The 52510-nt window shown below is 57.0% G+C and carries 66 protein-coding genes, 3 tRNA genes, 1 other RNA gene and 1 riboswitch (1 of these 71 cut by a window edge); of the genes, 30 read left to right on the top strand and 40 right to left on the bottom strand.

Annotated elements, in window-relative coordinates:
* Window positions 1-287, top strand: an RNA gene (gene rnpB / locus ACR0I8_RS16110) — RNase P RNA component class A (it extends 113 nt beyond the left edge of the window).
* Window positions 288-296: 9 nt separating this feature from the next.
* Here the strand turns inward: rnpB and ACR0I8_RS16105 are convergent.
* From ACR0I8_RS16105 to ACR0I8_RS16095, 3 genes are all read right to left on the bottom strand, one after another.
* The gene (locus ACR0I8_RS16105; protein ID WP_170691753.1) at window positions 297-629 is read right to left on the bottom strand and encodes a GYD domain-containing protein; all 333 of its coding nucleotides are present in this window, start codon (window positions 627-629) and stop codon (window positions 297-299) included.
* 76 nt (window positions 630-705) lie between these two features.
* Window positions 706-1527 (bottom strand): DUF2182 domain-containing protein, encoded by an 822-nt coding sequence (locus ACR0I8_RS16100; protein WP_170691755.1) that lies wholly within the window; start codon window positions 1525-1527, stop codon window positions 706-708.
* A gap of 12 nt (window positions 1528-1539) precedes the next feature.
* Window positions 1540-2175 carry a DUF1326 domain-containing protein gene (locus tag ACR0I8_RS16095; RefSeq protein ID WP_170678302.1) on the bottom strand — a complete coding sequence of 212 codons (636 nt, stop codon included), beginning with the start codon at window positions 2173-2175 and terminating at the stop codon, window positions 1540-1542.
* A gap of 279 nt (window positions 2176-2454) precedes the next feature.
* Between ACR0I8_RS16095 and rpmG the strand changes: the two genes are divergently transcribed.
* Together rpmG and ACR0I8_RS16085 are read left to right on the top strand one after the other, a co-directional pair.
* The gene (gene rpmG / locus ACR0I8_RS16090) at window positions 2455-2622 is read left to right on the top strand and encodes a 50S ribosomal protein L33 (protein ID WP_037309480.1); all 168 of its coding nucleotides are present in this window, start codon (window positions 2455-2457) and stop codon (window positions 2620-2622) included.
* A 208-nt stretch (window positions 2623-2830) separates the two neighbouring features.
* Window positions 2831-3337, top strand: a complete 507-nt coding sequence (locus tag ACR0I8_RS16085) for a hypothetical protein (protein ID WP_170374852.1) — start codon at window positions 2831-2833, stop codon at window positions 3335-3337.
* A gap of 91 nt (window positions 3338-3428) precedes the next feature.
* On the opposite strand, the gene ACR0I8_RS16080 is transcribed toward ACR0I8_RS16085, so the two are convergent.
* The 6 genes from ACR0I8_RS16080 to ACR0I8_RS16055 form a co-directional block, all read right to left on the bottom strand.
* The gene (locus ACR0I8_RS16080; RefSeq protein WP_170554049.1) at window positions 3429-3815 is read right to left on the bottom strand and encodes a nucleoside triphosphate pyrophosphohydrolase family protein; all 387 of its coding nucleotides are present in this window, start codon (window positions 3813-3815) and stop codon (window positions 3429-3431) included.
* Window positions 3815-4786, bottom strand: a complete 972-nt coding sequence (gene nrdF / locus ACR0I8_RS16075; RefSeq protein ID WP_170374857.1) for a class 1b ribonucleoside-diphosphate reductase subunit beta — start codon at window positions 4784-4786, stop codon at window positions 3815-3817. Before nrdF ends, ACR0I8_RS16080 begins: the two co-directional genes overlap by 1 nt.
* A gap of 11 nt (window positions 4787-4797) precedes the next feature.
* A complete protein-coding gene (nrdE, locus tag ACR0I8_RS16070; protein WP_170691757.1) occupies window positions 4798-6921 on the bottom strand; it encodes a class 1b ribonucleoside-diphosphate reductase subunit alpha in 2124 nt (707 codons plus the stop codon).
* Window positions 6903-7328 (bottom strand): class Ib ribonucleoside-diphosphate reductase assembly flavoprotein NrdI, encoded by a 426-nt coding sequence (gene nrdI, locus ACR0I8_RS16065; protein WP_170691759.1) that lies wholly within the window; start codon window positions 7326-7328, stop codon window positions 6903-6905. Before nrdI ends, nrdE begins: the two co-directional genes overlap by 19 nt.
* Window positions 7329-7331: 3 nt before the next feature.
* Window positions 7332-7553 carry a glutaredoxin-like protein NrdH gene (gene nrdH, locus ACR0I8_RS16060; RefSeq protein WP_170374861.1) on the bottom strand — a complete coding sequence of 74 codons (222 nt, stop codon included), beginning with the start codon at window positions 7551-7553 and terminating at the stop codon, window positions 7332-7334.
* A gap of 85 nt (window positions 7554-7638) precedes the next feature.
* Window positions 7639-7830: riboswitch (cobalamin riboswitch) on the bottom strand.
* Between the two features lie 88 nt (window positions 7831-7918).
* Window positions 7919-9787: a DEAD/DEAH box helicase gene (locus ACR0I8_RS16055; RefSeq protein WP_170691761.1), complete on the bottom strand. Its 1869-nt coding sequence runs from the start codon at window positions 9785-9787 to the stop codon at window positions 7919-7921.
* Between the two features lie 237 nt (window positions 9788-10024).
* Between ACR0I8_RS16055 and ACR0I8_RS16050 the strand changes: the two genes are divergently transcribed.
* Entirely contained in the window at window positions 10025-10477 is a 453-nt protein-coding gene (locus ACR0I8_RS16050) for a hypothetical protein (RefSeq protein WP_170691764.1), read from the top strand.
* 1331 nt (window positions 10478-11808) lie between these two features.
* On the opposite strand, the gene ACR0I8_RS16045 is transcribed toward ACR0I8_RS16050, so the two are convergent.
* Both ACR0I8_RS16045 and ACR0I8_RS16040 read right to left on the bottom strand, forming a co-directional pair.
* Window positions 11809-11946 carry an entericidin A/B family lipoprotein gene (locus ACR0I8_RS16045; protein WP_170374868.1) on the bottom strand — a complete coding sequence of 46 codons (138 nt, stop codon included), beginning with the start codon at window positions 11944-11946 and terminating at the stop codon, window positions 11809-11811.
* 120 nt (window positions 11947-12066) lie between these two features.
* Window positions 12067-12411: a metalloregulator ArsR/SmtB family transcription factor gene (locus ACR0I8_RS16040; RefSeq protein ID WP_170691766.1), complete on the bottom strand. Its 345-nt coding sequence runs from the start codon at window positions 12409-12411 to the stop codon at window positions 12067-12069.
* Window positions 12412-12735: 324 nt separating this feature from the next.
* On the opposite strand from ACR0I8_RS16040, the gene ACR0I8_RS16035 reads away from it, so the two are divergent.
* From ACR0I8_RS16035 to ACR0I8_RS16010, 6 genes are all read left to right on the top strand, one after another.
* Window positions 12736-13368 (top strand): ATP-dependent Clp protease proteolytic subunit, encoded by a 633-nt coding sequence (locus ACR0I8_RS16035; protein WP_170691768.1) that lies wholly within the window; start codon window positions 12736-12738, stop codon window positions 13366-13368.
* A 133-nt stretch (window positions 13369-13501) separates the two neighbouring features.
* The gene (clpX, locus tag ACR0I8_RS16030; protein WP_170374874.1) at window positions 13502-14770 is read left to right on the top strand and encodes an ATP-dependent Clp protease ATP-binding subunit ClpX; all 1269 of its coding nucleotides are present in this window, start codon (window positions 13502-13504) and stop codon (window positions 14768-14770) included.
* 163 nt (window positions 14771-14933) lie between these two features.
* A complete protein-coding gene (locus tag ACR0I8_RS16025; RefSeq protein WP_170374876.1) occupies window positions 14934-15299 on the top strand; it encodes a RidA family protein in 366 nt (121 codons plus the stop codon).
* 79 nt (window positions 15300-15378) lie between these two features.
* Window positions 15379-15762: an NADH:ubiquinone oxidoreductase subunit NDUFA12 gene (locus ACR0I8_RS16020; RefSeq protein WP_170480282.1), complete on the top strand. Its 384-nt coding sequence runs from the start codon at window positions 15379-15381 to the stop codon at window positions 15760-15762.
* A gap of 13 nt (window positions 15763-15775) precedes the next feature.
* Window positions 15776-16228: an outer membrane lipid asymmetry maintenance protein MlaD gene (mlaD, locus tag ACR0I8_RS16015; protein ID WP_170468107.1), complete on the top strand. Its 453-nt coding sequence runs from the start codon at window positions 15776-15778 to the stop codon at window positions 16226-16228.
* Window positions 16225-16593 carry a DUF2155 domain-containing protein gene (locus ACR0I8_RS16010; protein ID WP_170480279.1) on the top strand — a complete coding sequence of 123 codons (369 nt, stop codon included), beginning with the start codon at window positions 16225-16227 and terminating at the stop codon, window positions 16591-16593. Before mlaD ends, ACR0I8_RS16010 begins: the two co-directional genes overlap by 4 nt.
* Here the strand turns inward: ACR0I8_RS16010 and aat are convergent.
* The 4 genes from aat to ACR0I8_RS15990 all read right to left on the bottom strand — a co-directional run bounded on the left by aat (window position 16548) and on the right by ACR0I8_RS15990 (window position 19779).
* Window positions 16548-17180 carry a leucyl/phenylalanyl-tRNA--protein transferase gene (gene aat, locus ACR0I8_RS16005; RefSeq protein ID WP_480703384.1) on the bottom strand — a complete coding sequence of 211 codons (633 nt, stop codon included), beginning with the start codon at window positions 17178-17180 and terminating at the stop codon, window positions 16548-16550. The two genes, ACR0I8_RS16010 and aat, sit on opposite strands and share 46 nt — an antisense overlap.
* Before the next feature lie 48 nt (window positions 17181-17228).
* Complete coding sequence (gene accC / locus ACR0I8_RS16000) at window positions 17229-18578, bottom strand: acetyl-CoA carboxylase biotin carboxylase subunit (RefSeq protein WP_170691772.1); 1350 nt, start codon at window positions 18576-18578, stop codon at window positions 17229-17231.
* A gap of 9 nt (window positions 18579-18587) precedes the next feature.
* Window positions 18588-19091: an acetyl-CoA carboxylase biotin carboxyl carrier protein gene (gene accB / locus ACR0I8_RS15995; RefSeq protein ID WP_170468101.1), complete on the bottom strand. Its 504-nt coding sequence runs from the start codon at window positions 19089-19091 to the stop codon at window positions 18588-18590.
* A 151-nt stretch (window positions 19092-19242) separates the two neighbouring features.
* Window positions 19243-19779, bottom strand: a complete 537-nt coding sequence (locus tag ACR0I8_RS15990; RefSeq protein ID WP_170460784.1) for a LuxR C-terminal-related transcriptional regulator — start codon at window positions 19777-19779, stop codon at window positions 19243-19245.
* A 189-nt stretch (window positions 19780-19968) separates the two neighbouring features.
* On the opposite strand from ACR0I8_RS15990, the gene ACR0I8_RS15985 reads away from it, so the two are divergent.
* The 5 genes from ACR0I8_RS15985 to ACR0I8_RS15965 all read left to right on the top strand — a co-directional run bounded on the left by ACR0I8_RS15985 (window position 19969) and on the right by ACR0I8_RS15965 (window position 25873).
* A complete protein-coding gene (locus ACR0I8_RS15985) occupies window positions 19969-21261 on the top strand; it encodes a helix-turn-helix transcriptional regulator (protein ID WP_170374891.1) in 1293 nt (430 codons plus the stop codon).
* A 77-nt stretch (window positions 21262-21338) separates the two neighbouring features.
* Complete coding sequence (locus ACR0I8_RS15980) at window positions 21339-21719, top strand: response regulator (RefSeq protein ID WP_170374893.1); 381 nt, start codon at window positions 21339-21341, stop codon at window positions 21717-21719.
* Entirely contained in the window at window positions 21716-22024 is a 309-nt protein-coding gene (locus ACR0I8_RS15975; protein ID WP_170691774.1) for a hypothetical protein, read from the top strand. The genes ACR0I8_RS15980 and ACR0I8_RS15975 overlap by 4 nt, the downstream gene beginning before the upstream one ends.
* Window positions 22024-24702 carry an ATP-binding protein gene (locus tag ACR0I8_RS15970; protein ID WP_170691776.1) on the top strand — a complete coding sequence of 893 codons (2679 nt, stop codon included), beginning with the start codon at window positions 22024-22026 and terminating at the stop codon, window positions 24700-24702. Before ACR0I8_RS15975 ends, ACR0I8_RS15970 begins: the two co-directional genes overlap by 1 nt.
* A 76-nt stretch (window positions 24703-24778) precedes the next feature.
* Entirely contained in the window at window positions 24779-25873 is a 1095-nt protein-coding gene (locus ACR0I8_RS15965) for a FliM/FliN family flagellar motor C-terminal domain-containing protein (RefSeq protein ID WP_170691779.1), read from the top strand.
* A 1-nt stretch (window position 25874) separates the two neighbouring features.
* Here ACR0I8_RS15965 and ACR0I8_RS15960 read toward each other — a convergent pair whose 3' ends face one another.
* Genes ACR0I8_RS15960 through ACR0I8_RS15945 form a run of 4 tightly spaced genes read right to left on the bottom strand, consistent with a single transcriptional unit; the run spans window position 25875 to window position 28060 of the window.
* A complete protein-coding gene (locus tag ACR0I8_RS15960; RefSeq protein ID WP_170691780.1) occupies window positions 25875-26306 on the bottom strand; it encodes a TIGR01244 family sulfur transferase in 432 nt (143 codons plus the stop codon).
* A gap of 9 nt (window positions 26307-26315) precedes the next feature.
* Window positions 26316-26747, bottom strand: a complete 432-nt coding sequence (locus ACR0I8_RS15955; RefSeq protein WP_170554091.1) for a DUF6691 family protein — start codon at window positions 26745-26747, stop codon at window positions 26316-26318.
* Window positions 26747-27166 (bottom strand): YeeE/YedE thiosulfate transporter family protein, encoded by a 420-nt coding sequence (locus ACR0I8_RS15950; RefSeq protein ID WP_170691783.1) that lies wholly within the window; start codon window positions 27164-27166, stop codon window positions 26747-26749. Before ACR0I8_RS15950 ends, ACR0I8_RS15955 begins: the two co-directional genes overlap by 1 nt.
* A gap of 30 nt (window positions 27167-27196) precedes the next feature.
* Window positions 27197-28060, bottom strand: a complete 864-nt coding sequence (locus ACR0I8_RS15945) for an MBL fold metallo-hydrolase (RefSeq protein ID WP_170691785.1) — start codon at window positions 28058-28060, stop codon at window positions 27197-27199.
* 235 nt (window positions 28061-28295) lie between these two features.
* On the opposite strand from ACR0I8_RS15945, the gene ACR0I8_RS15940 reads away from it, so the two are divergent.
* Window positions 28296-28511, top strand: coding sequence for a hypothetical protein (locus ACR0I8_RS15940; protein ID WP_170468079.1), 216 nt, complete (start codon window positions 28296-28298; stop codon window positions 28509-28511).
* Window positions 28512-28520: 9 nt separating this feature from the next.
* On the opposite strand, the gene ACR0I8_RS15935 is transcribed toward ACR0I8_RS15940, so the two are convergent.
* Window positions 28521-28739 carry a hypothetical protein gene (locus ACR0I8_RS15935; protein WP_170468076.1) on the bottom strand — a complete coding sequence of 73 codons (219 nt, stop codon included), beginning with the start codon at window positions 28737-28739 and terminating at the stop codon, window positions 28521-28523.
* A gap of 164 nt (window positions 28740-28903) precedes the next feature.
* On the opposite strand from ACR0I8_RS15935, the gene ACR0I8_RS15930 reads away from it, so the two are divergent.
* Window positions 28904-29170, top strand: coding sequence for a DUF2312 domain-containing protein (locus ACR0I8_RS15930; RefSeq protein WP_170374913.1), 267 nt, complete (start codon window positions 28904-28906; stop codon window positions 29168-29170).
* A 16-nt stretch (window positions 29171-29186) separates the two neighbouring features.
* On the opposite strand, the gene ACR0I8_RS15925 is transcribed toward ACR0I8_RS15930, so the two are convergent.
* Window positions 29187-30062 carry a hypothetical protein gene (locus ACR0I8_RS15925; protein WP_170691787.1) on the bottom strand — a complete coding sequence of 292 codons (876 nt, stop codon included), beginning with the start codon at window positions 30060-30062 and terminating at the stop codon, window positions 29187-29189.
* 144 nt (window positions 30063-30206) lie between these two features.
* Here ACR0I8_RS15925 and ACR0I8_RS15920 point away from each other — a divergent pair, with 144 nt between their 5' ends.
* From ACR0I8_RS15920 to ACR0I8_RS15910, 3 genes are all read left to right on the top strand, one after another.
* Window positions 30207-30428 (top strand): hypothetical protein, encoded by a 222-nt coding sequence (locus tag ACR0I8_RS15920; RefSeq protein ID WP_170374917.1) that lies wholly within the window; start codon window positions 30207-30209, stop codon window positions 30426-30428.
* A gap of 120 nt (window positions 30429-30548) precedes the next feature.
* Window positions 30549-30623 (top strand) — tRNA-Gly (locus tag ACR0I8_RS15915).
* A gap of 37 nt (window positions 30624-30660) precedes the next feature.
* Window positions 30661-30735 (top strand) — tRNA-Gly (locus tag ACR0I8_RS15910).
* Window positions 30736-30860: 125 nt separating this feature from the next.
* Here ACR0I8_RS15910 and ACR0I8_RS15905 read toward each other — a convergent pair.
* The gene (locus tag ACR0I8_RS15905; protein ID WP_050602861.1) at window positions 30861-31100 is read right to left on the bottom strand and encodes an Lrp/AsnC family transcriptional regulator; all 240 of its coding nucleotides are present in this window, start codon (window positions 31098-31100) and stop codon (window positions 30861-30863) included.
* Between the two features lie 154 nt (window positions 31101-31254).
* Between ACR0I8_RS15905 and hisB the strand changes: the two genes are divergently transcribed.
* Window positions 31255-31842 carry an imidazoleglycerol-phosphate dehydratase HisB gene (gene hisB / locus ACR0I8_RS15900; RefSeq protein ID WP_170460832.1) on the top strand — a complete coding sequence of 196 codons (588 nt, stop codon included), beginning with the start codon at window positions 31255-31257 and terminating at the stop codon, window positions 31840-31842.
* A gap of 58 nt (window positions 31843-31900) precedes the next feature.
* Entirely contained in the window at window positions 31901-32539 is a 639-nt protein-coding gene (gene hisH, locus ACR0I8_RS15895) for an imidazole glycerol phosphate synthase subunit HisH (RefSeq protein WP_170691789.1), read from the top strand.
* A 4-nt stretch (window positions 32540-32543) separates the two neighbouring features.
* Here hisH and ACR0I8_RS15890 read toward each other — a convergent pair whose 3' ends face one another.
* Window positions 32544-32945 carry a DUF2147 domain-containing protein gene (locus ACR0I8_RS15890; protein ID WP_170468068.1) on the bottom strand — a complete coding sequence of 134 codons (402 nt, stop codon included), beginning with the start codon at window positions 32943-32945 and terminating at the stop codon, window positions 32544-32546.
* Between the two features lie 123 nt (window positions 32946-33068).
* On the opposite strand from ACR0I8_RS15890, the gene hisA reads away from it, so the two are divergent.
* Window positions 33069-33788 (top strand): 1-(5-phosphoribosyl)-5-[(5-phosphoribosylamino)methylideneamino]imidazole-4-carboxamide isomerase, encoded by a 720-nt coding sequence (gene hisA, locus ACR0I8_RS15885; protein WP_170691791.1) that lies wholly within the window; start codon window positions 33069-33071, stop codon window positions 33786-33788.
* 5 nt (window positions 33789-33793) lie between these two features.
* Here hisA and ACR0I8_RS15880 read toward each other — a convergent pair whose 3' ends face one another.
* A complete protein-coding gene (locus ACR0I8_RS15880; RefSeq protein ID WP_480703378.1) occupies window positions 33794-34240 on the bottom strand; it encodes a DUF302 domain-containing protein in 447 nt (148 codons plus the stop codon).
* Between the two features lie 118 nt (window positions 34241-34358).
* On the opposite strand from ACR0I8_RS15880, the gene hisF reads away from it, so the two are divergent.
* The 3 genes from hisF to ACR0I8_RS15865 all read left to right on the top strand — a co-directional run bounded on the left by hisF (window position 34359) and on the right by ACR0I8_RS15865 (window position 36073).
* The gene (gene hisF, locus ACR0I8_RS15875) at window positions 34359-35120 is read left to right on the top strand and encodes an imidazole glycerol phosphate synthase subunit HisF (protein WP_170374927.1); all 762 of its coding nucleotides are present in this window, start codon (window positions 34359-34361) and stop codon (window positions 35118-35120) included.
* Complete coding sequence (locus ACR0I8_RS15870; RefSeq protein ID WP_170691794.1) at window positions 35117-35434, top strand: phosphoribosyl-ATP diphosphatase; 318 nt, start codon at window positions 35117-35119, stop codon at window positions 35432-35434. Before hisF ends, ACR0I8_RS15870 begins: the two co-directional genes overlap by 4 nt.
* 72 nt (window positions 35435-35506) lie before the next feature.
* Window positions 35507-36073, top strand: coding sequence for a hypothetical protein (locus ACR0I8_RS15865; RefSeq protein ID WP_170374931.1), 567 nt, complete (start codon window positions 35507-35509; stop codon window positions 36071-36073).
* Window positions 36074-36075: 2 nt separating this feature from the next.
* Here the strand turns inward: ACR0I8_RS15865 and ACR0I8_RS15860 are convergent, their stop codons facing one another.
* The 4 genes from ACR0I8_RS15860 to rlmB form a co-directional block, all read right to left on the bottom strand.
* Window positions 36076-36546, bottom strand: coding sequence for a CoA-binding protein (locus ACR0I8_RS15860; RefSeq protein WP_170691796.1), 471 nt, complete (start codon window positions 36544-36546; stop codon window positions 36076-36078).
* Between the two features lie 197 nt (window positions 36547-36743).
* Window positions 36744-37196, bottom strand: a complete 453-nt coding sequence (locus tag ACR0I8_RS15855) for a YHS domain-containing (seleno)protein (protein WP_170480236.1) — start codon at window positions 37194-37196, stop codon at window positions 36744-36746.
* A 99-nt stretch (window positions 37197-37295) separates the two neighbouring features.
* Window positions 37296-37577 carry a hypothetical protein gene (locus tag ACR0I8_RS15850; protein WP_170664947.1) on the bottom strand — a complete coding sequence of 94 codons (282 nt, stop codon included), beginning with the start codon at window positions 37575-37577 and terminating at the stop codon, window positions 37296-37298.
* A 9-nt stretch (window positions 37578-37586) separates the two neighbouring features.
* On the bottom strand, window positions 37587-38363 hold the full coding sequence (rlmB, locus tag ACR0I8_RS15845) for a 23S rRNA (guanosine(2251)-2'-O)-methyltransferase RlmB (RefSeq protein WP_170691798.1): 777 nt from the start codon (window positions 38361-38363) through the stop codon (window positions 37587-37589).
* A 116-nt stretch (window positions 38364-38479) separates the two neighbouring features.
* On the opposite strand from rlmB, the gene ACR0I8_RS15840 reads away from it, so the two are divergent.
* Window positions 38480-38563, top strand: a tRNA-Tyr gene (locus tag ACR0I8_RS15840).
* A 31-nt stretch (window positions 38564-38594) separates the two neighbouring features.
* Here the strand turns inward: ACR0I8_RS15840 and ACR0I8_RS15835 are convergent.
* The 4 genes from ACR0I8_RS15835 to ACR0I8_RS15820 all read right to left on the bottom strand — a co-directional run bounded on the left by ACR0I8_RS15835 (window position 38595) and on the right by ACR0I8_RS15820 (window position 40647).
* Window positions 38595-38828 (bottom strand): hypothetical protein, encoded by a 234-nt coding sequence (locus tag ACR0I8_RS15835; protein ID WP_170691799.1) that lies wholly within the window; start codon window positions 38826-38828, stop codon window positions 38595-38597.
* Window positions 38829-39304: 476 nt separating this feature from the next.
* Window positions 39305-39460, bottom strand: coding sequence for a hypothetical protein (locus ACR0I8_RS15830; RefSeq protein ID WP_170374939.1), 156 nt, complete (start codon window positions 39458-39460; stop codon window positions 39305-39307).
* 380 nt (window positions 39461-39840) lie between these two features.
* Window positions 39841-40203: a hypothetical protein gene (locus ACR0I8_RS15825; RefSeq protein WP_170691800.1), complete on the bottom strand. Its 363-nt coding sequence runs from the start codon at window positions 40201-40203 to the stop codon at window positions 39841-39843.
* 135 nt (window positions 40204-40338) lie between these two features.
* Window positions 40339-40647 (bottom strand): hypothetical protein, encoded by a 309-nt coding sequence (locus tag ACR0I8_RS15820; protein ID WP_170691802.1) that lies wholly within the window; start codon window positions 40645-40647, stop codon window positions 40339-40341.
* 480 nt (window positions 40648-41127) lie between these two features.
* Between ACR0I8_RS15820 and ACR0I8_RS15815 the strand changes: the two genes are divergently transcribed.
* The gene (locus ACR0I8_RS15815) at window positions 41128-42867 is read left to right on the top strand and encodes a sigma-54-dependent Fis family transcriptional regulator (RefSeq protein ID WP_480703374.1); all 1740 of its coding nucleotides are present in this window, start codon (window positions 41128-41130) and stop codon (window positions 42865-42867) included.
* Window positions 42868-43015: 148 nt separating this feature from the next.
* Window positions 43016-44815 (top strand): NAD(P)/FAD-dependent oxidoreductase, encoded by a 1800-nt coding sequence (locus tag ACR0I8_RS15810; RefSeq protein ID WP_170691804.1) that lies wholly within the window; start codon window positions 43016-43018, stop codon window positions 44813-44815.
* A gap of 172 nt (window positions 44816-44987) precedes the next feature.
* Here the strand turns inward: ACR0I8_RS15810 and ACR0I8_RS15805 are convergent, their stop codons facing one another.
* The gene (locus tag ACR0I8_RS15805; protein WP_170691806.1) at window positions 44988-45782 is read right to left on the bottom strand and encodes an SdiA-regulated domain-containing protein; all 795 of its coding nucleotides are present in this window, start codon (window positions 45780-45782) and stop codon (window positions 44988-44990) included.
* A 353-nt stretch (window positions 45783-46135) separates the two neighbouring features.
* Between ACR0I8_RS15805 and ACR0I8_RS15800 the strand changes: the two genes are divergently transcribed.
* Window positions 46136-46894: a DUF4956 domain-containing protein gene (locus tag ACR0I8_RS15800; RefSeq protein WP_170691808.1), complete on the top strand. Its 759-nt coding sequence runs from the start codon at window positions 46136-46138 to the stop codon at window positions 46892-46894.
* On the opposite strand, the gene ACR0I8_RS15795 is transcribed toward ACR0I8_RS15800, so the two are convergent.
* The 7 genes from ACR0I8_RS15795 to ACR0I8_RS15765 all read right to left on the bottom strand — a co-directional run bounded on the left by ACR0I8_RS15795 (window position 46895) and on the right by ACR0I8_RS15765 (window position 52251).
* A complete protein-coding gene (locus ACR0I8_RS15795; protein ID WP_170691810.1) occupies window positions 46895-47764 on the bottom strand; it encodes a metallophosphoesterase in 870 nt (289 codons plus the stop codon). It lies immediately after the preceding gene.
* A 61-nt stretch (window positions 47765-47825) separates the two neighbouring features.
* A complete protein-coding gene (locus ACR0I8_RS15790; protein WP_170691812.1) occupies window positions 47826-49259 on the bottom strand; it encodes a hypothetical protein in 1434 nt (477 codons plus the stop codon).
* 19 nt (window positions 49260-49278) lie between these two features.
* Window positions 49279-49923, bottom strand: coding sequence for a protein-tyrosine phosphatase family protein (locus ACR0I8_RS15785; RefSeq protein ID WP_170691814.1), 645 nt, complete (start codon window positions 49921-49923; stop codon window positions 49279-49281).
* 120 nt (window positions 49924-50043) lie between these two features.
* Window positions 50044-50217: a hypothetical protein gene (locus tag ACR0I8_RS15780; RefSeq protein WP_170355752.1), complete on the bottom strand. Its 174-nt coding sequence runs from the start codon at window positions 50215-50217 to the stop codon at window positions 50044-50046.
* A gap of 401 nt (window positions 50218-50618) precedes the next feature.
* Window positions 50619-51233, bottom strand: a complete 615-nt coding sequence (locus ACR0I8_RS15775; protein ID WP_170691816.1) for a hypothetical protein — start codon at window positions 51231-51233, stop codon at window positions 50619-50621.
* 58 nt (window positions 51234-51291) lie between these two features.
* Window positions 51292-51588: a hypothetical protein gene (locus ACR0I8_RS15770; protein WP_170691818.1), complete on the bottom strand. Its 297-nt coding sequence runs from the start codon at window positions 51586-51588 to the stop codon at window positions 51292-51294.
* Between the two features lie 363 nt (window positions 51589-51951).
* On the bottom strand, window positions 51952-52251 hold the full coding sequence (locus ACR0I8_RS15765; RefSeq protein WP_170691820.1) for a hypothetical protein: 300 nt from the start codon (window positions 52249-52251) through the stop codon (window positions 51952-51954).
* Between the last annotated feature and the right edge of the window lie 259 nt (window positions 52252-52510).

Below are 52510 nucleotides of genomic sequence, written 5' to 3'. Positions count from 1 at the left end.
GAAATCAGACCGCCTGCGGCTTCGGTCAAAGGTAAGGGTGAAACGGTGGGGTAAGAGCCCACCGCGCCGCTGGCAACAGCGGCGGCACGGCAAGCCCCACCGGGAGCAATGCCAAATAGGGTCCCCGCGCGGGATGGTCGGCGTCTGCCGATACCACCGCTAAGCGCGTCTTGGCCGAGAGGGACCGGGTTGGCAGCTTGAGCCGCGCAGCAATGCACGGCCTAGAGGAATGGTCATCGAAGGGGGCAACCCCGGAACAAGATCCGGCTTACAGGCCCTCCGCGCGTATCCTATTGTCAGTTTCCGGGTGGCGTATAGGCCCCGACCAGTTTCGCAGCCTTCTTCTGAACCGCCACGAAGTCCTTGGCTTTCCAGGCCCTTACGGTTTCTATTTTGGATACCGCGCCAGAGGCGGCGACCGCCATGCCAACTGCAACTGCGTCCGTCTCGTCTGGTGCTTCGCTGATGACAACCACGTCGTTATCCCCCGTCGTGATGTAGAAGGCCAAAAGCTTGGCACCGACCTTTTTCAACAGCGCTTTTACGGCGTCCGTCCGATCGGATGGTTTGCCGACCATCCCCTTCGCGCCTTTCTGTGAATAGGATGCATAGGTGATAAAAACAGGCATGGATGCCTCCTGGCTGAAGTTGAGGGACCTTTGATTGGGCCGGTCCTTTGGCCTGAAATCCGATCCGAGGCGTGCGCTAAGGCACGACCACCAGCCAGACGCCAAGAACGATCAGCACCGCGCCCGTCGTGGGCACCAGCCACATGGCGTGCGGCATCAACTTCTCCAACGCGACGTAAATGGCGACGCCGACGATCCAATAGAGGTTCATTACTCCGCCCACGAACAGCAGCAGCATCAGGGCCCAGCAGCAGCCTAGACAATAAGCTCCGTGCAGCGCGCCGGTGCGGAATGCGCCGTAGGCGTAGGGTCTGTTGTGATCGGCCAGAAAACGCGCCGGGCTGCGGCAATGGCGCAGACAGGCGGTTTTGAGGCTGGAGAGCTGGTACAGCCCCGCTGCGATCATAACGCACCCGGCTGCCGTCCGAGAGCGGATGGTCATCATCGGGCCATCGGACAGCCCAACACCTTCCAGCAGCCATTGTGCGCCGGTTGCTAGCACGCTGAACAAGGCCCAGGCCACCAGATACCCGGCCAGAAAAAACAGGCTCAACCGCGCCGTATTGTCCTTGTCCGGCCCGACCCGTTTCAAAGCCATGAACAGCAGAACAGTAGGGGCGGCGCTGGGTGTCATCATCGCGATCATCATCACCCACCACATTAGGAAGATCAGCACGGCATAAGGCGCCGTCCAATCTACCTCGGTCGCCATCTGCATTGGGTTGCCAATCGGGCGGGCCATCCGGGTCATGTCCACGGCGGTCATGTTCATGCCAACCCCGGCAATCGTGTACCATGACGCCGCAAGAATGATCAGCGCGACACAGACCAGAACAACGCTACGGTCATGCCGAAGGACCCGATCAACCAAATGGCTCGGTGGTGGGGATTCAGTCATTGGACACCCGGCCTAAGCGCCCAGAACCCCGTGTCCCGAGATGTTGAGATGCGCCAGATGCGCGTGGGTCGCATCAAAGGCCAGGCTGATCGCAGCGCCCGTGGTCTGGGCCGAGCCCGAGGCCGCCTCGGCGGTGCGATATTCGAACCCGTTGGGCAGATGGAACGCCGCACGATGCGGATCGCCTGTTACGATATTGGGGATCGGTCTGACTTTCACATCGAACACACCGGTCACTTTCGCATAGCCGGTCCGGTCCTCGCGGCTCCAGTCCAGTTCGATCGGAACGTACAGAGTTTCGTGTTTCTTGGGCGCCATTGCGCTGAAGACGTACCACATAGTCGCCATTTCATCGGTGTCTTCGCCAGTCATGATGGCCTGCAACGCGGCGCGCTGATCGGCAGAGGCGCTTTCGTCGATGATCAACTGCATCTGACCATTGCCTTCATGGATCGGGCCGGGCCAGTGATACACCCCTGCTGCCCGCACACCGGCAAGGTCTGTGTCGCCGTAGTGGCCGGATTCAATATCGAAGACCACAACAGCTTCGCAATTGCCATGGGTGGGTAGAACACTGAACTGGCAAGGGCAGCCGAAGTTGCAGTTACAATTGGCCAGCTCTTCGGCCTGCAGTTTCCATTCTGTCATGATTAACCCCCAAACACGCTTAAACGTAATCTGCCGTATTAGGGTCGAGCCTGATATGTATGCCTCGAAGGCCGGGCTTGGCGCCGGCTTCTGGGTCGTTCGAATTGCGCGACCATATCACGAAAGCGTGATTGCGCCAAATCCGGTGCAAGCGTGCAACTCAGCTTTTGTGCGCCTCACTTGCGGAATCCGGTTGACTCGGGCGCGCGACGGGGTAAAAGCGCACGCTCATAGGAATTCAACCGGAAGGCCCTGCCTTTTCGGACGCAGGAGATAACCATGGCGAAGCCGACGACAATCAAGATCCGCCTGAACTCGACCGCGGGCACGGGCCACTTCTACGTGACCAAGAAAAACGCGCGTACGATGACCGAGAAAATGACCATTCGTAAATACGACCCGGTCGTTCGGAAACATGTCGAGTACAAGGAAGGCAAGATTAAGTAATCTGCCGTTCCAATTGGACATTTTGAAAAGGGCTCTGAGTTGTCAGAGCCCTTTTTCTTTCGGACGCGTACGCTGGTGCGGCCATGCGAAGGGAACAGGTCCGTTGCAGGGACGCATCAGCGCCAGGCCCCTTCGCACCTGCCGCGGCTTGCTTTTTACATCTCGCTACCGCTACGGTTTAGCAAATCGCCACAAAATGTTGACCGCCATGAAAAAAATCTTGCTACCGACAATCGCCGTTTTGACCCTCGCGGCTTGTGAAGACCCCTTCAATCGCCAAGGTGTCGGGTTCACCGGGATTGATGGTGAACCGCGCACGGTGTCCGATGTTCCGGGAGCCGTCGCCTTCTTACCGCCAGCGACCAATGTCCCGGCCGAGCTTGCGGAATTGCCGACTGTCTCAGTCCTATCCGACAAGGTCGGGATCGATAAGATTGCCGGTGTGGCGATCGAAAACGGCGGTCAGTCGCCTGCAAACGCGGTGGAACTATCGGGAAGCAGTCAGAACCTGTATCTGAGCACGGTGAATGTGAACGGCACCCTATTCGGTGTCGTTCGGACTCGCTCCAACAGCACTCGGGTCGATAACTCTGTGGGGGCGGCGTTTGGTAGAGAAACCGAACGCTTTACCGGTTGCCTGCCTGCAGGAGATGTCTACAGCAAGGGCTCATCCGATCGTAGCTCGGGCTTTGCGGTTCCGCTGAACTGCAGCTGATCCAGTCGAAGATCAGTTGACGTGAAAAAGGGCGGGGATTTACTCGCCCTGTTAATTTGGGCCGATGCTGTTCTTCTAAGCCAAGGCAGAGTTAGCCATCCTCAAGGAAACGGGCGAGGTCGGGCCGGCGGAAGGTCGGGCCTTTCAGCACCTTGCCATCTTCGCGAAGAACCGGTTTCCCATCGGCGCCCAGCTTGGACATGTTCGAGGCGTGGACTTCCTCCATCGCAGCTTGTTTGACACTGTGTAGGCCGAATTCCAGAAAGGTGCCGTCCAGCACGTATTGGATGTCACACAGGGCATCTAGCACCTCGACCAGATTGCCATCCTCCACCGCTGCGCGCAGCTCCGCAACTTCCTCTTCTAGGATCGCCAACCGCATCTGTGCGCGCGTCTCGGGGATTGCGGGTGCGTCCACGACCGGCACGTCAAAGGCTTCGTGCCAGTCCCGAACGATGGTCAGAGTGTCCTTTGCCATCAGAAATCCCAATCTTCGTCCTCGGTCGCTACCGCCTTGCCGATGACATAGGAGGAGCCGGAGCCCGAGAAGAAGTCGTGGTTCTCACTGTCTGGGCTGAGCGCCGCCAGAATCGCCGGGTTGACCTCGGAGACTTCGGGCGGGAACAGGGCCTCGAACCCGAGGTTCTGCAACGCTTTGTTGGCGTTGTAGTGGAGGAAGACCTTCACATCCTCGGTCAGGCCGAGTTCGTCATAGAGTTCCTCGGTGTATTGGTTCTCGATCCCGTAAAGCTCGAACATCAAGCCAAAGGCATAATCCTTCAACTCCTGCTGTTCCGCCTCAGAGAGCTTCTCGTAGCCGCGCTGGAATTTGTAGCCGATGTAATAGCCATGCACGGCCTCATCTCGGATGATCAGGCGGATCAGGTCGGCGGTGTTGGTCAGCTTGGCCCGGCTGGACCAATACATCGGCAAGTAGAAGCCGGAATAGAACAGGAAACTTTCCAGAAACACCGACGCGATCTTGCGTTTCAGCGGGTCATTGCCCGGAGCGTATGTGTTCAGGATCGCCTCGGCCTTGGCCTGCAGATGGGGATTCTCTTCGGACCAGCGGAACGCCTCATCGATCTCCTTGGTCGAACAGAGCGTCGAGAAGATCGAAGAGTAGCTGCGCGCGTGCACCGCCTCCATAAAGGCGATGTTGGTCAGCACGGCCTCTTCATGCGGGGTTACGGCATCGGGCATTAGGGCAGGGGCACCGACCGTGTTCTGGATTGTGTCCAGCAGGGTCAGGCCGGTAAAAACGCGGATGGTCAGCTGCTTTTCATGGTCCGTCAGCGTCGCCCAGCTTTGGATATCGTTGGAAAGCGGCACTTTCTCCGGCAGCCAGAAATTGACCGTCAGGCGATTCCAGACCTCAAGGTCCTTGTCATCTTCCAGCCGGTTCCAGTTGATGGCGCGGGGGATCTTGGTTTGGATCATGTCTTTCATATCGTTTCCCCTTACAGCGAGCAGGATACGCAGCCCTGCACCTCGGTACCTTCAAGGGCTTCCTGGCGCAGACGTACGTAGTAGATGGTTTTGATGCCTTTCTTCCACGCGTAGATCTGCGCACGGTTGATATCGCGGGTCGTCGCCTCGGCCGGGAAGAACAGGGTCAGTGACAGGCCTTGATCCACATGCTCGGTCGCCGCTGCATAGGTGTCGATCAGCGCCTCAGGGCCGATCTCATAGGCATCGCGGTAGTATTCGAGGTTTTCATTGTTCATGAAAGCCGCCGGGTAGTAGACGCGACCAATCTTACCCTCTTTGCGGATTTCGATCTTCGAGACGATGGGGTGGATCGAAGAGGTCGAATTGTTGATATAGCTGATCGACCCTGTCGGCGGCACGGCCTGAAGGTTGCGGTTATAGAGGCCGTGTTTCATCACATCTGCCTTCAACGCTGCCCAGTCGTCGCGGGTGGGCAGGGTCATGCCGTCGAACAGTGCCTTGACCCGCTCGCTTTCGGGTAGCCAGTCACGGGTGGTGTATTTGTCGAAGAAGTTGCCCGAGGCATAGTCTGACGTCTCGAACCCTTTGAAGGACGCCTTACGCTCCTGCGCTAGCTCGCAGGAGGTGCGGATCGCGTGGTAGGCCATGGCCGCGAAGTACACGGATGTGAACTCGACCCCCTCAGGCGAGCCATAGTGGATGTGTTCGCGGGCGAGGAAGCCGTGCAGGTTCATCTGTCCCAGACCAATCGCGTGGCTTTCATCATTGCCGCGACGCACCGAGGGCACGGAGTCGATTGCCGACATCTCGGACACCGCCGTCAGCGCCCGGATCGCAGCGCCGACAGTGCGGCCCAGATCGCCGCCATCCATCGTCTTGGCAATGTTCAGCGAGCCGAGGTTGCAGGAAATATCCGTGCCCAGATGCGAATAGCTGAGGTCATCGTTGAACTCGGACGCTTCATTGACCTGCAAAATCTCGGAACACAGGTTTGACATGTTAATTCGGCCCGCAATGGGGTTCATCCGGTTCACCGTGTCTTCGAACATCACGTAGGGGTAACCGGATTCGAACTGGATCTCGGCAATGGTCTGGAAAAACTCACGCGCATTGACCTTGGATTTACGGATGCGCTTGTCATCGACCATCTCGTGATACTTCTCGCTTACCGAGATTTCCGAGAACGGCACGCCGTAAACCTTTTCCACGTCATGGGGTGAGAACAGGTACATATCAGCGTTTTTCTTCGCCAACTCGAAAGTGATGTCGGGGATCACCACGCCAAGGCTCAGCGTTTTGATACGGATTTTCTCATCCGCGTTTTCGCGTTTGGTGTCGAGGAAGCGCATGATGTCCGGGTGGTGCGCGTTCAGATACACCGCACCCGCACCTTGCCGCGCACCCAGCTGGTTGGCGTAAGAGAAGCTGTCCTCTAGCAGTTTCATCACCGGGATCACGCCCGAGGACTGGTTCTCGATCCCTTTGATCGGTGCGCCGTGCTCGCGGATATTGGTCAGCAGCAGCGCCACACCACCACCGCGCTTGGACAGTTGCAGGGCCGAGTTGATGCCTCGACCGATGCTCTCCATGTTGTCTTCCAACCGCAGCAGGAAGCATGAGATCAGCTCGCCGCGTGAGGCTTTGCCCGCGTTCAGGAAGGTGGGCGTGGCGGGCTGGAAGCGGCCGTCGAGGATTTCTTCCATGAAGGACAGGGCCAGCGCCTCATCGCCGCGCGCCAGCGCCAGCGCGGTCATGACGACGCGATCCTCATAGCGTTCCAGGAAACGCTGCCCATCACGGGTTTTCAGCGTATAAGAGGTGTAATATTTGAACGCGCCCAGAAAGGTCGGGAACCGGAACTTCTTGGCATAGGCCGCATCCCAGATTTTGCGCATGAAGTTCTTGGAATACTGGTCCAGAACGGCCTCTTCATAGTAGCCCTCGGACACCAGATACCCGAGCTTTTCGTCCAGCGAGTGGAAGAACACGGTGTTCTGGTTGACGTGCTGCAGGAAATACTGCCGTGCGGCCATACGATCGGCATCGAACCGGATCTTACCCTCACCATCGTAGAGGTTCAGCATCGCGTTCAACGCGTGATAGTCCTGCTCGTTTACGCTGCTGTCGAGCATAGGTTTCTCCCTAGTTTTTCCAGCCCGGCGCGGACGCGGGCGATGTCGGTCTCTGTTCCGGCCAGCTCGAATGTGTAGAGCAGCGGTACGTTGCATTTCTGGGCGATGATGCGACCGGCCAAAGCGTAGGTCGCACCGAAATTGCGGTTGCCTGTGCCGATCACCCCAACGATCCCGGCGCGTCTGTCCGGGTCGTTCAGGAACCGGATCACCTGTTTCGGAACCGCCCCGCGCCCTTCGCCGTCGGCGTAGGTGGGGCTGATCAGCACATAGGGGAGTCCGGGGTCAGGCAGCGGGTCCATTCCACTCGGAATGCGGAAAGAGGTCAGGCCCAGCCGCGAGACAAAGCGGTGGGTGTTTCCGGATTTCGATGAGAAATAGACCAGCGCCGGGGTCGGCGCGGCCATGGGTCAGGCCAGTTGGGCGATCATGTCCGGGCGGAAACCCGACCAGTGATCACTGCCTGCCACAACGACAGGGGCCTGACGATAGCCCAGCTCGGTCACATGGGTCATGGCGCTGTCGTCCTGGGTCAGGTCGATGACGTCATAGGTGATGCCTTTTGCATCCAGCGCGCGGGTGGTGGCGGTGCATTGTACGCATGCGGGTTTGGAATATACGGTAATGCTCATGTCGTCCTCTGTCCCTTTAATCAAAGCCGAGGACGCCTTGGGCAAAAAAAGGCCCGTCACACGCCCCCGAACCCTCCGTTCGTGGTTTTCATTCACGCTTGCGGCAGGTCTCCTGGCTTGCGGATCATCGTTCTGACTGGCCTTCCCAAAAGCACGCTTTCAGTGGCGTGTTCAGCCGAACTCTCCGCTTACAGTTGCGGGGGCAGCGCCGGTTTTTCACCGGTTTCCCTCTTAGCTTTCAACAGGAATCGAAAGAACCGAAGCAACACCATATTGGGTTCGGCGGCGGCAGGTTGTCAATATATGGTGTGGCAAAGAAAATAAATTTCTTCGCTTGCACTACCTGCCACGTGCGCTAAGGCGGTTTACTTTTTCCGCTTGGGCATCGCGTTGCCACCCTTCATCGCAGCCGCACGCGCGCGGTTTTTCTTGCTGTTTGGCTTGCCTTTGGGCGGAGGCGGGCCTTTCGGACGGCGCGCTGGTTTCTTGTGCTGATCGCCCGAGGGGGCCTGATCCCGTTTGGGCCGCTTTTCGGGCTCGGGTTTTTCGGCCGGTTTGCGACGCGGTTTTGCGGGCTGAGGCTCAGCTGCGCGGGCCGGACGTTCGGGGCGTTTCTTGCCTTTGAAGTCGCGCTTGGGACCTTTGCGGCCACCACCGGAAAGGGCGGGTGGCGCGTCCAGTTGCACAAGGGTCTTGGTGCCTTCGACCGTCATCTCGGGGCCGATGGCCTTCAGAAAACTTGCGACACTGCTTTCGCGAATCTCGATATGGCTTTCGGTGTCAGAAATGCGGATCGCGCCGATATCGTCTTTGGTGATCTTCCCCGCCTTGCACAACATGGGCAGCAAATAGCGAGGCGAGGCGTTTTCGTTGTGTCCTTCCGACAGCGAAAACCACACGCTTGGGCCAAAGGGTGCGTTCGGCTTTGGCGCTGCGTCGGGCGTGTCGTTCAGCTCCTCCGGGGCGGAATGTTTGCGCCCGTATTGACGCAGATAGGCCGCCGCGAGTTGCTGCGGTGAAAAGCGCGAGACCAGATCGTCGACCAGCGCACTTTCCCCCTCGGTTACTTCCACGGTCCAGTCATCCGAGCTAAACATCCGCTGCATGTCCTGCGCCTGAACCTCATCGGCCGAGGGTGCAGATCCCCAATCGGCGGTCAGCTTGGCGAATTTCAGCAGGCGTTGCGCCTTTTTGAACGATGCGGGCGGTACGATCAACGCGCTGACGCCTTTCCGCCCGGCGCGTCCGGTTCGGCCCGAGCGGTGCAGAAGCGTTTCATGGCTGTTCGGTAGTTCCGCGTGGATCACCAGATCAAGGTTAGGCAAGTCGATCCCGCGCGCGGCCACATCGGTCGCCACACAGACGCGGGCGCGCCCGTCGCGCATGGCTTGCAGCGCATTCGAACGTTCGCTCTGCGTTAACTCGCCGGACAGGGCCACGACCGAGAATCCACGATTCGACAACCGCGCTGTCAGGCGGCTGACCATGGCGCGGGTGTTGCAGAAGATGATGGCGTTGGGGGCCTCGTAGAAGCGCAGCACGTTGATGATTGCGTTCTCACCATCGCGCGGGGCCACATTCATTGCGCGGTATTCGATATCGGCATGTTGCGTGCGCTCGCTGACGGTGCTGACACGCTCGGCATCGCGCTGGTAGCGGGCGGCGAGGGAGGCGATGGCGCGGGGAACCGTAGCGGAAAACAGCAGCGTCTGACGTTCGGACGGTGTCTGTTCAAGAATGAACTCAAGATCTTCGCGGAATCCCAGATCGAGCATTTCGTCGGCTTCATCCAGAACCACGGCGCGCACGGCGGTCAGATCAATCGACTCGCGCATGATATGGTCGCGCAAGCGACCCGGCGTTGCAACCACGATATGTGCACCACGGGCCAGCGCTCGCCGCTCGTCTCGCATATCCATGCCGCCGACACAGGACGCGATGAATGCCCCTGCATCCGCATAGAGCCATGCCAGTTCGCGTTTGACCTGCATCGCCAATTCGCGTGTCGGCGCGATGACCAGCGCCAAAGGCGTGTCAGCCGCATCGAATACATCCGCGTCGCCCAAAACGGTTGGGGCGATAGCGAGGCCGAAGCCAATGGTTTTCCCCGATCCGGTCTGCGCTGAAACCAACATGTCGCGACCTTGCAGGTCGGGTGCGGATACGGCGGTTTGGACAGGGGTCAGCGTGTCATACCCTTTGCGATCAAGGGCGTCTTGAAGTGTTTGTTTCATGGCTCGGCTCATTGGGATGCTGCGGTCACCCTCAGAGCGTCTTATACGCGGATGATCGTCGAAGGGCTCTCCTTACCGAGTGAGGCGCCGGATGTATAGAGCGGAAAGCGGGCTGCACGATCAAACACAGCATGAACGCTTGATGAAGGTTCCTTCAGGAAAGTTGTATCCCGTCGCGCTCCTCCCAATCTGTTGAACACAGCCAGAGATGGCACCGATTTCAGGGAGAAAGAGACCATGACCAGATTTATGACTGCCGGAGCAGCCGCTCTGGCCACGAGCCTAGCCCTTGGTACTGCCGCTGCTGCCGAAAACACACCTGATCTGCGCGGTATTTGGACGGCCAGCCAGACTACAGTTTCGCCGTCGAATTCGGCTACCGGTGATGCGCCGCGATTTAACCAGTCGGAATGGGTGCTCGAAATTCAGGCTCAGAACGACAATGTCTTTTGGGGGCCGAGTATGTGGCGTCGCAATGCCATGGATGACTGGACGATGTACGAGGCCACCGGTTCCATCAGCCAGGATGGCTCGGGAAAAATCGGGATCGTCGAAAGCTCGGCCGAGCCGGCGATTGGCGTGAACGCTTTGATCGACGCGCGCTACCAGGACGGGCGAATTTATGCGGATTTCCGTAGCCTGCGGACTGGAACTACCTACAGCACCGTTCTGGAACGTCAGGTGAACTGAAGCGTTTCCGGCCCGGCCGGACTGTAGGGGGTACAGACTGTCGCCTGATTTTGACGACGACAGAATAGTAGGTAAACTGTCCGGGTCGGAACGCTTCTCAATATCGGAATACTCGTCTCCACAGTGAGGAGGCGGACCGGACGGTGATTTCGCCGAGCGCGACAGGATCCAGTATATGCCGGGTTTACAAGCGGTGTTCCTCGGCCCGTGTTATTGGGATCTCGCGAACCTTCAGCGCGGGGTCGCGCGTGGTGAAATTTCGCCGTCCGGTCCAAGCTCCATTTCAGAAGTATGGCATCTTGTCCGCCGAATGCCGCAGATTCTGCTGGGAAGGATTTGTCCAGTCGATCTTTTGCGAACTTATCTGTTTTGCCTCCGCGACCGACTTCAGCACGGCTGGCGTTTTTAAGCGTCGGTTAAGAACCAATACCGGGCGCAAGCCTCACTCTAGATACCGTCTTGTGCATATGCTCGACAGCGCATGTTTTTAGTAGGGAACTTAGCCCCGTTTCGGTCCGAACGATTCGGTTCTGCGGACGGTGCGGCGTTGTCAGTTCCTGAAATTTGCGATCAGTTTATCGTCTGTTGCCGTTTGCACCTGCAGCAAATCGCAATATTCCGGTCAGAGTTTGGCGAAAAGAGTTTTGCAATTATAACCCTACGTGGTTGTCGAGAAATCCGGAGTTATCCACAGTACCCTCCCGGCAGATATCAACAACTTATCCCCGTCTGATTTCCATGCTGCAGTGCTATTTTCTTGCCCGATAGAGGGTGCAATGCAAGATTAGTTTCACCGCTGGAGTTCCTCGGATCAGAAGGCGGGATGCAAAGGCCAAGGGGGTCTACGCAGGAGATGTTGATCTTAGGATTGGCTATATTTTGCAAGGACTTACCGGTTGGTGATGCATCGAGTTGGGGCTTCGTGCCTTGGGTCGACGGATCATCTTCTCAAGTGGGCTTTGTGCGTCGCGGCGACTTTCGAGTTTGTGGCGGCGGCTGCGGTTCCTTCGGGGGCCGGGGCAACTGGATCGAAGTGGTCTTAGGACAAACTTCGTCCGGGTAAGGCGTCAGGGGTTGCCCGCAAGGGCGCATGCAAAGACCGCGTCTGCGCACCTGACGCCTTTTCCCTTGCTGGCTTCATACAGGCTACCACCCACCCCTCGTCAGAATGGGAACGGGGCTCTTTCGCATGTGCAAAAGAGCCCCGTGTTAACGTCAGATGATGCAATGCCGCGTCTATGCACCTGTGCTTATATAGTAGCCAGTTCAGACCACCGCATCAACAATATATTGCGTGCGTCATCCTGCGATCCGCAAGATGAAGGTGTAAGTCAGAGGTTTTCCTGCACGTCCGAGGCTGCGTTCTGGATCGCATCGCCGGCTTTTTCGATATCTTTGCCCGCGCCTTTGGCGGTTTCGCAGGCGGTCAATGCAAATAGGCTCAGGCCAATCAGAATTGCGCGGATCATGTTTTTCTCCTTCATGCTCGATCAGGCCTTCGGTACCAGTATCTTACTGAGGAGGCTAGCACTTTTGCGGTTTACCGGGGGTCGAGTTGCGTCTACGCCTGCGGCCTGCCGTGCAAACTATTAGTGCCCTGTGTTTTCGCTGCAGAACAGCTCATAGACGGTTTCCAGCATCCGACGGGGTTTGTCATCGGCCAGTCGGTAATAAATCGCTTTGCCGTCGCGGCGGGGCGTCACCAGCCCCTCTAGCCGCAAGCGCGACAACTGCTGCGACACGGCGGCCTGGCGGGCGGACAACAGGGTCTCCAGCTCGGTGACAGATTTCTCGCCCGACGCCAGATGGCACAGGATCATCAGACGCCCTTCGTGGCTAATTGCCTTCAGAAAATTCGCCGCCCGCGACGCGTTTTCAACCATTTGGTCAAGCTCTGCCGAAGGGGTGTCCTGGGTTACTTGGGGGAGTGCCATCTATACTTCGTTCCTTACGATCCCGCTATGGGTGATGCCTGCCATATACTAATTACCGGATGAGTACATCCAATTTGCTTGTTTTGCACTTTTGCGCCCATATGCATGAATCAAAATACCGTGATCAGATCGACTGTATGCGAAAAAGTGCCGGTTTCGGCCCCTGTGTGGTGGGAGCCGAAGACAAGGGCCGCCGTATCTTGCGAACAGTTTGCAAGGTCGTTCTTGTCGGCCCCCCTTGCAGCCCCCCAATGGCGACACTAAGACTCGGGTAACTCTTGTTGGGATAATGTCCCGATCCATAGCAAAGCAGGCAGGTTCCGAATGTTCGATCCAGTAGATACCTATATGAATACGCTCGTGCCCATGGTCGTTGAGCAGACCAGCCGGGGGGAGCGCGCCTATGACATTTTCTCGCGTCTGCTCAAAGAGCGGATCATCTTCATCAACGGTCCGATTCACGACGGGATGAGCCATTTGATCGTCGCACAGTTACTGCATCTTGAGGCGGAAAACCCGAACAAGGAAATCTCGATCTACATCAACTCGCCCGGCGGCGTGGTGACCAGCGGTTTGTCGATTTACGACACAATGCAGTACATCAAGCCTAAATGTTCCACATTGGTCATCGGTCAGGCGGCCTCAATGGGCTCGGTCCTGCTGGCCGGCGGTGAGACAGGTATGCGCTTTTCGCTGCCCAACAGCCGTATCATGGTTCACCAGCCCAGCGGCGGATATCAGGGTCAGGCCAGCGATATCATGATCCATGCCGCTGAGACGCAGAAGCTGAAAGATCGCTTGTATGACATCTACGTACGTCACACCGGGCAGACCAAGAAGTCCGTTGAAAAGGCTCTGGATCGCGACAATTTCATGAGTCCCCAAGAGGCCAAGGATTGGGGCCACATCGACGAGATCGTCGAAAACCGTGCCAAGATGGATACGGAAGAGGCCTAAGAAACGCGTCCCGCGTGCCAAGTGCGGGCCCATTTTGAGATTGTAGCCGCCAGAGCGCTGGCCTAAGCTGCACGAACATGCGCAAGCGCGCCCCGAAGGTAGGGGCGCAGAGACGAAGCCCGAAAGGTAGATCATGGCGACGAATTCAGGCGGTGACGGCAAAAACACGCTCTACTGCAGCTTTTGTGGAAAAAGCCAGCATGAGGTGCGCAAGCTGATCGCAGGCCCGACCGTTTTCATCTGTGATGAATGCGTCGAGCTGTGCATGGACATCATTCGCGAGGAAACAAAGGCCAGCGGTCTGAAATCCTCGGACGGTGTACCGACACCCAAGGATATCTGCGAGGTTCTGGACGACTACGTAATCGGTCAGGCAACTGCCAAGCGGGTTCTGTCGGTTGCGGTCCACAACCACTACAAGCGTCTGAACCACGCCCAGAAAGCGGGTAGTGATATTGAATTGGCCAAGTCGAACATCCTGCTGATCGGTCCGACCGGTTGCGGCAAGACGCTGCTGGCCCAGACGCTGGCGCGTATTCTGGATGTGCCGTTCACTATGGCCGATGCAACGACGCTGACCGAAGCTGGCTATGTGGGTGAGGATGTTGAGAACATCATCCTGAAGCTGCTTCAGGCCAGCGAATACAATGTCGAACGCGCGCAGCGTGGCATCGTTTACATCGACGAAGTCGACAAGATTACGCGCAAGTCTGAAAACCCGTCGATCACGCGTGACGTCTCGGGTGAGGGTGTTCAGCAGGCGCTGCTGAAACTGATGGAAGGCACCGTCGCCTCGGTTCCACCTCAGGGTGGACGTAAACATCCGCAGCAGGAGTTCCTGCAGGTGGACACCACTAATATCCTGTTCATCTGTGGCGGCGCGTTTGCCGGTCTGGATAGGATCATCGCGCAGCGCGGCAAAGGCTCGGCAATGGGCTTTGGCGCTGACGTACGTGACAATGACGAGCGTGGCGTTGGCGAAATCTTCCAGGACCTCGAGCCGGAAGATCTGCTGAAATTCGGGTTGATCCCGGAATTCGTCGGTCGTCTGCCGGTTCTGGCGACGTTGGAGGATCTGGACGAGGACGCTCTGGTCACCATCCTGACCAAACCCAAGAATGCTCTGGTCAAACAATACCAGCGTTTGTTCGAGCTGGAAGATGCTGAACTGTCCTTTACCGATGAGGCGCTGAAATCGATCGCCAAGAAAGCGATCGAGCGAAAAACCGGCGCTCGGGGGCTGCGTTCGATCCTCGAAGATATCCTGCTGGATACGATGTTCGAACTTCCGGGGCTCAAGAATGTGACCGAAGTGGTTGTAAACGAAGAGGCCGTGACCTCTGACTCGCAACCGCTGATCATCTATGCGGATGCGGTGCCGGAGTCGGCGTCAGCTGGTTAAGGGGTAAGGGGCGCTGCCCCCGCCGCCCTTCAGGCGCCTCCCCCGAGGTATTTCCAGCCAGATGAACAAGGGATCCTCCACTTCATCTGGCCAAAAATATCCTGGAGCGCGAGGCAAAGCCTCGCAAAACCTCATGACTTTCAAATACTCGGAGAAATGAGCCGTGACCGCAATCAAGCGTATCTCTTCAGGTGGTGAATTTGAGGGCAAGGTCGGCTATTGCCGAGCCGTGGTGGCCGGAGGTTGGGTTCACGTTTCCGGCACTGTTGGACAGGGTGAGAGCGTTGTAGATCAATGCAGATCAGCCTTGGACGTCATTGGGAAAGCATTGGTAGAGGCTGGCGCAGGTTTCGCCGATGTTGTTCGTGTGACCTACATGCTGCCCGACCGGACCGAGTTCGAGCCTTGCTGGCCCGTTTTATCCGAAGTTTTTGGAGCCAATCCTCCAGCCGCGACGATGATTGAATGCGGTTTGATCGACACAAAATACCGGATCGAGATCGAAGTGACCGCTTTATTGCCGCAGTGACGCAGTTTCGCGGCGGGTACTGGACCTTGGCGCGCCTTTGGGTCATACCTTCTCGGGACCGAATTGCCGGAGGCGGATCATGGGCATCCTGAACACTCTTTTACGGGCCGTAACCTGGTGGAACGGGGCAACCCTTAACACACAGATTTTCACTGCGCGTAAAGGTGTTAAAGTTGGCGAGGACAATGAAGGCAACGTCTTTTATAAAACCGCCGATGACAGCAAACGCTGGGTGATTTTCAATGGTGAGGCTGAAGCCAGTAGGGTTGATCCAGATTGGCATGGATGGCTTCACCGCACCTGGGATGAGCCGCCGACAGACAAACCGCTGGCGCACAAGGCCTGGGAAAAACCGCATCAGGAGAACCTGACAGGCACCGCGCTTGCTTACACCCCTGCGGGGTCCTTGCGCCGGACAGAGCCTGTTGAGCGTAAGGACTACGAGGCCTGGAGCCCGGAATAAGACGAGGCGAGCAATGTCGACCCACAACTGGACCGAAGTATTCGTCGGCGGTGCCGTCTTGGCCTGCGCCGTCGCGTTTGGTGTTTATGCCAGCCAATCCACCGGCCTGTCGCAAGGCAGTGCCGGATATGAGCTGGGCGCGTCCTTCCGGTCGCTGGAAGGTGTCAATGTCGGCACCGATGTGCGCCTTGCGGGTGTCAAAATCGGGACCGTTACCGACGTGACCCTGAACCCTGAGACCTACCGCGCTGATACGACCTTTTCGGTCGCGGATGGTGTCCTCGTGCCAGATGACAGTGCCATCGTGATTTCGTCCGAGGGGCTGTTGGGGGGCAATTTTGTTGAGGTGATGCCCGGCGGGTCTCCGTTCTATTTTGAGCCCGGCGATCAGATCGAAGATACGCAGGGCGCGGTCAGCCTGATCTCGTTGCTGGTGAAGTTCGTCGCCGGAGACGGCAGCGAATGATGCGCGCTCTGGCATTTGCGTTGGCGCTGGCCGCGACATCCGCGACGGCACAGCAAACGGTTCAGTCCGGACCCGGCGCGATGTTGCGCGGCCTGGATAAGGTCAACGGTCAGACCGTGGATGTTGAGCTACAGACCGGTCAGACACAGGCCGTCTTTGGTCTGGATGTCGCCTTGGGGGATTGCCGCTTTCCCGTCGATAACCCGACCGGGGATGCGTTTGCCTTCCTGACCATATGGGAACAGGGCAAGGCGGAGCAGTTGTTCGACGGTTGGATGATCGCGACCTCTCCGGCGCTGAACGCTTTGGACCATTCGCGCTACGACGTTTGGGTGATCCGCTGTATCACCCCATCGGCGGACTGAGGCACCTCGGCGGCAAAGTCGGCGCTATCACCAATCGCTTCTTCCAGCGCTTTTCTATAGTCACTCCGGGGGATTTCGATCGCGCCGAGTGAGGCTAGATGGGCGGTCAGAAACTGTGTATCGAATAGCTGAAAACCGGTCTGTCGCAGGCGGTCCACCAGATAAGCCAGCGCAATTTTCGAGGCGTCGGTGCGACGTGAGAACATGCTCTCGCCAAAGAACGCAGCGCCCAGAGCCACTCCGAAAACGCCTCCGACAAGCTGGTCGTCTTCCCATACTTCCAGAGAATGCGCTTGGCCTGCGTTGTACACCTGTCGATACAGGTCGCGCAGCTCGGCGTTAATCCATGTGTCCGCACGATCGGCACACCCATCGACGACGCCTTCGAAATCCTGATTGATCGAGATGGTAAAGCCGCATCTCCGTAACCGCCGTGCAAGGCTGCGCGAGATGTGGAAACCGTCCAGTGGGAAAACCCCGCGGAATTTGGGGTCGACCCAGAACAGGTCCGGGTCATCGCGATGCTCGGCCATCGGGAAAATGCCGATCGAATAGCCATGCAGCAAAAGTTCTGGTGACAGGCTCATGGGAAGCATCCAAGGGCCGGGCGGCGCACGCCTACCGGCCCTGTGGGGTTAGTCGGCCATATTCTCCGCAAGCCAATGCTCCAGCCAGTGGATATTGTAGTCGCCGCTATGGATGTCCGGCTCCTGCAAGAGTGCGTGGAACAGAGGCACTGTGGTGTCGATGCCGTCTACGATCAGCTCTCCCAAAGCGCGTTCCAGACGGGCCAGCGCTTCGGCGCGGTCGCGGCCCTGAACGATCAGCTTGGCAATCAGCGAGTCGTAGTAGGGCGGGATCGAGTAGCCATCATAGAGCGCCGAATCCATCCGCACGCCTAGGCCACCCGGTGCGTGATACGCGCTGATCTTGCCTGGGCAGGGCGAGAAGTTGGGCAGCTTTTCCGCGTTGATCCGAACCTCGATGGCGTGACCATTGATCTCAAGGTCATCCTGCCCGAACGACATCGGCAGGCCCGAGGCCACGCGGATTTGTTCGCGCACCAGATCGACGCCGAAGATGCCCTCGGTCACCGGGTGTTCCACCTGTAGGCGGGTGTTCATCTCGATGAAGTAGAACTCGCCTTTTTCGTACAGGAACTCGATGGTGCCCGCGCCGATATAGTTGATCTTGGCCACCGCGTCGGCGCAGATCTTGCCGATCTTGGCGCGTTCTTCGGGGGTGATGCAGGGACCGGGGGCCTCTTCGAACACCTTCTGGTGACGACGCTGAAGCGAACAGTCGCGCTCCCCCAGATGGACGGCATTGCCTTTGCCGTCACCGAAGACCTGAATCTCGATATGGCGCGGCGTGGTGAGGTACTTTTCGATATAAACCTCATCATTGCCAAAGGCGGCTTTGCCTTCGGCACGTGCGGTCATGAAGGCGCTTTCCATCTCATCCGCCGTCTGCGCGACTTTCATGCCGCGACCGCCGCCACCCGCAGTGGCTTTGATGATGACAGGATAGCCGAATTCCTCACCGATACGCTTGGCGTCTTCCAACGTTGGAACGCCACCGTCGGAGCCGGGAACGCAGGGCACACCCAGCGCTTTCATCGTGTCCTTAGCGGTGATCTTGTCCCCCATGACACGGATATGTTCGGCGGTGGGGCCGATGAAGGTGATGTCGTGGTCTTCGACGATTTGCACAAACTCGGCATTCTCGGATAGGAAGCCATAGCCGGGATGGATCGCCTGCGCGCCGGTGATCTCACAGGCCGAGATGATGGCGGGGACGGACAGATAGCTTTGCGGGCTGGGCGGGGGGCCGATGCAGACCGATTCGTCCGCCATGCGCACATGCATCGCGTCGCTGTCGGCGGTGGAGTGGACGGCGACCGTCTTAATCCCCATCTCGCGCGCGGCGCGGATGACGCGCAGGGCGATCTCGCCTCGGTTGGCAATCAGGATCTTGTCGAACATGGGCCCGCCTTACTCGATGATGACCAGAGGGGTGCCGAATTCCACAGCGTCGCCATCGCCGACCAGAATGCGTTTCACGGTGCCCGACTTGGGCGCGTGGATGTGGTTCATCGTCTTCATCGCTTCGACGATCAGCAGCGTGTCTCCTTCGGAAACGGACGCTCCGACCGAAACGAAAGAGGGCGCGCCGGGCTCGGGCTGCATGTAAACCGTGCCGACCATGGGTGAGGTCACAGCGCCGGGATGGCTGGCCGGGTCTTCCACATCCGCGGCGGGGGCTGCGGGGGCTGCTGCAGGGGCCGGCGCGGCAGCGACAGGAGCTGCAGCTGCGGCCGGAACGGCGACCTGAACCGGAGCGGCAACCGCCTGCGTTGCGCGGCTGACGCGCACGTTCAGGCTGTCTTCCTCGCCATATTCGCGTTTGACCTGCAACTCGGTCAGGTCATTTTCGCGCAGCAATTCGGCCAAGGCTTTGATGAACGCCACATCCGCTTCGTGTTTGGTATCTGTCATGAGTATCCTCGAAGGTTCCCCTTTGGCCCGTCTGTATCTACGCGGGCTTCGATCTGATTACGCAGGGTTATAAGCTAAGCAAGCAGCCATGAAAAGCGCCGTTTAAGCCTGAAAACAGGGGGTTTGGATGGTTTGTCGTGAGTGGTTGTACCTACAGGGGCATACCAGAGAGCTTTGCGACCAGTTCTGGCAGTTTCCGAGCACCGAATTTTTCCAGCAGCCGGGCGCGGTAGGCCTCGATCGTACGGTAGCTCAAGCCCAGCTCCATCCCGATTTCCTTGGCAGACAGGCCGCGGCAGGACAGGATCGCCACTTCGCGCTCGCGCACGGTCAGTTCTACCAGCGGGCGCTCCTCCGAGATGTCGGAAAAGCTCCAGATTCCATGGCGAAATGGGTCGTCAGGGGTCAGCGATCGCCCACGTGCGCGGCACCAGAACAGGTCTCCGTTCCGGCGGCGCATCACCCGTTCATCGGTGTAGTAGCCGGTGTCGCGCATCACCTGCAGGCTGCGTTGTCCGATTCTCTCCCAATCCGCGACCGAAGGGTAGAGATGCAGCAAGGGCATGTTGTTGTATTCGGCTTCATCCCCGCCAAAGGTGCGCGCAAATTGCAAGTTGCACCGTCGGATGATGCGGTTTTCCAATTCGACAAGGCCGATGGGTGCATATTCAAAAGCAGGATCGCTCATACCCATATGGTGGCGGTAAATGCAGGAAATGAGAAGGGGCGAAGCGCGTCTGGCGGTACTGCCGAGGACCGGAAGTTGTTAATCTTGTCAATTCATCCTGAAAACTGATGCATAACATCAAGAAAATGATAGGATAAACTGAAAACACGGCCAGCCAAAGATAGCTAAACGTGACTGAGGACTTTGATCATGCGGGATTTGCTGACCGGTAGCCGGATCCGCGAACGGCGGCAGATCGCGGGTCTGAGACAGGCAGAGCTTGCGCGTCAGGTGGGGATCTCGGCCTCTTATCTGAACCTGATCGAACACAACCGCCGCCGGATCGGGGGCAAATTGCTGGTCGATATCGCCGGGGCGCTGGCGGTTGAGCCGTCCGTGTTGACGCAAGGGATCGAAGCAACCTTGATATCGGCTTTGCGCGAAGCGGCGGCCGATGCGGTGGGCCAGCAAGCCGAGATTGAAACGCTTGAGGAATTCGCAGGCCGCTTTCCCGGTTGGTCCGGGGTTTTGGCGCAGATGCATCGTCGTGTGGTGTCGCTGGAACGGACGGTTGCAACGCTTTCGGATCGGTTGACCCATGACCCGCATCTGGCGGCCTCCATGCACGAAGTGCTGTCGACTGCAGCGGCGATTCGGTCGACAGCAGCGATTCTGGCAGACCCGCAGGATATCGACGCCGAGTGGCAGGATCGGTTCCACCAGAACCTTCATCAGGATGCCGAACGACTGGCCGACAGCTCTAAAGCGCTGGTGACCTATCTGGACGAAAGCGATACGTCGAAAGACCCGCGTGGCGCACCGCTGGAAGAGGTCGAGGTGTTTCTTGAGTCGCGCGGCTACAGTTTTCCCGAACTCGACGCCGGGCAAGGGACAGAGGTCATTGATCTAGAGGGTCTAAATACCTTGGCTGCACGTAACCTTGCAGGGGAATGGCTTAAGCAGAGTGAGGCTGATGCCAAGGCCATGCCGCTGGATGACCTCAAAACCACTCTGGCGGATGGTGACCTGAACCCTCTGGAACTGGCGCAGCGATTCTCGGTCGATCTGCCGACAGTGTTCCGACGCTTGGCCAGCCAGCCCGAAGAGGTGCTGAACCGCCCAGTGGGGCTGGTGGTTTGCGACGGTTCAGGCAGTATCCTGTTTCTGAAGCCTGTCCCCGGCCTGTCACTGCCGCGCCACGGCGAGGCCTGCCCGCACTGGCCGCTGTTTTCCGCGTTGAACCGGCCGCTGGTTCCGATCAGACGCCAGGTCGCGCAACAAGGGCGGGCCGCCGCGATGTTCGAATGTCACGCCTACGCCTGGCCGCATGGCGTGTCCGGATACGATCAGGAACCCTCATATCGCGCGGCCATGCTGATATGGCCGCTGGTCGAGGCCGAACCGAACTCAAAGGCGACACGGGTCGGGCCAAGCTGCCGGATTTGCCCAAGCGGCGATTGCGGTTCTCGTCGCGAGCCGTCAATTCTCAGCGAAGGCTTTTGACAGGTTCCCGAACAACCGCTTAATCTGGCGATGACTGGTTCCGGGGTGGAGGCCAGTCATCGGGAGGATATACACAAATGAGCCGTAAGGTTCTGTTAATTGAGGATGAGCCCAACATCGCCGAGGCCATCCGGTTCTTGCTGACTCGTGAGGGGTGGCAGGTCGAGACACATGGCGATGGTGCGGATGCGCTTCAGGTCATTCAGGGCGCGCAGCCTGATCTGGTGATTCTGGACGTAATGCTGCCGGGCAAGAGTGGGATGGACATTCTGCGCGATCTGCGCGCCTTGGACGAAATGCAGGACCTGCCGGTTCTGATGCTGACCGCGCGCGGGCAGTCCAGAGATCGTGAGATGGCCGAGAATGCGGGTGTCAGCCGTTTTATGACCAAACCGTTTTCCAACGCTGAGGTGCTGACCGCCGTGCGCGATCTGCATGCGCAGGCAACGCAGTTATGACTTCGCCCGAGGGTCAGGACCGCACGTCGCGCGGTGCGCGGCCCTCGTTGTTTCTGGAACGGCAAAGCTATCGCCGGCGTAGGTTGGCGGATTCGGCTCGGTTACTACCATTTCTAGGCGGAGCGCTGTTGGTGTTGCCGCTGCTGTGGCCGGATGCCGAGTCTGAAACCGGCGGTGTGCCGCTGTCGTCGGCGATTTTCTACATCTTCGCCTGCTGGATCGGTCTGATTCTGGTCAGCCTAATTTTTGGCTTCATCGCCCGGCGCACCGGCGCGGATGACAACTCTGAGGCGGATGCGGGCTGATGGCAACGCTGAACGTCCTGATTCTGGTCTGTCTGGGCTATGTCGTTCTGCTGTTCGGCGTGGCATTTGCCGCAGACAGAATGGCGGCTGCGGGGAGGGGCAAATGGCTGCGCTCCCCTTTGATCTACACGCTGTCCCTGTCGATCTACTGCACGGCTTGGACCTTTTACGGCGCAGTTGGCAACGCGGCAAGGTCGGGGTTGGAGTTCGTGACAATCTACCTCGGGCCGACGCTTGTGATGATCAGTTGGTGGTGGGGGCTACGCAAACTGGTTCGGGTCGGGCGCAGCCAGCGCGTGACCTCGATCGCGGACCTGTTGTCCTCGCGCTATGGCAAATCGAACACGCTTGCTGTGTGCGTCACGATTTTGGCCGTGATTGGCGGCACGCCTTATATCGCGCTGCAATTGCAGTCGATTACCCTGTCTTTCTCGATCTTTGCCGAGGCCGACCCCTCGGGCCTCTATCGCGAAGGCTCCAGCGTGTTCTGGGTGGCGGCTGGGCTGGCGATGTTTGCGATCCTGTTCGGCACCCGCAATCTGGATGCCAATGAACGCCACCACGGTGTGGTCACAGCCATTGCGGTCGAGTCGGTGGTCAAACTTTTTGCGCTGGTGGCTGTCGGTATCTTCGTGGTCTGGGGCGTTGCCGGTGGCTTTGGCCCGATGATGGAGCGCATCGACGCCTCCGAAATTGGTAAATGGCAAGTGGATGCCGGTCGCTGGACGACCTTTATTTTCCTGTCCGCCGCCGCCTTTGTGTGCTTGCCGCGCATGTTCCAGGTGATGGTGGTTGAGAATGATGACGAAGGCCATCTGCGCACCGCCGCCTGGGCTTTTCCGCTCTACCTTCTTCTGATGAGCTTGTTTGTCGTCCCCATCGCCGTTGTCGGGCTTGATATGCTGCCGGAAGGGTCCAACCCGGATCTGTTCGTTCTTACCGTACCGTTGTCTCAGGGCAAGGACGGTCTGGCGATGCTGTCCTTTATCGGAGGGTTCTCGTCAGCGACCTCGATGGTGATCGTAACGGCAATGGCCCTGTCGACGATGGTGTCGAACCACGTCGTGATGCCGATCTGGCTGAACACGCACGAGCGGGTCGGGTCTGTACCGGGAGACGTGCGCAACATCGTACTGATGGCGCGGCGTATCTCGATCGCTGCGATCATGGCGCTCGGTTATTTCTACTACAGCCTGTCTGGCGGCGGCGCGGCGCTGGCTTCGATCGGGTTGGTAGCCTTTAGCGGTATTTCGCAAATCCTGCCGGCGATGGTCGGCGGATTGTTCTGGCGCGGAGCCACCAGAACCGGTGCCCTGGCAGGTTTGACCGTGGGTTTTGTTCTATGGATCTACACGCTGCTTCTTCCCGGAATGGGGGCGGCGTGGATGCCCGAGAGTGTGCTACTGAACGGACCATTTGGTATTGCATGGTTGCGACCTCAGGCCTTGTTCGGGATCGAAGGTATCGACCCAATGGTGCATTCCGTGATGTGGTCGATTTCCCTGAATGCCGTGGTGTTCTGCGTCGCATCCCTGCTGAGCTTTCCCAGCCCGTTGGAGCGGCTTCAGGGCGCGCAATTCGTCAATGTCTTTGACCACTCGGTCGCGCCGCGCGGTTGGACCGGGTCGGTTGCGCAAAGTGAAGACTTGATGATTATGACCCAGCGCATTCTGGGCACATTGCCCGCCCAGGAACTATTCCAGCGCGAGGCCGAGCTTCAGGGCGGGCGCTCACCATTGCCCGAGCCGACACCCGGGTTTCTGGCCCGGCTTGAGAGGGAGCTCAGCGGCTCAGTAGGAGCGGCGACGGCACATGCGATGATCGGGCAGATCGTGGGCGGTGCCTCGGTATCGGTCGAGGACCTCCTGGCAGTTGCCGACGAATCCGCGCAATTGCTGGAATACTCCAGTCAGTTGGAGGAAAAATCTGCCGAACTTAGCCGCACGGCACGCCAGTTGCGCGATGCCAACGCAAAGCTCACCCAAATATCCGAGCAGAAGGACAGCTTCCTCAGCCAAGTCAGTCATGAATTGCGCACGCCTATGACCTCGATCCGGGCATTTTCCGAGATCATGCGCGACACCCAGGGGCTGAGCGACGAAGAACAGACCCGCTATGCCGCAATCATTCACGACGAGGCGCTTCGCCTGACACGTCTGCTGGACGATCTGCTCGACCTCAGCGTTCTTGAGAACGGGCAGGTCAGGCTGAACCTCGGCGACGATACGTTGCGTTCGGTTCTGGATCGGTCGATCTCCAGCGCGCTGGCGGGCACGGATCAGCGGCTGATTGTGCGGCGCAGCAAGGCATCCGAGCGTATCCCCTTGCAAACTGATCTCGACCGCTTGGGGCAGGTGTTTATCAACCTTATCTCCAACGCGCGAAAATACTGTGATGCTGACGAGCCCGTTCTGACGATCTCGGCGCATGATGTGGGCGGGCAGCTGGTTGTGGACTTCATCGACAATGGCAGCGGGGTGCCGCCTGAGGCGCGGTCGATGATCTTTGAGAAATTCGCGCGGGTCGGAGGGGATAAGGCCGGCGGTGCCGGGCTGGGTTTGGCGATTTGCCGCGAGATCATGCACCGTTTGGGCGGTGATATCACATATCTGCCGGGGCAGGGCGGCGCGGCGTTCCGGGTCAGCCTGCCTTTGGCCTACCGACAAGCGGCGCAATAGTTCAGTTTAAAGAAGTTCGTAACCTCTGCCGGGTTACACCAAGACTCACGACAAGAAATCGGATGGTACCGAAGCCATGGCACAATCGGCCGGCGCCGCTCTGGCGCGTAAATTGTCATTGGGGCAGGGGGATTTGGGGGATCGACCCCGCTCGATCCTGCGGGCGTTGCGTCTGGGCTTTGCGCGGGCCGCAGGTGAGCGTTTGAATCTTCCGCTGGCTATTATTGGTGCAAAGCAGGCAGACCGGCCGCAGGCTGGCCTTGCGGCCACATTGCCCGAGGATTGGCTGCTTCTGAAATTTACGGGGCCAGAGGGGGTTGCCGCGGCCTGTCTGGATTTGAACTGCGTCTCGGCCATCGTTCAGACCCAAACAATTGGTGAGGTTACACCGGACGCGCCCGCCGCGAGAGGCTTTACCTATACGGACGCCGCCATGGCCGCCCCGCTGGTCGAGGATGCATTGCGCCGCGCCGTCGGTCTGGTCGATGCGGCAGATCAGCAGGGTTTGACTGGGTATGAGTATACCTCACGGGCGGCGGATTTGCGCGGCCTGACCTTGTCGCTGGTGGCCGACAGCTACCGCGTTTTTGATCTGACAGTGGAGCTTGCTGGCGGGTTGCGTCAGGGCCAGATCACGATTGTGCTGCCTGATCCGCCCGCGCCGGATGAGGCTGAGACCGAGCTGGACGTCGATACGGGCCCTCGGCTGAAGCAGTCATCAGGCGTTGTCCGGGCCGAGCTGAACGCCGTGGTGTGCCGGATGAGGTTGCCTTTGGCGCATCTGTCGGCGCTTGAGGTGGGCAGCCTGTTACCGCTGACTGGCGCGCGGTTGGACCGGACTGAGGTTCTGACCATCGAGCGCACACGCGCCTCGGTCGGGCGTCTGGGGCAGTCGGGCGGGATGCGCGCGGTTCGGCTGAATGAAAACGTACCGCTGCCTGCGCTGGACGCGTTGGAGTCCGCCGAATTCATAGAAAGCCGCCCCGCCAATGTCCGGGGCGAAATGGCTGACACAGGCGTAGATATCCTGTCCGACCCTCTCGATCTGGTCGCGAGCCCCTCGGTTGCCGATCCGGTCGACGACGACCTGAGCCTTGTTGAACCCGATCGAATGGTCGCGGAAATCTCGCAACTTGCGGGTCTCGATGGCTCGGAGAAAACAGAGTTCTGATTTAGTCCGACGTGTTGCGCAACTGATCCAAAGTTGGGCGCAGCTGCTCCAATTGGTATCCAGCATTGGTGGTAGCAGTCAGAATCTCATCCGTACTCATCTGGTCGCATTGACCCAGAGCCCAAACGACCGAGCAACGCGTGCCGGACGCGCAATACGCCAGAACCGGGCCAGAGCAATTTTCGGCCATACCCCGCTGCCGGGCGACGTTTTCGGGCGTCATGGTCTGGTGGGTCAGTTCCAGCACCTCGTATTCCAGCCCGGCTGCGCGGACCGCGTCTCCGATGGCATCTGATTGCATGATCTCGGGAACTTCAGCATTGGGTCGGTTGCAGATAACCTTGACGAAGCCGGCCTCGGCAATGGCGGGTACGTCCTCGACAGTGATCTGCGGGGACACGGCGTAGCGGGGGGTTATTGGTCGAATCTCCATGCCAATTGATTAGGCCGCGTTGGCCGCCCTGTCCAGTTGCGCGCGCAGCCCCGGCGCCAACCGCATCCCCGCCGCCATCGCAACCAGAAAGACGGCGCTGCTGGTCCCGCCATAGGACAGTGCCGCCATGGCTGGGCCGGGGCATAGGCCGACCAATCCCCAGCCTGCGCCAAACAGGACTGAGCCGAGGATCAGCCCTCGGTCAAGTTCGGTCCGTGCAGGTGCGGGAAATGTGCCGCCAGTCAACGGTTGGCGGGTCTTGGTCACGCGCCACGCGACCAACATGGGAAGAATCGCGCCGCCCATGACAAAGGCCAGAGTCGGGTCCCATGCGCCGAAGATATCCAACCAGCCTTGTACCTTTTGAGTATCCGTCATCCCCGACAGCAATAGCCCCGCGCCAAAAAGCGCGCCCGATAGCAAAGCGATCAACAACCGCATCAGATCACCCCCAAACCGTGGCGGAACAAGGCCAAAACCACCGCTCCAGCAGCGATATAGATGAGGGTCGCAACAATCCCGCGCAGAGAAAACCGAGAGATGCCGCAGACCCCATGGCCCGATGTGCATCCGTTGGCCAGCCGCGTGCCAATGCCAACCAGCAGCCCGGCCACGACCAGAAGGCCCAGATTTTCTGTCAGGTGAGTTTGAGGCTGTTCGCTCATCAGGCGGCTCATGATCAGCGGCATACCGATCAGTCCCACGACAAATGCCAGTTTCTCGCGCCTTGCCGGGCCGTCGATTAAACCTCCCAGAATGCCACTGGCCCCCATGATCCGGCCATTGCCAAGCAGGTAAAGCGCAGCGCCGCAGCCGATCAGGATGCCGCCACAAAGGCCCCATATCCAGTCCGGGTTCATTCTATGTCCATCCTATACTGTTGGCGCAGGTCACAGCTTGTTGATCGGCAACTTCAGGAAAACATCGCCCTGTTCGTCGGCCGGGGGCATCTGGCCCGCGCGCATATTGACCTGAAGCGACGGCAGAATCAGCCGGGGTTTGGAAAGGGTCGCGTCGCGCGCATTCCGCATTTCAACGAACTCTTCGATGCTGCGACCTTTCCCGATATGGATGTTCAGCGCCTTTTGCTCGCCCACCGTTGTCTCCCACGCATACTCATCCCGGCCCGGAGCCTTGTAGTCGTGCCCCACAAAAATGCGGGTCTCATCGGGCAGAGACAGGATCTTCTGGATCGACTCAAAAAGCACCTCGGATGAGCCGCCCGGGAAATCACATCGTGCGGTGCCGAAATCGGGCATGAACAAGGTGTCGCCGACAAAAGCGGCATCGCCGATCACATAGGTCAGGCAGGCCGGCGTATGACCGGGTGTGTGCAGCACATCGCCTCGCATCTGTCCGATGTGGAAACTGTCGCCCTCGCGGAAGAGGGCATCAAACTGGCTGCCATCGCGCTGGAACTCGGTCCCTTCGTTGAAGATTTTGCCAAAGGTCTCTTGCACCTCGACGATGTGATGTCCGATCCCGATTTTGCCGCCCAGTTCCTGCTGCAGATATGGCGCAGCCGAGAGGTGATCTGCATGCACATGGCTTTCCAAAATCCACTCGGTCTTGAGGTCATTGTCGCGCACATAAGCGATGATCTGATCGGCAGAGCTTGTCCCCGTCCGGCCCGAGGCATGATCGAAATCCAGAACGCTATCGATAATCGCACAAGCGCGGCTACTGTCTTCGTGGACGACGTACGAGACCGTAAAGGTCTGGTCGTCGAAGAACGCTTTCACTTTTGGCTTCATGGTCTCCTCCACTTAGACGACATATAAGAAAAACAGAATATGATACAAGAGCCAGTTTGGTTTTTGATGTCCGTCAAGGCACGACAGATGAAATTTGCCTAAACTTTAACCCAGACGCGCAGATTTGCCGAACAGGGTATTTTAGCGGGCAATAAACCGCCATCGTTTCCGGTAGCATCTTCGTGTCGTATCCGCGTTACCTATATCGGGGATACTGACAATTGGGAGGATCACAATGACGACAGATAACCTCTATTTCGAAGCGCAAGAGCTAGAGCAAAAACTTCAGAACGCGTGTCTGGATACCCGGTTGGCGCTGCAGCCCAGTTTCAGCAAGATCGTAGATCGCATGCGTCAGCAGGGGATGCATGTTCCGTCGCGCATGCGCCGACTGGATGCGGCCCTGTGCGAGGACGCGATGGAAGCGCGGTTTGACAATTTGCCGATCTGATCGGTCGGGTTATCCCAGCGAAATGCCGAGGATGACCAGCATTAGCCCCATGACCGACAGAAACAACGCCCCAAGGTTCCAGGGCAGAACACCCTGAACAACAGCGCGCAGTTCGTCATCTGAAAGGCCCGCTTTGCGGGCCTTCATTACGCGCAGAATACACCAGATCAGACCGACAAGCCCGGCCACTGACAGGGCGGCGCCGCCCCAGGTGATGATTTCGAACATGGTTGCCTGCCTTTGCTGGTGCCGTGTTTTTGCGCTTAGCGGATCAGGGGCCTGCCGACAAGCCCGCCCATGGGATTGGGTGCTTGCGACCCGGGCACCGGCAATGTATCCGGCACCATGCCCGATGTCTCAGCATCGCAATTCAGCCTCTGGGAGAGACCTACATGGAAGACATGACCGAAGATCAGGCCGCCGCCAACTACCGCGTGACAGCAGGCGAGCTGCGCCAGTTCATCGAACGGATCGAGCGTCTGGATGCCGAAAAGAAAGATCTGGCCGAGCAACAGAAAGAGGTCATGGCCGAAGCGAAAGCGCGCGGTTACGACACCAAGGTCATGCGCAAACTGGTCGCTCTGCGCAAGCGCGACAAGGATGATATCGCCGAAGAAGAGGCGGTTCTCGAAATGTATAAGGAAGCGCTGGGTATGTAATGCAATGCAGCCCGTGTCAGGGCTGCAGCACCCTTACGCCCGGCATGGCGCGTAGTGCCGCGAGATCCTGTTCGTAGATCTCGGAAAACGCGCTGACCACATCGGAATTCCAACCCGAAATCTCAAGCTCTTCTTCGATCTGCGCCGGGTCGGCATGTTCATCAAACAGATGGGTCAGACTATCCCGCAGCATGTCCCGATCCTGCCACGCTATTTGTTCCAACAGTTGCGTTAGTTCTGCACGGCCCGCGTCCGTTAGCACTGAGGCAAGGAACGCGTATTCATGTTGCAGGGCCGCCTTATCGGGTAGTCTTGCAAGCGTTCTGAGGATATCGCCCCAGATAAGCGGAGTGTCCTCATTGGCCCAGAGCGTGATCTGAACGTTCGGAGCCGTTTCCCGCAACTCGTTGATCATGGTCAGCCAGTTCAGGCTGCTCAGGTCGGTGTTCCCTAGAACGGCTTTCCGCCGCTCTTCGGGCAGGGACATCAGCAGTTTCGAGATGAAGCTCGCTGGGTTCACCAGCGCTAAACACAGCTCGATTTGATCCGCCTCTAGAACACGGTCCAGGAACGCAATCCGCTCGGCCGCATTTGGATAAAACTGCCCGTGCAGAATCGCGGCTCGTCTGGGGCCAAAAACCTTGTCGCTGGACAGGACAACGCGATCACAAGTGGTGCGGTCGGGAAGAACCTCATTCAGGCCTATAAGAACCTCTGGCAGAGGCACTCCGGTTGTCATGGAATCTGAGGCGACTTTCACAAACTGCCGCCCCTGCGCGAGGTCCAGAGGGATGACCCGCTGCTGGTTCAGAACCGACGCGTTCGCGATAAGGGTTTCGATCAACCGGTCATTGTCGGAAAAGGCCACGCCTGCGTGGATAACAACCTGCATCTTCGTCCTGTTTTTGCCGGGCTCCTTTCTCCGGTGTTACATCCTGCGCCTTCATCGGTAAATGCCGTAACTGGCAAGCGGCTTGTTGGCTGCTAGGGTCGTTGCGGAGAGATCGACATTTGGCGCCCGTCCGCAGAGGTCAGCTTGGACCACGCCTACGCCGAATGCGATACCCTTTTGGCAGGTCCCGGCAAGATTGCCTATCCGGTCAAAATCTGCCGCTCATACATAGGGGAGGGGACCTCGGCCAACGGATCGTCCTCGGGCGGGCAGAGCAATACCGCGAAAACAATCAGCGCCGCCAACAGTGCCGTCTTCATTTCGGCCAATGCCCTTGATTTCATCACGCGTCCCTTCGCCTTGTAAGCCTCATTACCCATTCAACGCGTCAGCTCCGAATTTCCGTCGAAAGATTTTTACAGGTTTTTGTCTTTTTCCGCTTGCAGGCTCGCGCGGGAATTTATACATCCCTCCTCACTCAACGGCGCGGGCGTAGCTCAGGGGTAGAGCATAACCTTGCCAAGGTTAGGGTCGGGCGTTCGAATCGCCTCGCCCGCTCCATTGAGTTAAGGTCTTCGGACCAACATATGTATCTGATGCGGGCGTAGCTCAGGGGTAGAGCATAACCTTGCCAAGGTTAGGGTCGGGCGTTCGAATCGCCTCGCCCGCTCCAGATGCAAACTTTTCCAACTGATCAATTTCGATGTGAACGCGGTGCCTGAGCGTCTGTGTTTAGCTGTGGCCCGGATGTCTTTCGCTACCGGGCCGATTCTGCCGCATCAAGAGTGCAGGTTCAGATCAGAACGCTTTGAACGTCATCGTGGTCAAGGATCGTTCGATGTTTGGAATCACCAGCAGGTGTTCGTTGATGAAATGGCCCACATCCTCGGTTTCGGGGATATAGAGCTTCAGCAGCAGGTCGTATTCGCCGCTGGTGGAATAAAGCTCTGAGTGAATCTCGCGCAGGGCGATCTCTTCGGCGACCTTGTAGGTGGTGCCGGGTTTGCAGCGGATCTGGATAAAAACGCAGGTGGACATGTGCCGGGCCTTTTGACTTGAGTTTCCGGCAGGCTGGCATGGCCCGGACCTGTGTGCAATCCCCTGCAACAGTTTGTACCGATTGCGCTGCGGGCACTGGATCAACCCGCCCAACCCCGTCTATAAGCGCGCCTGTAGCAAAAGGAATTCGCCCATGCGCAGCGCAAAGATCAGCCGTCAGACCGCCGAGACCGAGATCTCGGTCGAGGTCAATCTGGACGGCACCGGCCAGTATGACAACCAGACCGGCGTTGGCTTCTTTGACCACATGCTGGATCAGTTGGCGCGTCATTCGCTGATCGACATGACGATCAGCGCCAAGGGCGACTATCACATCGACGACCACCACACGGTCGAAGACACCGGCATCGCGCTGGGTCAGGCTCTGACGCAGGCATTGGGCGACAAGAAAGGCATCCGCCGCTACGGCGAGTGTCATTTGCCTATGGACGACGCTCAGGTGCGTTGTGCGCTGGACCTGTCCGCGCGCCCGTTCCTGATCTGGAACGTGGACCTGCCCACCCAGAAGATCGGCACCTTCGACACCGAGCTGGTTCGCGAGTTTTTTCAGGCGCTCAGCACCCATGGCGGCATCACGCTGCACATCGACCAGCTGCACGGTTTCAACAGCCACCATATCGCTGAGGCTGCCTTTAAGGCCGTTGCCCGCGCCCTGCGTGATGCGGTCGAAACCGACCCGCGCAAGGCGGATGCGATTCCGTCAACGAAGGGCGCGTTGTAAGCGTAACCCGAAAAGTGGGCACCGGTTTTCGGACAAGTTGCGCACAGAAAGGACTCAAATGCTCACCGCGATCATCGACTACGAGAGCGGCAACCTGCACTCGGCTGAAAAAGCCTTTCAGCGTATGGCGAAAAAACTGAACGCGGGTAAGGTCGTTGTGACCTCGGACGCGGATGTCGTCGCGCGCGCGGACCGGCTGGTGCTACCCGGAGACGGAGCGTTCCCGGCCTGCGCCGCCGAGCTGCGTGGCCACAAGGGCATCTATGACGCGATGGTTGAGGCGGTCGAACAGAAAGGTCGCCCCTTCCTCGGTATCTGCGTCGGGATGCAGTTGATGGCCTCAAAAGGCCATGAATATACCGAAACCGATGGTCTGAATTGGGTCGCTGGGGACGTGCTGCGGATCGAGCCTTCGGACGCTTCGCTCAAGGTGCCGCATATGGGCTGGAACGATCTGGTTTTGGATAGCGATCACCCGGTGTTTAATGGTGTGAAATCCGGCGATCATGTCTATTTCGTCCACTCCTACCATTTCCGTGTCAAGGATCCGGCGCAAAGGCTGGCTTATGTGGACTATGGGCAGGACGTCACGGCCGTGATTGGCCGCGACACGATGCTTGGGATGCAATTTCACCCCGAGAAAAGCCAGGATGTTGGCTTGCGCATGATCGGCAACTTCCTGACTTGGGCGCCCTAGGGCGTTACTGAATACGGGTCCAGGTCTGCCCCCGGCAGACCAATCCGCCTGCGACACATCCTTTGACCGTCAGCTGGTTCTGGCTGTCCAGCGTCATTTTGGAGTTGTAGGTCTTGTCGCGATCCGGGGCCCAGATCTTGCCGTTGTTATAGCTGCCGCTGCCTTCTGCGACCATGTCCCAGATGATCTGTTTGCCCAGGTTTTCATAGTCCAGAATCTGATCGCCATTGCCATCAAAGGCGCTGTCGATAGTGCCGCAAATTGCGCTGCCGCATTCGCTGATCGACACGTGCAGATACCCACCTGTGTCGCCGGGTTGTGTTTTCCACAGCCCATCCGCCGGATCTGCCGCCATCGCGCCTGTGGCCAGCGATGCAAAAGCAATCGAAAGTGCAAGTTTCTTCATGATAACCTCCCTGATTTGGGTTCACTCTGGCCCGGTGTCGGGCTTCGGGCAAGATTGACTTTGCGTCGCTAACCCGCTTGTGCGATACGCCGCCCGTGTAACATTCAGATAAGGCCGCCCGACATGATCCTGTATCCCGCCATCGACCTGAAAGACGGCAACGCTGTTCGCCTGCTGCGCGGAGAAATGGACAAAGCCACCGTTTTCAACGAGGACCCGGCCGCGCAGGCCCGTGCCTTTGTTGATGCAGGATGTGAGTGGCTGCACCTTGTCGACCTGAATGGCGCCTTCGCGGGCGAACCCGTCAACGCCGCTCCGGTCGAAGCGATCCTGAAGGCCTGCAACGTGCCCGCCCAATTGGGTGGTGGCATCCGCGACATGGCCACGATCGAGACTTGGATCGAAAAGGGTTTGGCGCGGGTTATTCTAGGCACAGTTGCGGTCGAAAACCCCGATCTGGTGCGTGAGGCCGCAAAAGCCTTCCCCGGTAAGGTCGCAGTTGGCATCGACGCTCGCAACGGCATGGTCGCAACCAAAGGCTGGGCGGAGGAAACGGACGTGCAGGTCACTGATCTGGCCCGCAGTTTTGAGGACGCTGGCGTTGCGGCAATCATCTATACCGACATCAACCGCGACGGCGCGATGCAGGGTCCGAATATCGAAGCCACAGCCGCGCTGGCCCAAGCCGTCTCCATCCCGGTCATTGCCTCGGGTGGCGTCAGCTCATTGGGCGATTTGATCGCCCTGCGCGATTGCGGAGTTGAGCTGAACGGCGCGATCTCGGGCCGGGCATTGTATGATGGCGCGATTGACCTGGTCGACGCCATTCGCGCCCTGAGCTAAACGCCTTACTGCGCGGCAGCCGAGGTCAGTTTCTTCAACGCGCCGCGCATTTTCTCAATCACGGCAGAGTTTTCGACCTCGTCAAGTTCATCCATCGTCTCTTTTGGGTCTTCATAGGCCAGCCAGACCTGCCCGTTCGCATCCTCATAGGCCTGCACTTTTAGCGGCAGGAACAGGCCTGCACGCGGGTCGATCTGCATCGCAGGCGTCCCAAGCGCCGGGTTACCGAAGATCAGCACCTGGTTGGGCGGAATCGGCGTGCCGACCTTTTCGGCCCCGGCTGCGTGGTCGATGCGCGCAAAGACGGTCGCGCCTGCGTTGCCCACAACGGCTTCGAGTGCGTCCAGCGCCTCGGGCACAGATTTTGTGGTTTCTACTTTGATGATATCGTCAGCCATTGCGGCAACTGCTCCTGCAAAAACGAAGGTAGTGGTCAGAATAAGGTTTCGCATCTTATTGATCTCCTGATGAATTTGGGGACAGTTTTCACAGGTTTGAGAGGGGTGACAATCACAAGTCTGGCATCGGCGGGGCTTTGCCGGTAAGGGTTCGGGCAACAAAGGAAAGCGCATGCTGAAAACCCGTATCATTCCCTGTCTGGATGTCGCCGATGGCCGCGTGGTCAAAGGTGTGAATTTCGTGGGTCTGCGCGATGCAGGCGACCCTGTGGAATCGGCCAAGGCCTATGACGCCGCCGGCGCGGATGAGATCTGTTTTCTGGACATTCATGCAACGCATGAGAACCGCGGTACCATGTTCGATGTAGTTCAGCGCACGGCTGAACAGTGCTTTGTTCCTCTGACCGTGGGTGGTGGCGTGCGTACCAAGGATGACGTGCGCGCCCTGCTGCTGGCCGGGGCGGACAAGGTCAGCTTCAACTCGGCCGCTGTCGCCGACCCGGATGTCATTGCCGAGGCGGCAGACCAGTTCGGCAGCCAGTGCATCGTCTGCGCGATCGACGCCAAAACCGTCAGCCCCGGAAAATGGGAGATATTCACCCATGGTGGCCGCAAGCCCACCGGCATCGACGCGGTCGAGTTCGCAAAAACCGTGGTCGCCAAAGGCGCCGGAGAGATCCTGCTGACCTCGATGGATCGGGACGGAACCAAGTCAGGGTTCAACCTGCCGCTGACCCGCGCAATCAGCGACGCGGTGGATGTGCCGGTGATCGCCTCGGGCGGGGTTGGCAATCTGGACCATCTGGTCGAAGGCGTCACCGAGGGCGGGGCGAGCGCTGTACTGGCCGCCTCGATCTTCCATTTTGGTGAATACACCATCCGCGAGGCCAAGGAACACATGGCCGCCGCCGGTATCCCGATGAGGCTGACATGAGCATCCTGCACGATCTGGCCGCCACAATCGAGGCGCGCAAAGGGGCGGACCCGGAGAGCAGCTGGACAGCAAAGCTGCTGGCCAAGGGCCCAGAAAAATGCGCTGAGAAATTCGGCGAGGAGGCTGTTGAGGCCATCATCGAAGCCGTCAAGAACGACAAGGACGGGCTAACGGCCGAGGCCGCCGACGTGCTGTATCACCTTTTGGTCATGCTGGCCGCGCGCAACGTTGCGCTGGACGATGTGCTGGAGGAGCTAGCGCGGCGTCAGGGCCTTAGCGGTATCGCCGAAAAGGCCGCACGCCCAAAAAGTTAAGCTCAGTCTTCCGTCCGCGCCAAAGCGGTTCTATGATCATGTTTCACGGTCTATCGGTCGAGGGACATCACAATGATCAGAGCTTTGGCCTGCGTTCTGGCCCTCGTGACTTTGGGCGCCTGTGCGGCCCCGCCACCGTCTACCGGAGATGAGGTGCAGCGTCTTGCCTCGGAAATCCAAAGCCTGGGTCCCGATATTGATCCGGCTGAGGCCAACCGGGCCGCCCGCATTGCATATTCCTACACCGCGCAGCTGGTGCAGGAATACGAGATCACCGACCCCCCATTGATCCACAATGCCAAGGTCAACAAAGGCTTGCGCCCGCGTGGATTATGCTGGCACTGGGCCGAAGATATCGAGCGGCGGTTGAAGCAAGAGAACTTCCAAACGCTGGACATGCATCGCGCCATCGCCAACGCTGACAATCCGCTGCGAATCGATCACAGCACAGCCATCATCAGCGCGCGGGGCGAGTCGCTCTATGACGGCGTGGTTTTGGACCCGTGGCGTTATGGCGGGGTTCTTTTCTGGTCTCCGCTGCAGGAAGACACAAGATATGACTGGGTCCCGCGCGAGGTTGTTCTGGAAAAGCGCAGGCAAGAGCAGGTGGCCCGCCTCAAACCCTACCAGGCGCAGTAACGCTATAGCTTGGATGAAATGATACCAGTGCTAAAGCCGCCCATGCGCAGCTCTCCAAACAGGCGCTGATATTCGATTTTGGGGCAGCGATTCATCACCACATCCACGCCGCGCGCCTCAGCCTTGGCGGCAGCCTCTGCGTGTTCAACACCGATTTGCATCCAGATGGTGCGCAGGGATGGGAATACCTCCAGCGCCTCATCCACGATCGGAGGCACGGCCTCAGAGCGGCGAAAGATATCCACCATATCAATATCTTTCGTAATTTCTGACAGGCTGGCGCGCACGGTTTGACCGAAAAGTTGCTTTCCCGCATGGCCGGGATTAACCGGGATCACGGTAAAGCCTTTCAGCGACAGATAGCGGGCCACGTAGAAACTCGGCCGCACCTCGTTCATGGACACCCCGACCACGGCAACGGTCTTGGTGCGCTTCAGAATGGATCTCAGGAACTCATCAGAATAGTCAGCCATGCCGCTACCCTATGCGACGGCTGAAAAAGAAAAAAGCGCCCAAGAAACCTTGGGCGCCAGTTGTTGGAACGAGGGACAGTGAAATGACCCGCGGCAGTTCCGTTCCGCGGTCACTGTGACATTTAGGCATGTTTTGGTTAAAAAAAAGAGGGCGCGCTCATTTTTGTGATGACTTTTCACAAACGGCGGAGGATCGCCTATTCCCGGTACAGAATCTCAGGCCAGTTCCCTTCGGCCTGATGGATGTATTCCAACTGATCCTCACGCCATTTCCGCTCAATTTCAGGCGAAAACGTCAAGTATAGGCGCCCATCTACCACCTGCCAGGCCCCCGGATCGGTTCCCTTGAGGATGCCCTGTGCCATCGCATAGGAACAATACCCCCCGAATTGAGGGGCAAAGGCGCGCGGATTCGCCTCAAATAACGCGCGATTTTCGAGAGAGGCGAAATGCCATTCGGCTCCCTTCCACGTCACTGAAATCTCGGGGCGGCCCTGTACGGGAACGTCACCCTGAAAATAGGATACTGGGTCGTATCCCGCCATCGCAGCCCCCTCGGGCGCGAAATACACGGGCATGGGCTGCGCAATAGCGGCAGAAGCGAGAAGAGTGGCGCTCAGCGCGCCAATGAGAGCGTGGCGGATTGGCATAGGTATAACGGAATCATGGACTCAGCGTCTCAATCTGCAACGTTTTGCGCTGTGAGACACCCCAGATGACGCGGTTGTGATCACCCCGAAGCACGAGGATCAGTCGAAGATATCCTCGATCACATCCCAGGCCTCATCCATCACGCGCGAAAACAGCGTTTTCTTCTTTTTCTTCCGTTTTGATTTCGGCTGGGCGGTATGGGATACCGCATGTTTCCTAGGTGCGCTTTCGGTCACCTTGCGCTTGGGTAGCATCTTGAGGTCATGCAACGGTGCGCCGCAGCTGGAACAGCTCAACTCGTGCCGCTGCTTTCCCTTCAGGACAAGCGCCGCTCGGGTCCCGCAATAACAGCAGGTGGCAATTTTCGATGGGCCAGAAATGACGCGCTCCTATCCTGTGTACCGTGAGGCATATAGGGCAATCGCCGCCGCGTTTGAGACGTTCAAAGATCCAAAACCACCGGCTGCGTCAATTTTCACCAGTTTGTCCACGGTTTCCTTGGTCTTTTGCCGCAATCCGGGGCCTTCTGCACCCAGAACCAGCGCCACCGGACGATCACGTTGATCCCCTATGGCAGCCTCGATCGTATCCTCGGCCTCTCCATCGAGACCTAGCACCAGAAAGCCCATGCCCTGCAACTCGACAATCGCTTCGGCCAGATTGCGGACCCGCAAATAAGGCTGACGCTCCAAAGCGCCGCTTGCGGTTTTGGCCAGCGCCCCAGTCTCAGGCGCGGAATGGTGCCGAGTCCCGATCACAGCGCTGGCGCCCAACACTTCGGCCGAGCGCAGAATCGCCCCGACATTGTGCGGGTCTGTCACCCGATCCAGTAAAATCACTCGAGGGTGTTCGCGCCCTATGCAGTTTTCTGCCAACCCGCCCCATTCCAGCGGCTTGACCTCAAGGGCGGCACCCTGATGGACTGATCCCTGATCAATCGGAGCGTTGAACTTCCGTGGATCGACCATCTCGGCCTCGATCCCAGCAAAATCAATGGCTTCCGCCAGTTTGTCACGGGCATTTCGGGTCACAATCAGGCGCAATTTCTGCCGTTTCGGGTTCATCAGCGCATCGCGCACAGCGTGCAGACCAAACAGCCAAACCGTTTCCGAAGCGGCTGCTTTGCGCGCCTGTTCCTTTTCCACGACCCACTTGGGTTTCTTCATTTTATTGGCCTCCGGGCCGGGCGTTCGATTTCCTGCGTCAAAGCGGTATTTTCCTGTTGACGCTCCTTTGGTGCGCTAGTAATCACGCCTCCACGTTAGGTGCAACGCCTGACAGTGGGCGACAGGCCGCAAGGTGTGGCAGGGGACTGTAACTCCCTCGCGGAGACGCACGCCTGGTTCGATTCCAGGGTCGCCCACCACTTTCTCTAGCAGAAAATTTTGGCAAATCTATCAGTGTAGACTGAGAAGCACTTCGATATCGCGGCGGCTCAGCCGACGTAGAAGCGCCCTGTCTTCGGCCAGCAGAGACTTACCGCTTTCGATCTGTTTCTCAAGAAACGCTGCGATTTCGCTTGCGGGCTGATAGTAGAGGTCGATCTGTTGTTTGCTCAGATCTTCAACCAGCTTCCGGAGGAGTTGTTTCTGTTTTTCCGAGTCAAGATCTTTGCGCTTGTCTTCCAGCATGGCCATTCGCTTCGTTTGTTCACACCCAAATTGTAGGACGGTGAGAGCGTTTGACAAAGTCGTACCGTGCGGCTTCTACGCAAGCACGAGTTGGGTCGGTAAGCGTGACATCGTTCCAAAAAAGACGGGGCGCGCTGGAAACAAAGCGCGCCCCTATCTCAGGGAGGAGAAACCGATCTCGCGTTCGAAACACACCATGAACGCTAACTCGTTACATTGTTGACTATGGCGGCTTTCGATTTTGCGTTCAGTGATGTTGTTCACGTATGGACTGCTCAGCGACCGAGTCTGCGTGTCGACCCGCCGCTACTGCAGCCTTAGCAGTCGTTCGCTTGCCTTAATGTGTATCCATTGCCTGTGCAGAAGCCCCTTTGTTTGTCAGCTGGCTTGAAAGGGAATTTACGTCCGACCTCAGTTTTCTTCATTTCTCTAACACTTGATGGCTTCGTTTATTTCTCTCTAAGCAGAGCGAAACACTAGGCAAGCATAGCAATGATAGCTGCGAGAACGATCACGCCCAGTATTGTCAGCTTTGTTGCGGCGACTGCCCCATCAGCCCGTGCTTCCCACTTTGTCTTGGGGCGGTTCACGGCGTGGTTCCATCCGAGGTCGTTTTCATCTTGGTGAGGCATTATTCGTGTCTTTCGCGTCGATTTTAGGTGAGATTTTCTGTAACAAGAATATCCCGATGATTGCGAAAATCGGTGCGAAAAATATGCAGATCAAAAGCCACAGCAACGGGTTGCGATGCCTGTTGCTTGCCACACACATGGGCAAGTAGACGTGTAGCCACAGCATGAACAACAGTGCGATGATTAGAGCGGAGCCAGCAAGAGTTTTCGTCAATACATCACTTAAGTATCTTACGGTTGTTTCGGTATTCCGAGCTAGCTCTTAGGTAATGCCTTGCGGAGTGACTTAACTATTGAAATCCGGTCAATGTTTTTGGATATCCTGCCAATTTTGAGTGACGTCCCCCCATGCAAGATACTCAGGTCCGCTGTTGCTAAAGTCAGATGAAACGTATGATCTGCTGCTTCGCAGCAACTTCAAGTGATACAGGTGTGCCGCCAACCATCACCTTCCGTCCATCACGCCCAGCTTGGTGTTGGTACACCGCTTCGGCCAGGGCTGCGTGGGTCTCGTTGGGCATTAACTTGTCAGCCAGTTCGTAGAACGAGAATGCACGTTCTTCCAGACCAGCTATGTCGTTGGTCATATCCACGTTGCGGGCAGTCTCCATCATGGTGTTGGCCCGCTGAGGTTCAATCTCGATGAATGCACCGACCCGTTTCGGCAGGCAGCTGATTTGATGGTTAAGAAGATCGGCGGTGGCAGTTCCGAAAACCTGAGAACTCTCCTGTACTGAAGGCAAGCGAGCAGCAATTGGACTGCAGCTGTCGGCACTGTGTCGATGTTGGGGACGGAAGGGAATGGACGGAGACTTAAGATGTCCAAAACTCTACTCCCCGTCGTCACAACGCGTCGTCCGCCCTGGAATAAACGCAGACTAGTCGGACAGAAGCGGCCATTGCAGCCAAAGCAGGTTTGGGCCATTCGTACCCGGCTCGAACTCGCAAACAAGCTGAGAGACCTCGCTGTGTTTAAACTTGCCATCGATAGCAAGTTGCGCGGGAGCGATCTCGTCCGCCTGGTGGTTAACGACCTCTCCGTCGCCAATACTGTTCGCGATCGGGCGTCCGTTGTTCAAAGCAAAACTGCGAAACCGGTGCAATTCGAAATGACAAAGAATAGACGTGAAGTCGTGTCGCAATGGGTCTCTTCGCCGGGCATGCGTGACAACAGTATCTTTTTCCAAGTCTTACGCCTGCTTTGCCGCATCTTTCGACCCGGCAATACAACAGGCACTTCCGGGAGTTGGGTCTGCGATTGGTCTCGATCCGTCCAGCTATGGTACGCATTCGCTTAGGCGCACCAAGGTGGCTTTGATATTCAGAAAGACTGGAAATCTACGTGCCGCTCAACTTCTACTAGGACACAGCCAGGTAGACAGTTCAGTCCGTTACCTTGGCATCGAACTTGAAGACGCCTTTGTATTGCCGAACGTATCGATCTTTAACGACTTAGGCGGGTGGGATCACCCACTCGCCGCTCCCAAGCAGACATTCGAAATCTCGCGTCCATCTTCCGCCCAGAGCCCAAAGGGTCCAATGCTGCGCTTTCAAGGCAGGTCAGCTTGACAAGGCAAAGCGCCAAACACTTGCCGGACGAAATTTGAACATAGGCGCGAAGCCGGACTAATGCTATTTTTAGGAAGGATTTGTAGGACGGGAAGCTGTTGGATCGCCAGCACTCAAAAGAGATTGACCGTGTCTTAAGCGGGTTCGATACGGGGCGGGACCGACTTGTCGCGGATAGCTGGCAGCGCTGTGTTGAAACCTATGGTATGGATCCCTCACGGCAGGAACCCGCGCACATTTTGTCTGAAACCAAATTCAGAGAACACCTGGAACAATCCGAACGTCTGATCGCAACCGCGCGTTCGGGGCTGCAATCGCTGTTTGCGCAGGTGGCAGGGCAGAACTACGTCCTACTGCTTGCGGATGCAGATGGCGTCTGCGTCGATTTCTTTGGCGACCGGAACTTTGAGGACGAGCTCAGAATTGCGGGTCTTCATCTGGGCTTCAAGTGGACGGAAGAGTTGGCAGGAACGAACGGAGTGGGGTCGTGCATTGTTACAGGTCAGCCAGTGACGATCCATCAGGGAGATCATTTTTCGATCACGCATACGCCACTGTCTTGTACGGCAGCGCCTATTTTTGACACCAAAGGTGCTCTTGCGGCTGTTCTGGATGTGTCATTGCTGCGTGGACCCTCACCAAAGGCGTCGCAAAATCTGGCCATGACATTGGTGACGAACTCCGCCCGTCGCGTCGAGATGGCAAACCTGATGGCATCGACGCGGCGTGATTGGGTCCTGCGCTTTTCAGCCAGCCCTGAATTTCTTGAGGTCGATCCCGAAGCGGCGGTCGCTGTGGACGGAGGCGGCAAGATCATCGGTATGACCTCGGGGGCCCGACGTGCGCTGGACCCGGACGGTTCGGGTCACCTGATCGGGTCGCAATTGCAGGACTGGCTTGAAATCAGTGTTGATGACATGCCCGAGTTCATGCGCGGCAGACCGTCCGAAGACCGCGTTCTACACCTCAAGGATGGGCGCGCGCTCTATGGTCATGCCGTTGCTCCACAGACGCCGCAGATGACGGCAGCTCTGCGCAAACGGGAAAAGGTTCTGCCTGGTGCCCTTGGTAGTTTTGCAGGGCCGGATGCGGGCCTTCAGCAACTTTTGAACAAAGCGGCCCGTCTTGCGCCGACCAATCTGCCGCTTTTGCTGACCGGCGAAAGCGGGACAGGCAAAACTAAACTGGCGCGCGCTATCCATATGGCCGATCCTGCGACACAGGATTTCCACACCGTGATCTGTTGCGACACTCCGACATTCAATTTCTGCCGTGCTATCGAACCCGGCACACTGTTTCTGCGCGGCGTTGAAGACCTGAGCGAGCCTGCAGAGGCCTCTCTTTTGGCAGTGCTTGAGCGGCGGGCTGATCTGCGGATCATCGCGTCATGTCGGCAACCCCCGGCAGGATTGCAGGGCGGTCTTCGTGAAGATCTTCTGCACCGGATTGCGGGGGCCACATTGTCTTTGCCGCCTTTGCGCCACCGTGCGGATCTGGATTGGCTGATTGATCGTCTGCTCCGACGGTTTGCCAGCCATGATATTCGCCTCTCGACCGCTGCCCGCGCCGACCTGAAATCACGATTGTGGCGCGGCAATATTCGTGAACTGGAACACCTGCTGCAAAGTTCGGTCGCCCTGTGTCAGGACAACATCATCGACTTAACGGATTTGCCCGCCCCGGCGCTCGCCCCTACGCAAAAGCAGGACTCAGATGATCTGGAAGCACTTCTGCGTGCTTGCGATTGGAACATGTCCCAACTGGCAAGGCGCCTTGGTGTGAACCGATCGACGATCCTGCGCCGTATGCGAAAAGCCGGGCTTAGACCGCCCGCTTAAACGCATATGTACCCGTGTTGCGCCCTTGTTGCGCGCGCAACAAGCATTGGCGTATTTGGACCGAACCAAGTGTTGATGCGCCAAATCCGCTTGCCCGAAGGGTCGCGGATTTGCCAGCCTTCTGCTCCGTGGAGATAGGGAGGATGACATGCTCGACACAACACTCTCGGATCAGGTTCAGGGGTTTCTGGATGACTTCGGTGCGGCTTTGTCCCAAGGCGATATCGATGCCGCCTGCGATATGTTCCAGGACGATTGCTATTGGCGCGATCTGGTAAGCTTTACCTGGAATATTAAAACGGTCGAGGGCAAGGCGCAGTTAGCAGATATGCTCGCGCATCAGTTGGCCACAACCAAGCCGAGTGGTTGGAAAATAGCCGAAGGTGAAGTTCCAACTGAAGACGGCGGAATAACCACCGCATGGATCGAGTTCGAAACCGAAGTGGCACGCGGCTACGGGTTGATCCGCCTCAAGGATGGCAAGATATGGACCTTGCTGACCACGATGGTCGAGCTGAAAGGTCATGAAGAGCCCAAAGGGTTCAACCGCCCACTTGGGGCCAAGCACGGTGCGGGTAAACACAGGACCACATGGGCAGAAGAGCGGGCGCAGGAAGAGGCTGAACTGGGTTACGAAACACAGCCCTACTGCGTCATCATCGGCGGTGGTCAGGGCGGGATCGCTATGGGCGCGCGGCTGCGTCAGCTGGGTGTACCGACGATCATCGTCGAACGGAATGACCGGCCCGGCGACAGTTGGCGCAATCGCTACAAATCCCTCTGCCTGCACGACCCGGTTTGGTACGACCATCTGCCCTATATCAAGTTCCCGGAAAACTGGCCCGTCTTCTCGCCCAAGGACAAGATCGGTGACTGGCTTGAGATGTACACCAAGGTGATGGAACTGAACTATTGGACCCGCACGGCGGCCAAATCCGCAACGTTCGATGAAAGTACGGGCGAATGGACCATCACGGTGGACCGGGACGGCGAAGAGGTTGTACTGCGGCCCAAGCAACTGATCATGGCGACGGGGATGTCCGGCAAGAAACGCATGCCTGATTTTCCAGGAATGGATGTTTTCAAAGGCGAACAGGTGCATTCGTCGGAACATGAAGGTCCCGACAAATGGGCTGGTAAAAAGGTCGTTGTGGTGGGGTCCAACAACTCGGCCCACGACATCTGCGCGGCGCTTTGGGAAAACGATGCCGACGTGACAATGGTGCAGCGGTCCTCAACCCATATTGTCCGCTCTGACACCCTCATGGAAATCGGACTGGGCGATCTCTATTCTGAACGTGCGGTGCAGTCTGGCATGACGACCGAAAAGGCCGATCTAATCTTTGCTTCGCTGCCCTATCGCATTCTTCATGAATTCCAGATTCCAGCCTATGCCGCGATGAAAGAACAGGACAAAGAGTTCTATGACGGGTTGGAAAAGGCCGGGTTCTGGCTGGATTGGGGCGATGATGACAGCGGGCTGTTTATGAAATACCTGCGTCGCGGATCGGGCTACTACATCGATATAGGGGCCAGCCAGTTGATCATTGATGGCGAGATCAAGCTGAAACGGGGTCAGGTCACCGCGCTTGATGAAACCGGAGTTATCCTTGATGACGGCACGCATCTGGATGCCGATCTGGTGGTCTATGCGACGGGGTATAATTCTATGAACGGCTGGGTCGCGGACCTGATGGGTCAGGATATGGCAGATCGGCTTGGGAAATGCTGGGGTCTGGGCTCTGACACAACCAAGGACCCGGGGCCTTGGGAGGGCGAGCAACGCAATATGTGGAAGCCGACACAGGTTCCAAACCTTTGGATGCATGGTGGAAACCTGCATCAGTCCCGGCATTATTCACAATTCCTGTCGCTGCAAATAAAGGCCCGGATGGAGGGTATCCCGACGCCGGTCTACGGCCTTCAAGATGTGCATCACCTCAGTTAATGCGTGCGCTAGAACCAAGAAGTGGACTTTCAATTTTTTCGATTGAAAGTCTGCTTTGTGTCGCAGACCTGTCATTTGGTGAAAACCGCTCAAAGTCTGCTATGCGGACAAAGCGGCCATTTCATTTTTCTGCAATTGAATGCGACAAGCCAGTGCAAGCTTCTTACCGCAATCAAACCTGCGGTAAAACAAATGCGTATAGGCGTGACTTTTTGCCATCATCGGTCAAGATGTAAAGAACCCCACCACTTTCATCCAAAGCTATCCCCTCAGGATTCTTCACTTCCATTACTTCATCCTTTTTGGAGTAAATTAAGTCGATAGTTCTGACCGTCAGAACTTCAGGATCAAAAACGAATATTCGGCGCCCTTCATCGCTGAGTATCCATAAAGTTCTGGTCTTGCCAGACCAGGCGATCCCGCTGATGTCTAGTTCGTCATCGTCGGCGCGTGACGAAACGAAACCAGCCTCAGCCGTTAATGGAACTACTCCAATAATCTCATCAATTTCCGAGGAAATGACGAGCAGCAGCCTTGGTTGGCCCTCAATGACTACAAATACTTGCCCAGAGTCTTGATCTACAGTGATCCCTTCCGGTCCCTTGTTCAAAGGGTTCTCAGCAAGCATTTCAGCAACTTTGCCGTAGCCCCTGAGTGAAGAAAGTGGAGTAGAATTGACTTTGATTGGGTCCGTAGGTTGGACCGTTACGATAGATCGGTCAGTTTCTTGTAACAGCAATACAGACCCATCCTTTCTTCCAGCGACACCTTCCAAGTCTGTGCCCAGATGTTCTGGAAGTTTGAACGAACTCTTTAACTCTCCATCTACTCCCAGAAGGTGCAGCTTCGATGCGTCATCGCTTACTGCCCACAAGAATCCATGAACACTGGAAAGCGACAATCCGGATGGCTCAGAAAAGCCCTCTGATTTGTCTGCCACTTTGTAAGACTCAATAAGTTCCAACATATCAGTCTGCGCTCTCACTGGGCTGGTTAACGCCAAATTGTTGGCGACCACAGCAAGGCTTGCGCAAATTACCTTCGCTACTCTTCGTTTGTGCCGATCATTTGGCTGGTTCATTCGAGTTAAATCTGCGTTCGAGCGGAGTTACTTCATACTCTATCAAAATTCGATGTTGTCCAACCTAACACAGTATTTAGCGGAAGTATGATGTTTGACCCCGCAAGACTTTACCGGAACTAAATTCATAAGGTTGAGTTAGTCTATGGGAGTGCGGCTTCATCGCGAGGTCTGGAGCGATTGCGTCAAGTTACTCACTTCGCAGCACTATTCGACGGTACAGCGGGAGGGAAAGACTTTTGAGTAAGCTGTTTTCGATTGCATCGGTGCTTTTGGCGGTGCTTTTACCTAGTGTTAGCTATTCTCAGATCGACCCTGCTTCCTTGCTTGCGGGAACGTCCGAGTCAGAGATAGTGATTGAACGAGGCTGGACTCAGTTCCGCGGTAAGCAGGAACTCTACTTCTTCACGCTAGACGTCATTGTAACGATCATTTTGACCGCTTTGATTGTTTATCATCCCGTACGACGTAAAGCACGCCGAAGTGTCAGCGATCTGGTTATGCCCAGACTGTTCTTTCTTTACGCGCTAATTGGAATGGCTGTGGGGTTCCTGGTAGTCCAGCACGGGTCAATGATTGGTTTCGTTGTTTTTGGCATCGGTGCGTTGCTCAGGTTCCGCTCCAATCTGGATGATCCGGTCGATACAGTCGAAATGATAATCGTAACGGTTCTTGGTCTTGCCGTCGGTTTGGGCTTACCGCTGATGGCCACACTGGTGGCGATTGTGTGTTGGTGCTTCATTTGGCTCGGAGGGCGAAACAAGGGCGTGGAAGTTTCGCTCAAGGCTTCAGATGAAGAACACTCATTGAAAGTCAGCGGAGACATTGAAGCCATGGCCGCAGACGCTGGCTGGAAGTTGGTCAGAAAACACCACGTCCCCGGAAAATCTCGCGTTTCATTGCTTTTCATCACCTCGGGAGGACTTTCAGAAGCCCGGATAGAAGAGATGGTAAACGATCTGGTCCCAGAAAAAGTCGAACTGAAACTCAACCTCTAGTCATTTCACAAGGTCTAATCGTTTCAAAACAGCATTCGGAGATCTGATCTCTTTCGGGAGCGACTTGAAGTTTACCGACCTTTCGAAATCAGGCCCTCGATAAACTGCTATCCCAAACTCTCCGTTCGGCTGGAACTTAACATGAGTGAAGCTGTGAGGCGATCTGGCGCTATCGCCAATAAGCCGACGCGGACCACCTCCCAAACAAGCTTGAGAGACGTAGGCCACACCGTCTTTCCAACCGGGATAGAAGGCATGATGGTGGCCTGACAGGTGCAGAACGACACCGCTTTCCAGGTAGATTTTCTCAAGTGTTGAGTCACCAATGATTTCGCGTTCGCGCTGGATCGCGAAGGGCCAAAGCGGAAGATGACTGAAAGTCACAATCGGGTCTCCATTTGCACCCAGTTCCACAAGTCGGTCCTGTTGATCACCGGATAGCGGCCCTAAGGTCGTAGCATCCAAAGATGCAAACGTTACGCCCTGCATCTCAAACGCGTAGAAGAACGGGTAGTCATCCGAAACCAGGAAGTCGACGTCTGGTTTTCTTGGTTCCCATTCTTCTGCGTATATTTTTCTTTCGCGCTCGAACCCTCGGTAAGCGGAGGCGTCATGGTTTCCAGGCGTGACCGCAAACGGAATTCCGGCAGCCGCTAAAGGATCTGATACCGCCTCATGAAACGCCTTCCACATTTCCCTGACCTGTTTGTCGGACAAGTTGGGAATGCGCTGTCCCGCAACCATATCTCCGGTCGAAATAACCAAATCGGGATCAATCTCGACTATCCGCTCAATCGCCTTGTCGACGCGGGCATCGTATTTTACAGAACCATAGCTTCCATTCAGATCCGATATGACGATGACATCCAATGCCGCCGCTTTGCAGGCGAGCAGAGCGGTCCAAATGAACACCGCAATAAGAGCAGAACACCTACGGTTCATAACAGTCCACAGCCTCTACCTCGGTGCCGTTTCTCAAAAAGAATACGACAGGATCCAAGTCGAACATCAAATCGCCATTTGAACAATTGCTCTGGAGGATGGACGTTGCCAGCGCAGTATTTTTGACAACTTGTGCAATCTGACTGTCTGATAACCCAAAGCTTTGCGATAGCCAGTCATAGACCGGGCCTTGGGTTTGAAGGTCACTATTCAATGTAACCAAGCGCCGGTACGTGCTTGGAGAGAAGTGGCGAATTTTCTCCAGCATTTGAGTAGATTTCGCGAAGTTGGCATACTCGACACGCCCGCCGGCATCGTTGTCGTTTAGATTGCTGCGACGGATCAATAACGCGTCGGCGGGAACGTCTCCATCGTTTGGCTCATGGTGCTTGGCTTTCTTCTGCTTCAGTTTTCCGTCTTCGACCCAATACCAATAGGGTGTGAAGTCTATGTTTCCTACGCGGTCCTGCTGGCTAAAGATGAAATCGAGGAGAACAATCTCGGTAAGTTCTTGCATCCAAAATGCCATCTGTTGGTCGCTGACATCGGGGCCGAGATCCTTGTTGATCATCCGGTCTCTTCGACCTTCCCTGACGCCCTCAATAATGGCCTCTGGCAAGGGTTTTGAAGAACGCAAAGCCAAGAAAGCAGGAGTTTCCTGAAAATCGCGGTTCTGACCTTTCCCCCAACCAGATTTACGGGTGCCGTTGATTTCCGAGCCGTATCGATGCCCAGGGCTATCAAGCAGCACACCGTATATTTGCGTTCGATCTGCGGTGAACAGATCGTCGGTTGGCTGGTATGAGTTCGGGTCAGCATCCGCAGCTGCGAAGACCCGCCAGCCTTCGTGGTTCATGCGCCCGCCATGAGAGCCACCAGAAATCGCAAGGCCAGGCTCGGCGACCTCGGAAAAATGCGCCTGGGCGTCCATGCTACGCCAAACGGCGACTGGAACTTTTACAGTCGCGTCGAAATATCTGGAGAAATGATAGTAAAGCAGTGAAGACGTGGAAAAAGTTCCACTGGTGCCTTTTTGGTTCATGGTTGACTTGAATTTAGCCACCCTGTCCTTGGCCAGATCTTTTGCCGCCTTCCCCTCCTTGCAAGCGTTTCTCTCGAATTCAGAACGGTTCCCCACGTAAGGTCCTTCCGAAATATCGTAGACGGCCATTCCTGGGCTGGTGCTCCAGGTTTTTGGGCAAATGGCAATTTCAGAGGCATAGAAATCGATCTCGCAATAGGCCGTTTCTTCCTCAAGATCGCTTTTTCGATACTCGCCCGTTGGAACTTTTTCGATCCGAATGCAGCGTTCCGTAACACCATTGGGACTATCAAATGTCGTGGCTTCACCGAGAACATCGTCGCTCGCCCACAAGACAGTGGGTGTAATGAAAGCAAGTGACCCCAGAAGATTGAACTTCATTTGGATAGTCCTCCTGGTATCATTTAGGGCAAATCGCTGCCTGTTGTTCGGCGGAGATTTTCAACTTTGGGTCGACACTGAAATTGGAGAATTTTGAATCAATCCACTGGTCACACCCGCCCGAACAAGGCGCCCCGTTTCGGGCATCATTCCAATATTCCTTGGCCCTTTCTTCCGTCCAACCGCAAAACTGAACGAGCGCCATTGCCGACAATGCCCCCGAGGAATGAACGCCCCACATGCAGTGCACCAGGACAGGGCCTTTTCCAGGGTTTTCAATCACTTCGTGTATGGAAGCCATAACAGCACCGGGTCGGGAGGATCTGGCACTTTGATAGTCAAAGGATCCGTTTCCACAACTGGTGCGACCGTATTCGGTGTTTTTGCCAAAGTCGGCATAAAACCCGGTTGAAAACCCTTCATTGCACAGAGTTTCGCGTTGACCTTCACTCAGGCCAGTTCGATCCTTGTCGCCGCCCTTGAAACCAGAGCGATACAATACTCCGCTCAAGACTGGGCGAAAGAAAGCGACACCATCAACGCCTCCGTCACCCCCCTTTGAAAGCATTTGACTGTTGGTTGGACCGCCATTTCGACTGGTCACGTCAGAGTTCGCAGCGGTTGCGAGAAAACCAATGAATATGAGGGACGCAAAAAACCGCATGCCAACTCCTTTCTATTCTTGAACCTCTGATGCCCAAACCTTTGCGACCTGATAGTCTCTCGGAAAGGCTAATTCACGACGACCATATCAAGTGGGCAGTTAGCTTTCCGCTGTGGAACTTTAAATAGGCCACACCAGATTGATGATAACGACGACCACGAAGTAGGCTAGAAAAACTTTCCAATTCCATTGGTGCTTGTTTTCTTCGTTGATCACGCCAGCCGATTTCAATGCCAGGTTAGTGATGATCAAGGCGACTACGATGACCGCCGCGTGTGCCAGGTCGAAATGCAAGTTTGAGCTCCTTCTTCAAGATTTGGGATTGATGGAAATTTGTCAGCAGTCACCTGATGGCAGCATAGCTACTTCTGAGTACCTTCCCTCAGACGTCGTAATCCGAGCACATGCACCAGTATCCTTGTTAAACCAGTACGAGGTCAGACCTTCGCTTCGGATGAGTTCAAATCCGAGACTTTGGATGCCCATTTCAGCTTGGCCCGCTCTTGCCCCTTCAAATGACGAAAGATCGCTAGCGCTGCCCACAGTTGGTGCACTTGCATCCACCGATCCGTCACTCTCGTCGCATGCTGCAAGCGCCGAAATGCACATTGTGCCGATCACCAATAGGACCTTGGGTTTCATCTGTTTTTCCCTCGCTTTTTTGGACTTGCGTTCCAGGGTTTCTGATTGATCACCTATTCAATTCCGAAAATGACGTTGTAGTCGACAGAAGAGTTGCTGCGATTGATAACCTCCACAACATGATCACCGGATTGCCAAAGCTGTCCTCGATACTCCTTGTCCGCCGACATCAATCCCAACAGTTCAGATCCATCGGGGTTGCGAATAACGTAGTCCAAGGAGCCATTTCGCGGAGCAACGCGAACGTAAAGGAACTGTTCGTTTTTGGCACCCAGAACGTATTGCTGCGACGCTCCGGGCGCGAGTTCACCGACGAGTTCTGCGCCAGTTGAACCAGAATCAAATTTGACACGTTGGCTACCAGTAGACCCGGCTGCGCCTGCCATGGCTCCTCCTCCATCATCCATCGCCTCGACAACCGACATCTCGCCGATGCTTCCATCCTTGTACGCGATGCAGCGCCAAAGTGTTCCGCCTGCGTCTCGCAGCATGACGAGCGTACCAGCTTCCGAGAACTGAGAGCTTTCAATCGTTCCGGATTGACCGTCTGGTCCACCAACCTGCCGCAAATGGTCGATACAAGCGTCGTCTGCTTCAGACATTGCAAAAGCAGCTGTGCCCGCGATTGCGAACATGGGTGTGAAGAGTTTGATTAATAAGGGTTTCATCAGATGGTTCCCTGTTAGCTTGTTCTTACAGTTCTGTTCCGTACAAAGCGGAACTTCACTACGCTTCTTGTAACTTTGACAGAAACTCATCGCATGCCTGTGCGCTGCCGACGATCTCGCCCGTCGTTTCAATTCCTTGCAGTGATGCCATTTCGGAATTTACGCGGTTGAGGATCTGATCCGCTTGCTCTGCGGTGATCAGGTTCTCGGCTTGCGCTCCTTTCAATGTGGAGCAGACACCGGCGGACAAACCTGTCGCAACGCCGACACCCATCGCGGCCCCGCCACCCAAGGTCATCGCCCCAACCACGCCTAAGACGAGCCCGATCACAATACCCAAGATCACTTTTCCCATGTTTCCCTCCCTTTTGGTGAGACAGAGTTCCGCCTTCACTTCTGGCGCAATCCGCGTGCCCATCTGCAAATCAAAACCAGCGCTAACAGGTTGAGCACCGGTGTAATCGCCGCAAACCACGGTTTGGCTGACTCTGAGACCGAGTCCGCTACAAGTATCCAAGGCAGTCCCAACGGCAATAGGAACACCCCGGACAAAGGGTCTCTTTCTTGTCCCAACCAGCCAAATGTACCCGTCAAGAACGCAATCAACGCCAACAGGTACAGGATCGAGAATACGATGATGGTTATTCTACAAACCAAGTCGAGCCTCAGCAGAGCAAGCCGGTGCTGCGCAGCCGATTTCGGCTACGCCGCAGACTGCTCACAGCGCGCCTTCGTCGCCCAGGAACTCGATACCAGCTGTCGCGCCATCAGTGTAAGCAATGCAATTCCAAGGAGCACGATCCTCACCAACACCGACAGTGACTTGTGTTCCAGCTTCGCTAAACGCGGATGAGAGCACAACGACTTGCGCATTGTTCGTCGTGTTGGCTACATCCCGCAAACATGCTTGCTGAGCTGGTGTCAGGTCCGATGACGCAGTCGAGTTGCCAGTGTCGTCACATGCTGCAACAGTCAGGGCCCCAAGTAGTAAAGCGGTGGGCGTCAATAAATTCTTCATTGTCGTTCCCTCTATGGTTCCAACTAGTACTTGGCCAAAGATGCGAAACAAAATCAACTATTTGATTGTGTCGAAACTTTTACATGATAGCGGATGTCAGACGGGGACAACTTGTTTTGATAGCCACAAAGCATTTCGGGCAATAGATCCATTTACACTTCTGCTTTGGGCTCAAAGCTGATGGGGTGGATGGCTCCTGCTTCAACCGGCGTCGCAATGCGCCATAGTGCAGGTGTCAAAGTCTGCTTTTGAAAGGAGC

The organism is Ruegeria sp. BG9 (assembly GCF_056538305.1).
This window is presented reverse-complemented; position numbering and strand designations above follow the sequence as displayed.

Bases quoted from the DNA above. Each gene is read 5' to 3' on its own strand.
- ACR0I8_RS15935 (WP_170468076.1), bottom strand. From the start codon at position 28,739: ATGTTCGAAATCATCACCTGGGGCGGCGCCGCCCTGTCAGTGGCCGGG.
- nrdE (WP_170691757.1), bottom strand. From the start codon at position 6,921: ATGCTCGACAGCAGCGTAAACGAGCAGGACTATCACGCGTTGAACGCG.
- ACR0I8_RS15880 (WP_480703378.1), bottom strand. From the start codon at position 34,240: ATGCGAAACCTTATTCTGACCACTACCTTCGTTTTTGCAGGAGCAGTT.
- ACR0I8_RS15805 (WP_170691806.1), bottom strand. From the start codon at position 45,782: ATGTTGGAACTTATTGAGTCTTACAAAGTGGCAGACAAATCAGAGGGC.
- ACR0I8_RS16085 (WP_170374852.1), top strand. From the start codon at position 2,831: ATGAAAAAAATCTTGCTACCGACAATCGCCGTTTTGACCCTCGCGGCT.
- ACR0I8_RS15905 (WP_050602861.1), bottom strand. From the start codon at position 31,100: ATGTCCACCTGCGTTTTTATCCAGATCCGCTGCAAACCCGGCACCACC.
- ACR0I8_RS15775 (WP_170691816.1), bottom strand. From the start codon at position 51,233: ATGAAACCCTTATTAATCAAACTCTTCACACCCATGTTCGCAATCGCG.
- ACR0I8_RS16055 (WP_170691761.1), bottom strand. From the start codon at position 9,787: ATGAAACAAACACTTCAAGACGCCCTTGATCGCAAAGGGTATGACACG.
- ACR0I8_RS16100 (WP_170691755.1), bottom strand. From the start codon at position 1,527: ATGACTGAATCCCCACCACCGAGCCATTTGGTTGATCGGGTCCTTCGG.
- accC (WP_170691772.1), bottom strand. From the start codon at position 18,578: ATGTTCGACAAGATCCTGATTGCCAACCGAGGCGAGATCGCCCTGCGC.
- ACR0I8_RS16040 (WP_170691766.1), bottom strand. From the start codon at position 12,411: ATGGCACTCCCCCAAGTAACCCAGGACACCCCTTCGGCAGAGCTTGAC.
- hisB (WP_170460832.1), top strand. From the start codon at position 31,255: ATGCGCAGCGCAAAGATCAGCCGTCAGACCGCCGAGACCGAGATCTCG.
- ACR0I8_RS15925 (WP_170691787.1), bottom strand. From the start codon at position 30,062: ATGCAGGTTGTTATCCACGCAGGCGTGGCCTTTTCCGACAATGACCGG.
- ACR0I8_RS16105 (WP_170691753.1), bottom strand. From the start codon at position 629: ATGCCTGTTTTTATCACCTATGCATCCTATTCACAGAAAGGCGCGAAG.
- ACR0I8_RS15930 (WP_170374913.1), top strand. From the start codon at position 28,904: ATGGAAGACATGACCGAAGATCAGGCCGCCGCCAACTACCGCGTGACA.
- ACR0I8_RS15955 (WP_170554091.1), bottom strand. From the start codon at position 26,747: ATGCGGTTGTTGATCGCTTTGCTATCGGGCGCGCTTTTTGGCGCGGGG.
- ACR0I8_RS16020 (WP_170480282.1), top strand. From the start codon at position 15,379: ATGGGCATCCTGAACACTCTTTTACGGGCCGTAACCTGGTGGAACGGG.
- ACR0I8_RS16050 (WP_170691764.1), top strand. From the start codon at position 10,025: ATGACCAGATTTATGACTGCCGGAGCAGCCGCTCTGGCCACGAGCCTA.
- ACR0I8_RS15945 (WP_170691785.1), bottom strand. From the start codon at position 28,060: ATGAAGCCAAAAGTGAAAGCGTTCTTCGACGACCAGACCTTTACGGTC.
- ACR0I8_RS15980 (WP_170374893.1), top strand. From the start codon at position 21,339: ATGAGCCGTAAGGTTCTGTTAATTGAGGATGAGCCCAACATCGCCGAG.
- ACR0I8_RS15975 (WP_170691774.1), top strand. From the start codon at position 21,716: ATGACTTCGCCCGAGGGTCAGGACCGCACGTCGCGCGGTGCGCGGCCC.
- ACR0I8_RS15940 (WP_170468079.1), top strand. From the start codon at position 28,296: ATGACGACAGATAACCTCTATTTCGAAGCGCAAGAGCTAGAGCAAAAA.
- hisF (WP_170374927.1), top strand. From the start codon at position 34,359: ATGCTGAAAACCCGTATCATTCCCTGTCTGGATGTCGCCGATGGCCGC.
- ACR0I8_RS15965 (WP_170691779.1), top strand. From the start codon at position 24,779: ATGGCACAATCGGCCGGCGCCGCTCTGGCGCGTAAATTGTCATTGGGG.
- hisH (WP_170691789.1), top strand. From the start codon at position 31,901: ATGCTCACCGCGATCATCGACTACGAGAGCGGCAACCTGCACTCGGCT.
- nrdF (WP_170374857.1), bottom strand. From the start codon at position 4,786: ATGAAAGACATGATCCAAACCAAGATCCCCCGCGCCATCAACTGGAAC.
- ACR0I8_RS15865 (WP_170374931.1), top strand. From the start codon at position 35,507: ATGATCAGAGCTTTGGCCTGCGTTCTGGCCCTCGTGACTTTGGGCGCC.
- ACR0I8_RS15785 (WP_170691814.1), bottom strand. From the start codon at position 49,923: ATGCGGTTTTTTGCGTCCCTCATATTCATTGGTTTTCTCGCAACCGCT.
- ACR0I8_RS15770 (WP_170691818.1), bottom strand. From the start codon at position 51,588: ATGGGAAAAGTGATCTTGGGTATTGTGATCGGGCTCGTCTTAGGCGTG.
- mlaD (WP_170468107.1), top strand. From the start codon at position 15,776: ATGTCGACCCACAACTGGACCGAAGTATTCGTCGGCGGTGCCGTCTTG.
- clpX (WP_170374874.1), top strand. From the start codon at position 13,502: ATGGCGACGAATTCAGGCGGTGACGGCAAAAACACGCTCTACTGCAGC.
- ACR0I8_RS16080 (WP_170554049.1), bottom strand. From the start codon at position 3,815: ATGGCAAAGGACACTCTGACCATCGTTCGGGACTGGCACGAAGCCTTT.
- nrdI (WP_170691759.1), bottom strand. From the start codon at position 7,328: ATGGCCGCGCCGACCCCGGCGCTGGTCTATTTCTCATCGAAATCCGGA.
- ACR0I8_RS15990 (WP_170460784.1), bottom strand. From the start codon at position 19,779: ATGAGCGATCCTGCTTTTGAATATGCACCCATCGGCCTTGTCGAATTG.
- ACR0I8_RS15835 (WP_170691799.1), bottom strand. From the start codon at position 38,828: ATGCTGGAAGACAAGCGCAAAGATCTTGACTCGGAAAAACAGAAACAA.
- rlmB (WP_170691798.1), bottom strand. From the start codon at position 38,363: ATGAAGAAACCCAAGTGGGTCGTGGAAAAGGAACAGGCGCGCAAAGCA.
- rpmG (WP_037309480.1), top strand. From the start codon at position 2,455: ATGGCGAAGCCGACGACAATCAAGATCCGCCTGAACTCGACCGCGGGC.
- accB (WP_170468101.1), bottom strand. From the start codon at position 19,091: ATGACAGATACCAAACACGAAGCGGATGTGGCGTTCATCAAAGCCTTG.
- ACR0I8_RS15960 (WP_170691780.1), bottom strand. From the start codon at position 26,306: ATGGAGATTCGACCAATAACCCCCCGCTACGCCGTGTCCCCGCAGATC.
- ACR0I8_RS16045 (WP_170374868.1), bottom strand. From the start codon at position 11,946: ATGATCCGCGCAATTCTGATTGGCCTGAGCCTATTTGCATTGACCGCC.
- ACR0I8_RS15985 (WP_170374891.1), top strand. From the start codon at position 19,969: ATGCGGGATTTGCTGACCGGTAGCCGGATCCGCGAACGGCGGCAGATC.
- ACR0I8_RS16095 (WP_170678302.1), bottom strand. From the start codon at position 2,175: ATGACAGAATGGAAACTGCAGGCCGAAGAGCTGGCCAATTGTAACTGC.
- ACR0I8_RS15970 (WP_170691776.1), top strand. From the start codon at position 22,024: ATGGCAACGCTGAACGTCCTGATTCTGGTCTGTCTGGGCTATGTCGTT.
- ACR0I8_RS16035 (WP_170691768.1), top strand. From the start codon at position 12,736: ATGTTCGATCCAGTAGATACCTATATGAATACGCTCGTGCCCATGGTC.
- aat (WP_480703384.1), bottom strand. From the start codon at position 17,180: ATGAGCCTGTCACCAGAACTTTTGCTGCATGGCTATTCGATCGGCATT.
- nrdH (WP_170374861.1), bottom strand. From the start codon at position 7,553: ATGAGCATTACCGTATATTCCAAACCCGCATGCGTACAATGCACCGCC.
- ACR0I8_RS15830 (WP_170374939.1), bottom strand. From the start codon at position 39,460: ATGCCTCACCAAGATGAAAACGACCTCGGATGGAACCACGCCGTGAAC.
- ACR0I8_RS15810 (WP_170691804.1), top strand. From the start codon at position 43,016: ATGCTCGACACAACACTCTCGGATCAGGTTCAGGGGTTTCTGGATGAC.
- ACR0I8_RS16010 (WP_170480279.1), top strand. From the start codon at position 16,225: ATGATGCGCGCTCTGGCATTTGCGTTGGCGCTGGCCGCGACATCCGCG.
- hisA (WP_170691791.1), top strand. From the start codon at position 33,069: ATGATCCTGTATCCCGCCATCGACCTGAAAGACGGCAACGCTGTTCGC.
- ACR0I8_RS15950 (WP_170691783.1), bottom strand. From the start codon at position 27,166: ATGAACCCGGACTGGATATGGGGCCTTTGTGGCGGCATCCTGATCGGC.
- ACR0I8_RS15790 (WP_170691812.1), bottom strand. From the start codon at position 49,259: ATGAAGTTCAATCTTCTGGGGTCACTTGCTTTCATTACACCCACTGTC.
- ACR0I8_RS15765 (WP_170691820.1), bottom strand. From the start codon at position 52,251: ATGAAGAATTTATTGACGCCCACCGCTTTACTACTTGGGGCCCTGACT.
- ACR0I8_RS15855 (WP_170480236.1), bottom strand. From the start codon at position 37,196: ATGCCAATCCGCCACGCTCTCATTGGCGCGCTGAGCGCCACTCTTCTC.
- ACR0I8_RS15890 (WP_170468068.1), bottom strand. From the start codon at position 32,945: ATGAAGAAACTTGCACTTTCGATTGCTTTTGCATCGCTGGCCACAGGC.
- ACR0I8_RS15860 (WP_170691796.1), bottom strand. From the start codon at position 36,546: ATGGCTGACTATTCTGATGAGTTCCTGAGATCCATTCTGAAGCGCACC.
- ACR0I8_RS15870 (WP_170691794.1), top strand. From the start codon at position 35,117: ATGAGCATCCTGCACGATCTGGCCGCCACAATCGAGGCGCGCAAAGGG.